This is a genomic window from Belliella filtrata (assembly GCF_022549775.1).
Taxonomy (GTDB): domain Bacteria; phylum Bacteroidota; class Bacteroidia; order Cytophagales; family Cyclobacteriaceae; genus Belliella; species Belliella filtrata.
Genome location: NZ_JAKZGP010000033.1, coordinates 1 through 53746, shown reverse-complemented (window position 1 = coordinate 53746; position 53746 = coordinate 1). Strand labels below are relative to the sequence as shown.

The following is a 53746-nucleotide window of genomic DNA, read 5'->3' as shown; positions in this document are numbered from 1 at the left end:
CGAGCATGTAAAAAACATCTATGCTGAAAAAAATTAAGGTGTTGCCAGCTTCTTTCTACAGTATCATGAGTCTTTCCTCCAGCAAACTTGAAGCCTCTCTCGAAATCTATATAAATATCTATCTGACTTTGATTCGTACCATCAGCCTTGGTCATAATTATTTCTTTTATAAACCATGGCTTTTCTAAGCCTAAAGCAATCTCGAAAATCTGTTTACTATTCATCAAACAAAATTAGTACTTTCATGGACCTAGTTTCTATTTACCCACTTTAATTCATATAGAGCCTTCATGAGTTATTTTCTTTAATCTTACAAGCTAGAAAAAAAATTAAATTTTTAATTTATAGAGGGAAATATTAATATTTATCAATTTAATTCTTTTTTTCAAAATAGTAGCAATTTGATTGAGCTTTCATGCTCCAAGGATTATGTCCATTTCCCCTGCTAGTCCTACCTATCAGTAGGCAAGTTCAAAGCGGGAGAATGAAGATGTAGCTCGTACCTCGAATGAGCTCAATGAAGAACCTGTCAATTCGCCAGGCAAGGATGGTACTCCTGAAACTAGGTAAAAAATTTTGAATTTTTTAGTAGCACGAAGATCAAGCTGGGTCATTGAATAAGCTTCCATCTGCTGAAAGAGACAATACTCAATAAATGGGGTATTGAAAAAAATTTAGAGAATTTAGTCTCCAGTTGGCGTTTTTCATTACGCACTAGTTATTTTTTTTTTCTTACATGAGTATTTGATTTAGAATCTTAGTATTTATGGAGTTAGTCCATAAGCAATAATTAGATGTTTAGTCTTGCGCCAACCAAGTCTTATTATGATAATAAGCCTAAGAATACCTAATCGGAAAATCTTATTTTTTTACCCCCTGAAATTTTCATAGGGAAACTTCAAGGACTTGATTCTCTCCTTATCCCTTACCTACTGTAAGTTACCATTTATTCATTTGTTATTTTGATAGAAAAAATCTATTAATTTTAATTTGGATTTAATCTAAATAATATGACATTTGTGATATTATTTAAAATTGATCTAAATAAATGAAAACGAAGTTTATTATTGTACTCCTGTTTTTGGTAGCATGTTCTTCACCAAAAGAACAGCAAGCTTCCACGGAGCGAAGCATCATCACTGCTGGTGGAACAATTTCAGAAATTGTGACGGCATTGGGTTTTGAGGATTTGATCATAGCGACAGATATTACTTCCACTTTTCCTGCTTCATTACAAAAATTACCCTCAATAGGCTATCGCAATCAGATCAAATCAGAAGGCATCTTGTCCTTGAATCCTGAAGTGATTTTGATTGAAAAGGATTATTTGTTACCTGAAGTGATAGCGCAATTGCAAAGCACTGGGGTCGAAGTAAGGCTATTCGAGAAGCCACAGACTACAACTGAAACGATCAGTCTTATCGCTGAGCTTGCTGATTTTCTCCAGGTAAAAGAAGAAGGTTTAGCATTGATAGATAAGGTGAAAGCGGATTTGAAAACGCTGGATGAGTACAAGTCAAAAATATCGCTTTCCGAAAGGCCAAGTATGCTCTTTTTAATGGCTAGAGGTGAGGATATGGTTTTTGTTGCAGGAGAAGAGACCTTTGCCACAAGTTTGATAAGTTTATCAGGATTGTCAAATCCCACATTAGGTTTCAAAGATTTCATTCCTCTGACCCCAGAGGCTTTGGTTAAGTATAATCCTGATTATGTATTGATGTTTGATTCTGGTTTAGCTTCTCTAGGTGGAAAAGATGGACTTTCAAAAATCAAGGGGTTAGATCAAACCACAGCATTCCAAAAAGATCAGATATTGACTTATGATGGTCTCTTGCTTTCAGGTTTTGGCCCTAGAGTGGGTGAAGTAGCATTAGAAATAGCAAAAGAAGTTTATAGCAAATGAATGTGATGCAGGCCGATATCTTTTTGACAAAAAGAAAGGTTCAACACCTTGTTTTATCTGGCTTGAGCTTGGTACTGATGGCGCTTTTGCTTCTGTCCTTATCCATTGGAGCCTTTCATATTTCCATGAATGAAGTATTGGCCATACTCTTAGGCAAACTGGGTTTTGGTACTTATGAGGGTTCAGGTGCAGCGTCTCAAGTGTTGTTAAGTATCAGGATGCCCCGAGTTCTCATGGGAATTATCATCGGAGGAGGCTTGGGTTTAGCAGGCGCAGCTTTGCAGGGACTATTTAGAAATCCTCTTGTGGAACCAGGATTGATAGGTGTCAGCACTGGGGGAGCTTTTTTTGCAGTAGTGTTTATAGTATTTGGAGCAAAAGTTTTGAGCATGACACCTTTACTTTCGCTCATTGGACTACCGTTATTTGCATTTTGTGGTGGGCTGATGGTGACATTGATTGTTTATCGTATTGCCAGCCATACAGGGAAGACGGATGTGTCTGTATTGATCTTGTCTGGAGTAGCAATCAATGCACTGATGGGTGCTCTGATCGGCTTGGTGCTGTTTTATGCTGATGATGCAGCATTGAGGAATTTTACCTTTTGGAGTTTGGGAGATCTTGGCGGTAGTAGTTGGATGAAATTGTTAACAGCTTCTGTTTTGATGATTCCTGCATCGGGGATGGTGATTAGACTTTATCCCCAGCTCAATGCCATGGCTTTGGGAGAGCGAGAAGCATTTCACATGGGTGTGAATATTCAATATGTAAAATACGTCCTGTTCTTGTCAGCGGCAATGATTGTTGGTACGGCTGTTTCTCTTAGTGGTACGATTGGATTTGTAGGCTTAGTCGTTCCACATTTGATTCGATTGGGATTTGGAGCGGATCATCGATTGGTATTACCAGGATCATTTTTGCTAGGAGCGATACTTTTGTCAGCAGCGGATTTGATGGCTAGAAATATCGTCAGACCAGCGGAATTACCAATAGGAATTATTACAGCCTTACTTGGAGCTCCTTTTTTCATCTATCTTATAGTCAATCTCAAAAAAATCAAGCTCTGACATGTTACAAGGAAAAAACATTCATTTCTGTATCAGCGAAAGACCAATCATTGGTGAGGTCAATATCATGGTAGCTCCTGGAGAGCTGACAGCGATTATTGGACCAAACGGAGCTGGAAAATCCACCCTATTTAAATTATTATCTGGGGACTTGACCTGTAATCGTGGTGAGGTTTCATACAATGGTAAGCCTTTAGCTGGTTTCAAAAGTAACCAACTGGCAAAAGTCCGTGCAGTGATGCCGCAACACAGCGAAGTGTCTTTCCCATTTTCTTCTTGGGAAATTGTCGCCTTAGGAATGATCAATGATCCTGCAGCCATTTCAGATCGAGATATCCAAGCTGTAATGGAAAAACTCCAAGTATGGCACCTGAGAGCACAAGCTTACAACATGCTATCTGGAGGAGAGAAGCAGCGAGTACAGCTTGCGAGGGTACTGGTACAAGTGTGGAAAAAGCAGGCTTTTCCAAGATTTATTCTATTGGACGAGCCTGTATCCAGCATGGATGTGGCTTTGCAGCATTTGGTACTAGACTTTATGAATGAATTGAAGCAAAGGAATATAGGTATTTTAATGGTTTTGCATGACCTGAGCTTGGTAGCCAACTATGCTGATCAAGTGATTATGATGAAACATGGCGAAGTGATGGCCAATGGCCATGTATCTGAAGTCTTCACAAATCAAAATCTGGAAAGCCTCTATGGCTATCCTATACATGTAGAGAAACACCACGAGGGCTTGGGACTTCTGGTCCATAGTCTTCCTATTCACCATATCAATCAAAGAATCAATAAAGCACTTTAATACAATGGAAACTACACTATCAAGTCGAGAAATAGCATTGAAAGATGCGTGGGGAAAACTGAAGTCTGAGCAGTCTAATCTTAGGATTCGAGATGCTGCAGCGCAACTTGCTGTTTCAGAGGCGGAACTCTTGGCAACTCAAGTTGGTGAGTCTGTTACCAGGTTGAAAGAGGATTGGACTTCACTTTTGGTAGCGCTAAAGAAACTAGGCAAAGTGATGGCACTCACTAGAAGTGAAGGCTGTGTGCTTGAGCACAAAGGAAATTTTCAAAAAATCAGCATAAAAGGTAGTCCAGCACATCAAATGGCCACCGTAATAGGTCCAATAGAGCAAAGAGTATTCTTCTCTGCCTGGAAGTTTGGTTTTGCTGTAGTGAACGATACCCCTAGAGGAGTAATGCGTAGCATTCAGTTTTTTGACAAATCTGGTACAGCAATTATGAAAGTTTATGTGCAGGATGATTCAAAAGTTGAAGTTTTCAATGAACTAGTTGAGGCATATAAATCAGCTGATCAGGATGCCAATTTGGAAATAGGGCAGTTCGCCAAGCCAAGCTATGCCGAAAAGATAGACTTGGAAGCATTTACCAAAGACTGGGAAGAGATGAAGGATACTCATGATTTTTTTGGAATGCTAAGAAAATACAAAGTTCACCGAATGGATGCTGTGAAGTGGATCGATGACAAATGGGCTTATGAAGTAGATCGATTGGCAGCAAGACGAATTTTGGAAACAGCTTCATCAGCACAATTGCCAATCATGATCTTTGCAGGAAATAAAGGCAATATTCAGATTCATCAAGGAAAAGTAAAGACCATCAAGCAAATGGGAGATTGGCTGAATGTCCTTGATCCGCAATTCAACATGCACCTTGACGAAAATCAGATAGCACATGCTTTTGTAGTTCACAAAAACACCGAAGATGGGATCGTTTCCTCCTTGGAGCTCTTCGATGAAGAAGGTGAAATGATCGCTCAATTCTTTGGCCTGCGTAAGCCTGGCTTACCCCAGCTTTCTGATTGGAAAGCCTTGATAGATAGTCTTTGATTGCAAAGGAGGCAGGGATTTTAACCCTGCCTAAAAAAATTTAAACTTATGTTTAGAATTGATCTTAATAAACTCTCGATATTTCTTACATGCATCTGTTTTTGCTTTGCTTTTAGTAATGCAATAGCTGGTGTCAAAGGGCAAGTGAAGGATGAAAAAGGGCAAGCTGTACCATACGCTACCATTCAGTGGGGTGATGGTAAAGGTGTATTGGCAGATGAAAATGGCAACTTCGAGCTTCCAGATCATTTAAATCAATCTAAGATTAAAGTCACCGCAATAGGTTATGAGGCTAAAGTGATCACCTTGAGCAATCATGTAGACTTGACAGTCAAACTGACACCACTGGTTCAGCATCTTGATGAAGTAGTTGTGACAGGTAACGTTGACCCACAGAGTGCTCGGCAATCAGTGTATCAAGTCAGAACAATCTCCAAGGAAATCATTCAAAATAGAGCGGCTAGCAATCTCCAAGAAGTACTAAACACAGAGCTGGGGATCAGGTTCAGTCAAGACAATGCGCTCGGAAGCAGTAACCTAGAAATGCTGGGGCTCTCTGGTCAGAATGTTAAAATTCTGATAGATGGTGTACCTATGGTCGGAAGACAAGGAGTGAACAATGAGATCAATATCAATCAGATAGATATCAATCAAATCGAGCGCATAGAGATCGTAGAAGGCCCCATGTCTGTGGTTTATGGGGCAGATGCACTAGCAGGTGTGATCAATATCATCACTAAGCGACCAGGAGATACCAAGATCTTGCTGAATGCTCGTGTCCAGGAGGAGACTGTAGGTCAGGGTTATCAGCCACTGACAGGTAGTGGAAACCATATTCGAAGTGTACAAGGTCAATACCGTATAGATGAAAGCTTCAGTGTTTCGGCAGGATGGACACAAAATGATTTTGGTGGATGGAAAGGTGATTTTGAAGGTAGACAGTACTCTTGGTTACCCAAAACCCAAAACTTAGGAATGGCCCAACTCAATTTTGGAAGTGAGGACATAGATCTGTCTTACGGGATTGATTATTTGAACGAATCCATAACCAGCTTTGGACCAGAAAATAGAGTTGAGACCGTGGATAGTGAGTTTGTCACAAGAAGAGTCATGCACAGGTTGACCGGTAGCTATGCTTTGAATCAGAAATTAAAAGCAGCTATTCAAGCAGGATATACAGACTATCAAAGAAACACCATTACAACTTATACCAATGTGCGTACTGGAGAGACGGGACTTTCCAATGCTCCAGGAAGTCAAGCAGTGTTAAATTACAATGGGCTCAATGTGAGGCTGACTTCAATATGGGATATGCACGAGCACTTGGCCTGGACAGTGGGTGTGGATTTCAATCAAGAAGTAGGCTCAGGAGAGCGGATATCTACCAATGAGGGGATTAATGATTTGGCATTTTTCATAAGTGGAGAGTGGAAACCCACAGCGTCTTTTAGTCTTAGGCCTGGTGTAAGAAGGACGTACAATTCCGCTTATAAGGCGCCACCACTGATACCCTCAGTCAATGGTCGATGGGATTTGAGTCAGTCACTTGCTTTGAAGTTTGGGTATGCTAGAGGCTTTAGAGCACCTTCTATTAGAGAATTGTACTTTGATTTTTTTGATGCTAGCCATTCAATTGTTGGCAATCCAGACTTGCAAGCAGAGACATCTCACAGCTACCAAGCCTCGCTTTCATGGCTGAACAGCATGGGTAGAAATATCAAACTTGAGTCCACTATCAATTCATTCTATAATGATATCGACAATCAGATTACCTATGGTATTTCACCTGATGATCCTAGACTGACATCTTTGTTCAACTTGGAAAATTTCCGAACTGGTGGCGTCATGTTAAGAAACAAGCTGATCCTGAATAAACATAGCCTGGACTTCGGCATTTCAAGGATTGGAAGGTATAATCAGATTAGTAGTGAGAATCCAGACTTAGCCTCCTTGCTTTGGACCACTGAGCTCAATGCAAACATAGGTGTTTACCTTCCTTTAGTTGATAGCCACTTGCATTTGTTTTACAAATGGACTGGTGCATTACCAGCTTTTGTAGCTGATTCAGACAGCGTCGATGTATTTCGTCCAGTCCAGTTAGATGGGTTTCATTGGATGGACCTGACGATGAAAAAGACCTTGTTTGGAAGCATGGACTTGACTTTTGGAGCGAGGAATCTTCTTGATGTCAAAAATGTCCAAAGTAGTCTTGGAGAGGGAAGTGCACATTCAGGTGGAGCAAGTAGGCCCATAGGCTATGGCCGATCATATTTTATAGGAATTAATTACCAACTATTTAAATAAACAGTAATAATGAAAAACAATAATTACATTAAAATCAATGTGATACTAGCAGCTTTCGGGATGATGATTGCTTCATGCACAGATAATGAAAATCCGACAGTAGAGACCCCACCAGTAGAAGAGGCTTACATAGAGCTCAATGGTGGAGGCACTACCTTTCCAAATATGGTGTTTGTGGATCTTAGTGCTGAAGAGCAAGTTGCTGTAAGGAGAGATTCATGGGATTTTGCTTTTAGCAATGGCACGGCATTCCAAGTATTGATCAATGGTACTACAGGTGCAATGGCTTATGAGACTGCCTACACTGCATTTTCTGAAGTAGATGAAGCTTATGTGAACAATCTTAAATCTAGCGGAAGTCTAGATCTAAATTTTAACAATTTGAGTGGTATCCTTCGTGTCGATAATCCTTCAAATCCATTAAATAATGGTTCTGTATTCGGAAACTTAGCTAATAACGAACAAGATGCTAAGGTTTTTATCGTAAACAGAGGCGAAAGTGGAGCAGATACCAGAGAGTGGAAAAAGGTGAAAATTTATGTTTCGAATAATAAATACATCATCGAACATGCTCCAACTAATTCAATTGAAGTAACCAAAGTGGAGGTCAGCAAAAATGAGTCACACAATTTCACCTATTTTTCAATTGATAATGGGATTGTGGAAGTAGAGCCGGTCAAAGAAAAATGGGATTTTGTCTGGACTGCAGGAACTTCATCTACTCCATATGCACAGGCTACTGATGGCACACTTGCTTACTTTTTTCAAGATTTGGTTTACCATAATATATACGGAGGTGTTGGAGCTCAGGAAATACTGGAATCAGATCTGTCTTATGAAGATTTTGATATTCAAGACCTTCAGGGTCTAAATTTTAATGTAGATAATCGCTTAACGATAGGCTCAAACTGGAGATCTGGAGGAGGACCAACCTCCTCGCCTAGTGCAAGAGAAGACAGGTATTACATCATCAAAGATAAAGCAGGCAATCATTATAAATTGAGATTCCTCTCCTTGACTACTGGTGGAGAGCGAGGAAGACCAAGTTTGGAATACGCTTTGATCAAGTGACATTAATGTATGGTTTATTGATTTTGAAAAGAGGAACCTTGATGGGTTCCTTTTTTCTTTTTCAAGGAATTTTTGTTTGATCCCTGAGGTTTACCTTTGATTAGAAGATAAAGACTGTTTAAACTCAAAATTATTCATGAGCAGTACACAATTAGCCGGGTAGTTTAGTAATTTAGCCACATGGAGTACAACTGGAAGATAAGAGATAAAGCAGCGGAGGAAAATGTAACTTCCTTGAGTAGGGATATCAATGTGAATAATACCCTAGCCAATATGTTGGTCAACAGAGGTGTAGATACATTTCAAAAAGCGAAAGACTACTTCAGACCAGACCTAGACAAGTTGCATGATCCATTTTTGATGAAGGACATGGACAAGGCAATACAACGACTGGAGGAAGCGATAGGTCGTGAGGAAAAAATCCTTATCTATGGTGATTATGACGTTGATGGGACTACATCTGTGGCTTTGGTATACGGTTACCTTAGTCAATTTTACAAAAACCTTGAGTTCTACATTCCAGACAGGTACAAAGAAGGCTACGGTATCTCTGAACGAGGGGTACGCTATGCAGCTGAGAATAATTTCAAGTTGATCATTTCTTTGGATTGTGGTATAAAGGCAATAGAAAAGGTCAGTTTAGCAAAAATGCTTGGTGTGGATTTTATCATTTGTGACCACCATACACCAGGAGATGAGTTGCCACCAGCGGTAGCGATTTTGGATCCAAAGAGAAAGGATTGTGAGTATCCGTACAAGGAGCTGAGCGGTTGTGGAGTTGGCTTCAAGTTGATGCAGGCATTTGCGCAGCATACAGACAGAGATGCTACGATTGTGATGTCGTACTTGGATCTTTTAGCGATCAGTATTGCAGCCGATATTGTACCGATCACAGGAGAAAATAGGATCTTGGCATTTTACGGGATCGAAAGGCTCAATAATAATCCGAGACCAGGAATCAAAGCCTTGATCTTGAAGAGCAAGATTGAGAAGGAAATAGAGATTTCGGATATTGTATTCAAAATAGGACCCAGGATCAATGCTTCTGGGCGTCTAGAACATGCCAAAGCATCTGTGGAATTGCTGATAGCCAAAGATTTGGATGATGCACTCAGACAAGCAGAAGCCGTAGATACAGTGAATGCAGCTCGGAAAAATTTCGATGAAAACATCACCAAAGAAGCCTTGATGATGATTGAGGAAAAAAATGCCATAAGAGAAATGCGCTCCACCGTGCTATTCAAGGAAGATTGGCACAAAGGAGTGATAGGTATTGTGGCGTCTCGCTGTATTGAGAAATTCTACAGACCGACCATTATTCTTACAGAATCCAACAACAAGGCCACTGGGTCAGCGAGATCAGTGTACGATTTTGATATTTATGAAGCTATCAGTGAGTGTAGTGATTTGTTAGAGCAATTTGGGGGTCACAAGTATGCAGCTGGACTGACGATGGCTGTGGATAAAGTAGTAGCCTTTCAGGAAAAATTCGAAGCAGTAGTCAGTTCTAGGATACAAGATGTCCACATGATGCCGGTGCTGGAGGTAGATGATGAGATTCTTTTGGATCAGATTAATTATAAGTTCTACAATATCTTAAAACAAATGGCACCTTTTGGTCCTGGTAATCCTGAGCCGATTTTTTATGCCAATCAGGTATATGCAGAAGATGTAAGAATATTAAAGGAAAAACATCTTCGCTTCAATGTCGTTCAGGATGGACAGGTCACTCGTCCAGTTTGTATTGCATTTGGTATGGCAGATCGTACTAAATATGAAGATGAGATAGTTTACAAAATGCTCAAGAGAAAAATGCGTTTTGATTTGGCTTTTGAGATTCGAGAAAATACATTTAGAAACAATAGTAGCTTGCAACTGTACGTCAAAGACATCAAATTCGACTGATATGAAAGTACTCAAAGCTGACAACCTTGTCAAAATATACAAAGGAAGAAGAGTGGTCAACAACATCTCTGTGGAGGTAAAACAAGGCGAAATCGTAGGGCTTTTGGGCCCAAATGGAGCTGGTAAAACTACCTCGTTTTACATGATTGTAGGTTTGATACAACCAAATGAAGGGCAGATTCATCTTGATCAGGATAATATCACTGCACTTCCAATGTACAAAAGAGCACAGTTGGGTATTGGCTATTTGGCGCAAGAGGCAAGTGTTTTTAGAAAATTGTCTGTAGAGGAGAATATCATGGCTGTTTTGGAAATGAAAAAAATGACCAAGGCAGAGAGAAAAGAGAAAGTAGAGAGCCTTTTGGAAGAGTTTTCCCTTACTCATGTGCGAAAAAATTTGGGGATGGTGTTATCAGGAGGTGAGCGAAGGAGGACGGAGATAGCTAGGGCATTGGCCGTGGACCCAAAGTTCGTCCTATTGGATGAGCCATTTGCAGGGGTCGATCCCATTGCAGTAGAAGAGATACAGACAATTGTCGCTAAGCTCAAAAACAAAAATATCGGCATTCTGATCACTGACCACAACGTGAACGAAACGCTTTCTATTACGGATAGGGCTTATTTGATGTTTGAGGGGAAATTGCTAAAAGCGGGTACAGCAGAAGACCTTGCAGCGGATGAGCAAGTAAGAAGAGTATATCTTGGACAACATTTTGAACTGAAACGAAAAGTCTTTAACTGATGGAAGTAGTCAATACTTTTATGACCTGGATTTTTAAAAACCGAATAGGTCAAATTAATAATTTCAAAGAAAACCCAATAGCCATTCAAGAAGAAATTCTTTTTGAATTAGTAAATGAGGCTAAAAGAACTGAGTTTGGGAAGAAGTATAGCTTTTCAGAAATGAAAACCTATGCAGACTTTGCTTCCAAGGTTCCCATTCATGATTATGAACAAATGAAGCCTTACATTGAAATGACCATGAAAGGTCGTCAAAATGTAATTTGGCCTACAGATATAGAGTGGTTTTCCAAATCTTCAGGCACTACTTCTAGCAGAAGTAAATACATTCCAGTATCCCAAGAAGCCTTGGAAGAGTGCCATTTCAAAGGAGGTAAAGACATGCTGTCAATGTATGTCAACAATTATCCTGATAGTAAACTTTTCTCTGGAAAAGCCTTGACAATCGGTGGAAGCTTATCTAGCAATCCTCTTTCTAATGAGTCAAGTAGTAAAGTAGGAGACGTATCTGCAGTGATCACACATAACTTACCGATATGGGTACAGATGGCAAGGACTCCTAGTTTGGAGACTGCATTAATGAATGAGTGGGAGGCAAAGATAGAAAGGATGGCCAGAGAAGTGATGGATGAGAATGTCACTAGTATTTCAGGGGTGCCTACTTGGACAATTGTATTGCTTCAACGAATATTGGAGTTGAAGGGTGCTAATAATATTCTAGAGGTTTGGCCAAACCTTGAAGTGTTTTTTCATGGAGCTGTTGCTTTTGGGCCATATAGAGGATTATTCAAAGAGTTGATCCCTTCAGAAAGGATGCGCTACATGGAGACTTATAATGCATCTGAAGGCTTTTTTGGGATTCAAGATCAAAAAGATTCTGATGAATTACTGTTGATGCTAGATTACGGGATTTTTTATGAGTTTATCCCAATGGAAGAGTGGGATAATGAGCATCCGAAGGTAGTTCCATTGACAGAAGTTGAGCTAGGTAAGAATTATGCGATCCTGATCACAACTAATGCTGGACTGTGGAGGTATAAGATCGGCGATACAGTCAAGTTCACGAATTTACACCCATATAGAATCAAGATTTCTGGTAGAACAAAGCACTTTATCAATGCCTTTGGTGAAGAAGTGATCGTAGAAAATGCGGAATCAGCCATACAAGTAGCAGCTGAAGCTACTCATGCTACAATTACTAATTTTACAGCTGCGCCAGTTTACTTTGGAGATTCCAAATCGAAGGGAGCTCATGAATGGATCGTGGAGTTCAATAAGCTTCCAGATGATAGAGAAAGGTTCATTAACCTGCTGGATGAAGAGCTTAGAAAGGTTAATTCTGATTATGACGCTAAGCGATATAAGGACTTAGCCCTGACAGCCCCAAGGGTTCATGTGGTAAATGAAGGTGTGTTTGAATCATGGATGAGGTCTAGAGGAAAGCTCGGAGGACAAAATAAAGTGCCAAGACTTTCCAATACCAGAGAGTATGTCGATGAGATTCTTCAGATGATCAAACCTGCCCAAGCGTCATAGGTCTTTGGGTTTCACCTTGGATGCAATTACAGCAGGTCTGTAGGAAGCAACAAAGGTAATAGAAATCACAGCAATGCTTGTCCACAAAAAGTCTGTCCAGATCATTTTCACGGGATAGCTGTCTATAACCGAAGAGCTGATTCCTAACGTGACAAGGCCGTAGGTGTCCTGAATCCAACAAATAAAGTAGCCAAAAAACAATCCTATTGCAGCTCCTGAAAAAGCAATGATAGCCCCCTGTTTGATATAAATTTGTCTGATAAGCTTCTCGGTCGCACCCATGGCAAAAAGTACAGCTGTATCTTTTTTCTTTTCGATCGCCATCATTGACAGAGAAAAGAAAATATTGAATGAAGCCACAGCTAAGATAAAAGTCAATGTAATAAAGACAAAGAGCTTCTCAATTTTGATTGTTCTAAGTAATCCTGCATGCTGCTCATCAGTGTCTTTTACTGTAAACTCCTCGCCAAGGAGTGTTTTCAATTGTTTTTTGACGGATGAAATATTTGTCCCTTCCACTACTTTTACTTCTAGGGAAGTTCTTTTGTCTCCATAATTTAAGAGACTTTGTACAAAGGAAAGCGGAGCAATGATATAGTTATCATCAAACTCTTTTTCAATACTAAAAAACGCTGTGGGCTTGATTACTTGTCTTGAATACAACTGTCTGGGATCAAGTGTCCCAGCATTTCGTGGGGCTTTTGGGTAGAACACTTGCAATAGTTCATAATCATTATCAAGGTCTATAGATAAATAAAAACCAACCCCTCTACCAATGATTGCCTTAGGCTGGTCTTCGTTGCCTAAGTCCAAATTGCCCCATAAGTAACCTTTCTCAAACCTTCCCTGATCGAGATAATTATCACTAACGCCTTTGATGCGTGCCAAATGCTGGTAATCATCGTATTTGAAGAGAGCATTGTCTTCGATAACCTCGGTCAAGACATCAAGACCTTTTACAGCTTTGATTTGATTCAAAAAGTCTTCATTTACAGCAAAGGATTTTCCTTCACTTGCTTCTATCTTTAATTCGGCATCAAACGATGCATACAATCCCCTCACCAAATCTTCTAGGCCATTGAATACAGAAAGCACAATGACCAAAGCCATAGTACCCACTGCCACTCCGATCATGGAGATTCTGGACAAGATGGTGATGAAGTTTCGCTTTTTCTTGCTGCGAAAATACCGGGATGCTATAAAGTAAGATAGATTCAAGGATTGTATCAATTAATCTTCATCTCCTTCTTCATCCTCTTCATTTGCCTCGGGGATATCGAGCGAAGAGATTATTTTGTCCATATGCTGGGCGTAGGAGGCCGATTCGTCCATAAAGAAGGCAAGCTCAGGAATGATCCTCACACTTTTACCTATGCGAAGCCCTAAGTGTTTGCGAAGTTCTTTCTTATTATCATTGATTTTCTCAAATAGCACCTCATTATCTGCCAGTAGAAAACTAAGGTTGATTTTGGCAACACTCAAGTCAGGGCTCATCAAAACCCTTACTACTGTCACCATAGCATTTCCTACAAGATGTCTAGCTTCTTTTTGAAATATTTCTCCAAGTTCTTTTTGAATAAGTTTGGAATATTTTTGTTGTCTTTTACTTTCCATATTAATATTTGTTGGTACAAATTTAGTGATTTAAATGAGTTAGCTTTAATTTCGTGCGTTCCGATTCTCACACCTTATCAATTTAAATCCTTTGCTACGTTTTTTTAAGATCAACGACCCATTCAGATTATTAGGCATATTAGTGCTTCTTTTGATTTATAGTGGTTTTTATTACTTAGTCCTTGGAGCGCCCATTACGCAGCCAGAGCTTATTTGGATGCTAGTAGGAGAACGGTTAGCTGATGGCTTTCATATGTATACGGATGTGATAGATGATACAGGTCCATTGTCGGTTGGAGTCTACTGGATATTACATGAAATCTTTGGGAGAAGTTTCTTTGTCTATAAGATGCTTGCCTTTCTGATTGCCATATTTCAGATTACCTATATCAATACGCTATTTATTCAATACAAATCATTTGATGAGAACACCTACATTCCAGCAGCAGTGATGTTGGTGCTGTTTCATCTATCATTTGACATGCTAGTATTGTCTCCAGCATTGATGGGAGGTACTTTCTTGGTGTTAGCATTAGGGCAACTGTTTGCACAGACAGTTCTTCAAAAAGAAGGATCAGACTCTGTGCTATTGGCAGGCGTATTTGGAGGAATTGCTGCCTGTTTTCATTTCCCACTGATTATTTTTCTGCCGTTTTTGGTTGTTTCAGGTATAGCCATTAGCGGTTTTACATTTAGGCAATTTTTATTGTCACTTGTTGGATATTTTTTGCCTTTGTCTCTATGCGCTTTGTATTATTTTTGGATAGATGCCCTGCCAGAGTTTGTGTTTGAGTATATTTTTGCTTCAAGGGTAGTGGATGTATATCCCCACGTGACAATCTTAGCATTGATAGGAATATTTGCATTGCCGCTATTACTAGCTGTCATTGGTTATTTTGTTGGTGTTTGGTTCAAAGTGATCACCGTCAATCAACAGAAACAAAGGCAATTGTTATTTGTGTATGTGATTTTTGCAGTTTTATCTATTTTGATCACTAATAGAAGAACACCTTATCAATTCGTGATAATCATTCCTAGTTTGACATACTTTATTACACAAATATTTGTGTATGTGACACAGCGAAAGGCCTTGTTGGTTTTTACTTTTTTGCTTTTTGTAGGAGTGCCATTGTCAGGGTATTTGTGGCTTGGTTTGACTAAGCAATCGGGACTTTTGGATCAATACCAACTGAAAGTTGAACAGAAGCATCAGATTTCTAAAGGTAAAAAGGTGTTGGTTTTGGGTAAAGATACGGCCTATTACTGGGAGTCTCAGCCTGCTACACCCTATTTGAATTACAAATTATCAGATAGGATTCTAAAAGATTTTGATGACTTGTCCGATATGGCTGGAGTTTATCAACAGTTCTTGCTAGAAAAGCCAGAATTGGTGATAGATCAAGAAGGAACATTCCCTGCATTGCTAGAAAGAATTCCTCAGCTTGGAGATATGTATCATGTTCAAGGTGTTGGTATTTATGTCTTGAAATAATTATATTTTATAGACATTCCTTTAAATGCTTTTTTACATTGATAATTGTTGAAATCTGCTCATTTTTATTCTTTTTTTGACAGTTTGGATAATTAATTCTTGTCCAAATTTAATATTTGTAAATTTGAGTAGTAACCTTCATCTCAGTTGACCAAAATTTTCTTTTGAAGGATAACTATTTTTCGGTTGATTTGTCCATGAAAATTTTAAAAAACTCATTTACAGAGATTTATCCACAAAGCTATATTTGCAAAAAATACTGTAAACATCAGTAAATGAATGACTTACAGTGTTGTGTAAATGTTATGTGGATAAGTTATTGAAAATGTGGATAAAAAAGTCTTGCATTTTCACATCTTTGAATGCGTTCAATTCAGGGCTATTTGATTTTGAAAATAGGTTAATTTTCCGTTATGAAAATTTTTATAATTCTGAGATGGTTATGTTTTGAAAAGTTAAAAATTTTGTTTGTGTATTTTTGAGTAGTAAACGAGTGATTGGAGACTGTTTTCTAGGAAGTCACGATCAATAGTGAAAATCTACTACTATTCAAAAAATACAATTTTTTAATGTTAATCCTTTAGGTAATGATCAAGATGGAAATCAAAAAGAGCCTTAGAATACCTTTTGTATGGGGAAAGGTTCTAAGGCTCTTTTAATAAAACGTAGTAGAAAGCTTATATGGCTTTTGCAGCATCTAATTGATCTATGATATCTTCATAGTCAAGCTTGTCCCAGTTTTGGGTTATCAGTGGATTTGCCATTACTTTATCCATAATTTGTTCTTGCAATTTACCTTGTGCATATGCCTCTGCGTATGGCATAGTACTAAAAGTGACCATGGTATAAAGTGGAACCCAATCTTTAGGATACAAAGCATGGAGTTTAGCTTCGATCTTTTTCCTAATTAGGAATTTCGGATCAGATACGGCATCACGCATTTCTACAAAATTCTCTAATGCCAACTGACAAATAGCATCTGTGTCTGGTTTACGTTGTTTTTGGAATTTGGCAAATACAAGTTCCCATACATTGGTTCCAAGTTTGTCTATCAGACTGTCTAAAATAAACACATCTTCAAAGCCACAGTTCATGCCCTGCCCATAAAATGGAACCATGGCATGAGAAGCGTCTCCGATGAGTAAGGCCTTACCTTGTACCCAAGGATAGCATTCTATATTGATTAAAGCAGAGGTCGGATTTGTGAGAAACTCATCAGCTAGGTTTGGCATAAGTTGATAAGCATCATCAAAGTAAGTCTTGAATACTGCGTTGACATCATCCTGATCATTGATTTTTTCAAAGCAAACTTTCGTGCCTTCAAAAGGCAAGAATAATGTACAAGTGAAAGATTTGTCAGGATTAGGAAGTGCTATAAGCATAAACTTTCCCCTTGGCCAGATATGAAGTGCATTAGGGTCTAAGGCAAACTCACCACTTGCAGTAGCAGGTATGGTAAGCTCCTTGTATCCATGAGTGATGTATTCTTGCTTGTAGTTGAACCTGACTTGCTTCTGCATGGCCATGCGGAGGGAACTATAGGCGCCATCAGCACCTATGATCACACTTGACTCAATATCTTTAACCTCATTATTGTTGCTGAAAGTCAAAGTATTCTTACTTAAATTGACATCATCACATCTATGCGCAAATGCCAAGTTTACACCTGCATTTTCAGCTTCGTCTATAAGAATCCTATTGAATTTGCCTCTAGAAATGGAATATATGGCTTGATTGTCTTTCCCATAAGGGATAAAAGAAGTCTTTCCATGTTCATCATGCACCTTTCTACCATACATTGGAATGGCTAGGGGCATAATTTTATCTTTGAGTCCAATTTTTTCCAAGGCTCTCCATCCTCTATCACTCAAGGCCATATTGATAGACCTTCCTTCTTCTTTATATGCTTGCTGCCTATTGTCAGCCCTTTTTTCAAATATAGTTACATCCAATCCTCTCTTCTTGAGATAGATACTCAAAAGAGAACCTATCAATCCAGCACCTAGGATGCTAATTTCATTTTTTTTCATGATTTGTAATTCAGGTGTCGCTTAATTATAAGCGAATTTTTTAAGGGATAGTTTCAGGATCTCTGCAAACTTGTAAATATCTAAGAAACTGTTATATAGTGGTGTTGGGGCGATTCTAATGACGTTTGGGTGTCTCCAGTCTCCTACGATTCCTTCTTGATATAGCTCATCAAACACCGCTTTACCACCTTTATGAATCAGCAAAGATAATTGACAACCTCTTTCTTTCGTGATTTTTGGGGTAATTATTTCGATAATTCCCGAGCTTCCAGATACTTCTTTTATCAAATACTCCAAATATTGCGTTAATATTTCACTTTTTGCTCTTAAGTTTTTTATACCAGCCTCCTCAAAGATGTCTAAGGATGCTTGATGTGCAGCTAGGGCAAGTACATTTGAGTTAGCAAGCTGCCAACCATCTGCACCATACATTGGCTTAAAACCTTTCTCCATTTTGAAACGCTCTCCTTCATCATGTCCCCACCAGCCTGCAAATCTGATCAAGTCAGGTCTTTCAGCGTGATTTTCATGTACAAATATCCCAGAAATATTCCCTGGGCCGGAATTCAGGTATTTGTAACTGCACCAAGTGGCAAAATCAACGCCCCATTTATGAAGAGACAAAGTTGCATTGCCAGCGGCGTGGGCTAAGTCAAAACCTGCCAAAGCTCCTACTTCATGAGCCGTTTTGGTGATTGATTCCATATCGAAAAGTTGACCTGTGTAGTATTGAAGTCCACTCATCATTACCAGTGCCAGATTTTCACCATGTTTCTTTATGGTATCAACTATATCACTTGTCCTCAAAGTATGCTCTCCTTCTCTTGGTAATAGCTCAATGATCACTTTATCAGGGTCTAATCCTCTGAATTTGACTTGAGTTTCTAGCATATACATATCCGAAGGAAAAGCCCCTGCTTCTGTGATTATTTTGTACCTCTTATCTGTAGGTTGGTAGAAAGACACCATAAGAAAATGAAGGTTGGAACTTAGATTATTCATCGCTACGACTTCATGCTCATGAGCCCCTACAATATTTGCTAAGGCTGGTTTAGACTTTTTTCGCACATGATACCAAGCATCCTCACCATGAAAATGGCCATCTACAGCCATTTCTCCCCAATTGTGCAACTCTCTTTGTATGTAACTTTGAGTGCTTTTTGGCTGTAGACCTAGAGAATTCCCGCAGAAGTATATAGCTTCTTTTCCATTTACTTTTGGGAAAATGAAGCGGTTTCTAAATGCCTTCAAAGGATCATTTTCATCCATTCTATTTGCAAATTCCAAACTATTTTCAAATCTAGTACTACCTGATATCATAGAAATATAGAGGGTTTATATTGAACCTATTATTGCAAACTACTTGCTACATAATAAGTTCTTTTTCATCGAAATATTAATTAGGGGATTGTATAAGTTTGATTTGGATCATCTTTTTTATGTAAATGAGTCAAAGTAGGAACTTTATTTTATCATCACAGTGCCGCAATTACTGCATGTGGTGTGTTTTGGACTGGACCAAAAGCGTTCCATGATTGGAGGGAGTTGACTGACGATATCTGTGATTTCTGCATACTCTTCATAGAGCTTGTTTCCACATTGCTCACAGTGCCAGATGAACCCGTCTTTTTCTCCAGCTCTTCTATAGCGTTCAAATACTAAACCGATAGTGTTTGCAGGACGTCTAGGGCTGTGTGGGACTCTTGCTGGAAGCAAAAAAATCTCCCCTTCCTTGATAGTGATATCCACAGGCTTGTTTTCTTCTATGATTTTCAAAGTAATATCACCTTCAATTTGGTAGAAAAACTCCTCGCCTTCATTGAAGTGATAGTCTTTTCTAGAATTTGGGCCACCTACTACCATAACAATAAAATCATCGTTTCCTTTGTATACCTGTTGATTGCCGATGGGAGGTTTCAGTAGGTGTCTGTTTTCTTCAATCCACTTGGTGAAATTGATGGGTTTTGATACTGGCATAGGTTTGAAATTGAAGTTATACTTTATTTGAAAATCAAAAGATGCCTAAAAGTATGAAAAAACTATCATTTTTAAGTTTCTTTGAATATTCAAAGTATATGAACAAATATGAAACTGCCTATCATCGACACACATTGTGACCTACTTTCATACCTGGCTAAAGTTCCTAAAGCAAAGGCGGACAAGGTTGAAGACATTGCTTGCGCGATTCCCTTCTTGGATGCTGGGAATGTCAAACTACAAGTTTTGGCTATTTTCACTGACGTAATACCAGGAAGTATGGATTTTGCGGACATGCAAGTGACAAAATTTGAAGAGTTGCTTCGAGAGTTTTCTCAAGAGGTTACATATGCTGATAAAGCTCATTTGAATGCACTGAACGAGACGAGTAAAATAGGTTTTGTTGCTGCAATAGAAAGTGCTTCTGGCTTAGCAAATGAAAATGTTCCTATTCAAGTGGCTTTAGACAGGTTGGATCAGATTTTGACAAAGGTGGGTAGACTCGCTTACATTAGTCTCACGCATCACAAGGAAAATCGATTTGGAGGAGGTAATTATACCGAAGGTATAGGTCTTAAGCCGGATGGTAAAAGGTTGTTGGATCATATGGTGGGTAAACAGATTGCTATAGATTTGTCTCATACCTCAGATTTGCTAGCTGAAGGGATCCTTAATCACATAGATAGAAATGGACTAGAAATTCCAGTGATCGCAAGTCACTCAAACTTCAGAAGTATTTGGAATCATAAAAGAAACCTTACAGATGAATTTGTTAAAGAAATCATCCATAGAAAAGGAATTGTTGGTATCAATTTCTTAAGGGCTTTTTTGAATACAGAAGATCCCGATGGCATCTACGAGCACATACGATATGCATTTGAGACTGGGGTAGGAGATCAGGTGTGTTTTGGGGCGGACTTTTTCTACACAGTCGGTTTCCCAGATATCGGAAGGGTACCATTTTATTTTCCCAATGTGGAAAACGCCAGTAAATATCCCGAAATCTTGGCTACACTATCTGAAGAACTGAAGCAAAATCAACTTGAGAAATTAGCTTTCAGGAATGCACAAGAGTTTTTCCTGAGAGCTTGGAAGTGAAAATATTTAACCCTAAAAGAAGACTGAAGATCAACCAGTGGGATTCAGGTTGTTTTTAGAAAAACTTATGATGTAGTATTATTTAGTAATGTCAAAAAGCTGAAATTACAGTAACGATAACTATTTTTACCGTCAATGAAATAAAAAAGACGATGTTCATGATTTATTCTTCTTGCCGACAAGCCAGTCCCTGGATGTTCTTCTAGTTCTGCTATTAGTTTCTTAAGTTTTTTTAAATAAAGATTGATTTCCTGATTTCAAAATCTTTTCTTTATCCTTTATCGCTTCAGGACTGTAAACAATTATAAATTTCATACCCTATCTAAAAGCTTGCTAAATATTTCTTCGGGGAAAGGAGTCGACTTAACTTTTCCAGTTTCAATGCCCTTTTTTCTTCGAAGGATTTCCTTAACATTCTTTGGGTTATCAAAAAAAGGATCACCACTTGGTGAAGGGTTTTCATTTAAGACATCTTGACCCGTGACAACTTTAAAGTCAACGCGCACAGCTTCAATCATTTACTTCACTAAATCAAGCTTTGATTTATCCTTAGTTTGGATTACGATCTTTTCTTTAATATGAATTTACAAATTTTAAAATGATTTTTGTTTCAAAACGATGATGTGTAAATATTTATATTTAGGTTTAATCATTAATTTGTATGTTTATCCAGATAGATTCAATACCATACAAAGTGATTTCAAATTTTAATGGAAATATGACCTGTCACCTTCGGGCAAGTAGGTAGTAGATTATTTGTTCCAGTTTTTCGGAATTGGTTCAAAAGTTATTCCGTATTCAGTTGATATACTTCTTATGGCGTTAAAGCGGATGATTGCATTAATCAATTAAATTCACAAGCAACATGTCTTCCCACCATTTTGTAAAAGAACAACAAGAGCCAGCATTATTGATTTTGAGTACAAAAGGCTTTGGTTATGAGAGTATTGCGCCTCTTTTGGAATGGTCACCTACTGTATTGGTAGCACAAGAAGAGGTACATACAGTGATTTCTTGGGGGATCAAAATTGATTTGATCATAGCAGGCACGGATTTCCAAAAGAATAATTACAGCCTGCTGGAAGAGCAATATCCGGTGAAATTTTTGGGAGTCAGCAGCGAAGATTTTCTTGATGAAGGGTTACAATATTTGATTGCAACCAAACATGGTGCAGTCAATATCATAGGTTTTTCGCACAAGCAAGTATTCAGTCTCGAGGATAAACTTGATCACTTAGATATGGTAGTTTGGGATGCACCTATGCGCTATTTTCCCGTAAAGAATGGTGAGTTTAAAAAGTGGTTTGCAGGAGAAAGTTTGCAATTGCATGCTCCAGAAGGGGCTTTTGTGGAGGTGAAAGAGAACGATGAAAACCAAATACATTCCATTACCTACGCCACCTTTATAGAAGTAGGTGAAGGTTTTGTTAATTTTAAGTCAAACAAGGTTTTTTGGATTGGTGAATTTGTTATGGATTATTAGGATGATTGTTATTTCAACAATAAAAGGAGATTATCTCAAAACAGCCCTAACCATTCGGTTTTTCCCATTCAAATCTCTCAAGACAATCACTTCTCCATAACCCATTCCTACAAGAAGTGCCAGCACATCACCGCCAAGGGCTTCATTGATTTCGAAGTATAGTTTCCCTCCGTTTTTGAGACATGATTTTGCTTTTTGTGCAATCACATTATAAAATATCAAAGGATCATCATCATCTACAAAAAGTGCTAGATGTGGCTCATGATTAAGCACATTTTCATGCATTAATGTTTTTTCTGATTCACATACATAGGGAGGATTGCTCACGATGATGTCTAGTCCGACAACAGGAATCTCTTCATTCAAGATATCTACTTGGAAAAATGCGACACTTGCACCAAGTGATTCTGCATTTCTTTTTGCTACCTTTAGTGCATCTTCACTTATATCAATTGCAAAGAGTTGAGATGATGGGATTTCAAGATTCAAACTTATGGGGATGCATCCCGACCCAGTTCCAATATCTAGTATGCGAAGATTGAGCTTTTTGTTATCCTTTATGATTAAGTGAACAAGTTCCTCTGTTTCGTTACGAGGGATTAATACGCTTTCATTTACTTCAAATGTTCTCCCATAGAATGGCGCTTTTCCTAATATATACTGAATAGGTTTTTTTTCTAAGAGATTGCTAAGATTGGCTTCTAGGGAAGGAGGTATTTTCTCTAATGTTTTATCTAGTAAAATATCTTGCCTATTAATATCAAGTGAATCTTCCAACAACCACATACTTAAGCTTTCAGCTTCTTGTTTGTCGTAAATTGAATTAAGTTTTTCAGCATAGTTTTGAAACAGCTGTTTAAGGGAAATCATTTAATTATTGTGCTTGGATTTTTGAATAAATACGTAAAATAAGATTGTTCCGACTCCGTAACATACCACATCCCAAGGGTCTGCTGTGTATGTGCTTGACTTTCTGGGTAGAAATATCTCAAATATAAACGAAAAGTAAACCCAGCCTATTATCAATTGTTTTTTTGAGAATCTAAACTCTTCTTTCAAAGGATGGATCCAGCGGAATATTTGAAGTGTAATACCAAAGATCACTGGCATAGCCAATAAATCATCCAAATAGGCATGTACCCATGGTAGGTGTATTTTCCAAACCCGTTCTATTGCTTGATTTACCCAAAATACAACACAACAAAAAATGAATAGAGGATTTTTTAAAACTGACATTTAACCTGGAAGTGCGGCAATTACCCAAGCAAGAAATGTAATAATCGCCATGTAAACGGTGTAAAAGAAATTGCCAATCTTTTTCATTCCTTTGACGAAATCACTATCAGACTCTTTGATGTAGAAAATCCATTGTTCTTCATTGGCTTTTGTATCCCTATCCCTTTGCTCTTTGTAGGCCAGGTCTCTACCGCCGAGTGCCTGACCGCAATGTTCACACTTGTCGTTTATATCTGTAGTCCACTTGGACCATTCGCCACAATGAGGGCATTTTTTTTCTCCCATGATCAAAATTAAAGCTTATTGTTGAGATTCACCTACTGTTTGCTAAGTGATTACCATAAATTACCGATTGGCTTTGGAATAACCTACAATTCAATAACTGAAAAATTTCAGTCTCATTTTAATTGAAAGGGTGTAAAACATAACATCAAAATATGCGAGTATACGCTAATTTCAAATGTACTTAAATTAAATTTAGGTAATTAAGTTCGAGTTTGTAAGAGCAAAGATCAATCCATAATCAAGACTATTATTTCGTTTTTTTGATTTTATCCAAATTCTTTTTATTCTTCCTATCTTTGCAAGTTCAAATTGAGCAATATGAAACTCCACACCAGTACAGTCAATGGCGTAGTTACCGCTATTGATGAAATATTTAAAAATAACAAATACGCAGATAAGGTTATCGAGCGTACCCTAAAGTCTAACCCTAAGTGGGGTTCAAGAGATAGAGGGTTTATAGCTGAGTCAGTATATGATATGGTTCGGTGGTGGAAATTGATCAATGCAGTGAGCCCTTCTTCGGATACATTTCATCTTTTTGGAACATATTGGTTACTTCAAGGGAAGATTCTTCCTGAATGGAGAGAATTCAAAGGTATCAATCCAGAGGTAGTAGAAAGAAAGTATAAAAAAATCACTGACAGGGCTACCCTCCAGTCTATCCCAGATTGGCTTGATAAAATGGGGGAAGACCTTCTCGGATCAAAATGGGATGCTGAGATCATAACACTTAATACTCAGGCTGATGTGGTGTTAAGAGTAAATACCCTAAAGATCACCAGAGAAGACTTGATGAACAGGCTTGCTAAAGATGGAGTGGAGACTTATGCTCCAAAAGGCTACAAAGATGCTTTGGTACTAGGGCAGAGACAAAATGTATTCAAAAATCCTGCTTTCAAAGAAGGCTTGTTTGAAGTACAAGATGCTTCATCTCAACTGGTAGCGCAAGCTTTGGAAGTAGAGCCTGGAATGAGGGTAATAGATGCTTGTGCAGGCGCAGGAGGAAAGGCACTTCATCTTGCATCTCTAATGGAAAACAAAGGAAGAATCATAGCGATGGATACAGAGGCTTGGAAGCTTCAAAACACCAAGTTGAGGGCCAGGAGGAATGGAATAAGCATCATTGAACCAAGGGTGATCGAAGGTAATAAAACGATCAAAAGGTTGAAGGCTTCAGCAGATAGACTTTTATTAGATGTGCCATGCACTGGACTTGGGGTTTTGCGCAGGAATCCTGATACAAAGTGGAAAATCACACCAGAATCAGTTCAAAAGGTTCAGGACATTCAGCAAGAGATTATACAGTCTTATTCTGCAATGCTCAAGCCAGGAGGCATCATGGTGTATGCTACTTGCAGTATTCTACCAAGCGAAAATCAAGATCAAGTAGAGAAGTTCTTGGGCTCACCAAATGGAAGTCAATTTGAACTCATAGAAGATAGCAAGGTATTGGCACAAGAAAGTGGCTTTGATGGCTTTTACATCGCCAAATTAAGAAGAAGGGGATAATTATTATATACCTTAAATCCGCAAGACAATGTTGTATTTGATTGATTGATAGTGACAATAGACCTTCCATGTTTCACTCGATCATTTCTAACAACTGATTGGAAGTAAAGAAAAACCCTAAAGGTCTGCGGATTTTAGGATATAATTAAACAAAACACCTTTCATTCAATCAGATTCTTTTAGATTTGTGTTTAAAAAAATTCTTGACCCAATGCAACAAGAAAAAATAGATATTATAAAATCCCAAATAGCTTCAGCTGATGCAAGTAATGCAGAACAGCTCGAAGCTTACCGGATGCAATACATTAGTAAAAAAAGTGTAGTTGGTGAGCTTTTCGCTGAAATGAGGAACGTACCAAATGAAGAAAAGAAGGCGTATGGCCAACTGATCAACGAGGTAAAAATACTTGCAGAGGAAAAGTTTCAGGAACTCATTGAAAGAGTCAATAGCAGTCAAAATCAATCAAAAAATCAAGATATTGACCTTACCCTACCTCCTAGCAATGTTTCTGTAGGAAGCGTACATCCATTGACAGCTACGAGGCAGCGTATTATTGAGATTTTTGAAAGAATAGGGTTCAACTTGTCAGAGGGGCCTGAGATAGAAGATGATTGGCATAATTTTACAGCTCTGAATTTCCCGGAAAATCATCCAGCGAGAGAAATGCAAGATACCTTTTTCATTGAAAAGGGACCAGATATTGCTTTGAGAACACACACTTCGTCTGTTCAAGTGAGGGTAATGGAAAATCAAAAGCCACCGATTAGAACTCTTTCTCCAGGTCGGGTGTATCGTAATGAAGCGATATCTGCAAGAGCTCATTGTATATTTCACCAAGTAGAGGGATTGTATGTTGATGAAAATGTAGGTTTTTCGGACTTGAAGAATACACTATATCATTTTGCAAAAGAGATGTTTGGTAAAGAAACAAAAGTAAGGTTTAGGCCTTCTTATTTCCCTTTTACAGAGCCAAGTGCAGAAATTGACATTTCTTGTCAGCTTTGTGGTGGAGCAGGATGTAATGTGTGTAAAGGTACCGGTTGGGTAGAAATAGGCGGCTCAGGAATGGTTGATCCAAACGTATTAGAGAATTGCGGAATAGATTCAAAAAAATATACAGGATTTGCTTTTGGTATGGGAATAGAAAGAATTGCCATGCTTAAGTACCAAATTAAAGACCTGAGATTGTTTACAGAAAATGATATTCGGTTTCTAAAGCAGTTTAAGGCGATGACTTAAATTTCAAATTTAGCTGCACTAAAATTCATTTCTTAAGACCTGCCAGATGGGGTGTTAAATTTGATATTAATTTAGTTGAAATTTTTTCGTTCCATTTTAGCACTTTCAATCTTTTAGACAAGGTAGTCTGGCCAATGTTATCTGTTGTCCAACTTTTAACATTGGCCACATTTATTGATTGAAGTGCCTACTTTGTTAGCTTACCTGTGAACGCAGCAAGGCATAGGTTGGTGATCCCAACCATCGGGTTTGCTTGGATGTAGTTTTTGTATTTCCCAAATGCAGATTCTATTATATCTGAACTGCACAGTAGGCTTTCCAAACGGTCTTCTGGGCTGCCATCCATGGTTTTTTGAATATGCTCTGTAAGCTCCTTTCCAAACCAGCAAAGTCTGAGAGCATTGCAATGAGCCAATACTTTCTTACATTCCTCAAATGTATCCATGGACAGTCCTTGGGTTTTAAGGATCAGCTGTATTTGGTTGAGTAAGGACAGCTCATTGATAAGCCCTCTGTATCTCTCTGCCCAGTTTAAATTTCTCTTCTTCTTATGAAATGTTTTCGGAGCATTGTCCTACACGTTCAATACGGTCATTCCCCAATCAGATATGGGTCTCAGGTTCATAAAAAGTAAGTTTGCCCTTTGGGCGAGAGTAGATAGGACATCTTCCCAAGCGCCTAGGTGCCCCTCAAATGAGCAAGCCGTTTCGTGTACGCTTTAAATTCCAGGTCAGAAAGCAGTCTAAAATCAAGAGAATATTGACTTCTATGGGAAAGGTATGTCCATTCGTCAAAAAGACAGACAACTAATAGATTAAATCTTATGAAATTATACTTTTCCTAGGTAGGGCTCTTCTCAATAACAAGGAAAATACACAAAAAAAGAAAATTAGAACTTAGTTCAAGCCCTGCGTTTTAATTTCTAAGTAATTTTCCAAGAAGCCCTAAGTATTTAGGATGTTGAAAAATATATACTCCAAGGTTCAAATTTACCGCGAGAGATAAAGATCCCTAACCTGTAACTGTTAAAGGGCCACTTGATTCAAGTGGCTTTTTTTGTGTTTATCTTTTCAAATGAGTTTACAGCAGTTCAGTTAAAATCAAACGGTATTTTTCTCCGACTTTTGTCCCAATTAGAAATTGATCTCCCCCGTCTCTTAGCTTGTACTTTTTTTTGAGTTCATCTGCTGATAGCAGGTAGTTTCTGGTGATTACATTTACTTTTCCATCCAAAAACATATTTTTCAACTCTTTTTTTGGACTTTCAATAGATTTTAGAACTTTAAAAACTTTTCCGGGGATACTCTTTTCTGATAAATGTTGAGTAGTATACAGGTGACTGTTTGCATGTAGTTTTTTCAGGCTAAACTGTGAGCCAAATGTCTTAAATGCGCCAGCTTTCATGATGCTTGCCATTGGCTCGATGATTAACGCTTCAATATCGCCAATTTCATTTTGAGATAGATTTTCTTCTTCATGTGTGAAGTTGAATTCCTTATTTCCAAGAGGGTGAAGATCTATGCAGCTAATCTGTATTGGTTTTGATTGTGTTTTAGATTTTTCCCATAAAAGGAGGACTTCTTTGACTTCGTTTTTTACGGATACAATCCATACTTGTTGAATCTCAGAGATCTCTGTGATAGCTTGTTTGATGTCTAGCATAGGAGAAGCTTTGATCAAAATGCTTGCTGTTTTTGATTTCAAAAGGCTCCAATTTGATACCACATTAGGCTCACAATCCGTGAGTTTATATAGTTTTTGGTTGTTTTCCCCTCTCCTTGCCGGGTCTAAGTAAATCAAATCAAACTTATCAGGTTGGTTTTCAAGAAAGGTCAAACTATCTCCATGAACGATTTCGAACTTTTTCTTATCTAACTGACTGAAATTGTGCGCAGCAAGTGATGCGAGTGCCTCTTGCCTTTCACAGTAAATGGCTTTTTGGAAGTTTTTGGATAAAAAATAAGTATCTACTCCAAGACCTCCTGTTAAGTCAATCATTGATTGACCGCTTAGCAAGTTGGATTTGAATTGGGCAGTTTCCTCAGAGGAAGCTTGCTCCATAGAAATGCTAATCGGAAAAAGTAATTTGGGGTTATTGGTCCAAGTCGGAATTTTGTGTTTTGCTTTCTGTCTTGCTTGAATTTGCTGAACTGCGAATTTGAGATCAAAATCCGTTTTTCCGGCATACTTTAAAAGCAAATGTGCAGGATCTTCAAGGAGATGATCCTGCACAAATTGTCTAAATGATTCCGTATCGAACTGGGATAAATCCAAATTAAACCAAGTTGTGATCTACTAGGTATTTTGCAATTTGAACAGCATTAGTAGCCGCTCCCTTTCTTAAGTTATCAGCTACGATCCACATGTTCAGTGTGTTCGGCTGGGACTCATCTCTTCTCAACCTTCCTACAAAAACCTCATCTTTCTTATGCGCTGTGAGTGGCATAGGATAGATATTGTTTGTAGGATCGTCTTGTACAACTACCCCAGGAGCAGAAGCAAGTAATTCACGTACTTCAGTTAAATCAAAATCTTTGTGGAACTCTACATTTACAGACTCGGAGTGTCCCCCCATAGTAGGGATTCGAACTGTAGTAGCAGTTACCTGTATACTTTGATCATTGAAAATCTTTTTAGTTTCATTGATCATTTTCATTTCTTCCTTGGTGTACCCATTTGGCTGGAACACATCGATATGAGGTAATACGTTCATGTCGATTTTATGAGGGTAGACCATTTCAGCTTTTTCGCCAGCTCGCTCTGACATCATTTGGTCTACGGCAGCTTTTCCAGTACCTGTTACTGATTGATAAGTAGATACGACTACTCTTTTGATACCATATTTTGCTCTAAGAGGCTCAAGAGCTAGCACCATTTGGATTGTCGAGCAGTTTGGGTTTGCGATGATTCTATCATCAATTCTTAAATCTTTGGCATTGATTTCTGGAACCACCAATTTCTTGGTAGGATCCATTCTCCATGCTGAAGAATTATCCACCACGATTGTGCCTGCTTGAGCAAATTGAGGTGCCCATTCTTTTGAAGTATCGCCTCCAGCAGAAAAAATTGCGATGTCAGGCTTCTCAGAAACAGCCTGTTTTAGTCCTATTACCGTATACTCCTTACCCTTGAAAGACATCTTTTTCCCTGCGGATCTTTCACTTGCGACCAAGAGTAATTCATCAAATTGGAAATTGTGCTCTGCCAGCACTTCTAGGATTTCTGAGCCTACCAATCCGGTTGCTCCTACAACGGCTAGTTTCATTTTTAAGATTTTAAAATTGATTTTTTTGTAATGTTGCGCAAAGGTACGGTAAGATTTTTCAAAATGAAGAGTTTGATGCCGATAATTGACTATCCTTCAAATAAATGTCAGTTATTTTACCATTTTTTAGAATAAAACCTTCTTAGCCGTTTCAATTACCGTTTAATGATTGGCTTTTGGCTATATTCGTTTATGAGGATGTTCCAAGCTGTATGGAGTTTCTTTGCTTTTGCCATACTAGGTCTCAGTATGATTTTATCTTCAGAGATTTTGGCTTAGGTTTAGGATTTTGTAATCGTAAATCATCCTGACGAATTTTTGCCAGATTGGTCTGCTAATGATATTAGGAGCACTGCCACTTGTGTTTTCCAAACTAATGGGGAAGGTCGTAATGGATTTAGAGCTTTGGCAGTCCAGCCAATTGTACCATTCAATGGTGAGCTTTATTTGAAAATTAATCCAGAGAATTTCGTAGAACCTAAAATCGCTTTTTTTGGAAAGTCAAAGCAAAAAGGAAGTGGTAATAGACCTGCCACCGTTTTTGTGTCTTATAATAATGATGGAGTAACTTTTTCTATTCCTATTGCTATTGGCAATTCAGCGTCGTTTCCTAATTCAGACACAGCATATAAACTTTACGAAATAGCGTACCCGAGGAGTTTTCCGAAGAGGAATTGTTGATACTAATTCTTAGAAGTAAAATATGGCACTGGGACAGGGCTTTCGGCTAGGTTGTTCATGTATGATTTTGGTATCTATGATGGGGATATTACTTTTTCGAGGGAAGTTTCAAATGGCTCTCAACTGATGTTGACCCCAAGGAAAGAATTTGAGGAAGATATCAACTATGTACTAAGTGTACCGCTGCGAAAAACTATCCCAGGACTCCAGTACCATGGGAGCAGAAGAGATTTTTTAACTGGGATGCGACTCCACCTAATATTGATCAAGTTTTAGCAGTCAATCAAAATGAAATATTACTTTTATTTTCAGAACAAGTTGACCCAGTATTTACAGCTTTAGTTAATAATTTTAGTATTGATGGTGTACAACCACATCATGTGAGGCAGCAAGATAATGGGTACTCACTTTTGCTATCTAGGTCTCTTGAATTTATTGATGGAAACAAGTATAAGTTGTATGGTGGTGAGAGCAGCAGGTTTGGTAGGTAATTTCTCAAATGATTTATCGATAGATTTTGTTTTTGAAACACCTCAAAGTGTTGGATTCAAATCGATAGTAATCAATGAAGTGATTGCTGCTCCTAGGCCAGGGAATACCCTACCCAATGTTGAATACGTGGAGTTGTTCAACAAAAGTAATGTAGCTGTAGATCAAAGTGACAATTGGCAATCGGCTTCAGCTTCTGTAGGCTTTGTAAGCTCATGGCTCAGAAATTCAAATACTTTTGTTGGTCAAGAGTAATTTGGTATTGAGGTATTTCCCAAAGTTTTTCTGCCCGAAGCAGCAGGTGATCAGCCATTTACTATCATAAGTTACAAGGTGTATTCTCCCAGGAAAGTTAGTAACAATAAGAGTCTTCAGTACTGTTGGATTACTAGTAAGGGAAATTTGCCAAAATGAAATATAGGGTACTTAAGGATTTTATATTTGGGATGGCACTGACTCTGCAGGTAGGAAAGTTAGACCTGGACATTATGTTCTCTTATTTGAAATGTAAGATCTTTCATGTAATGTGATCAATACAAAAAAAACTGTTGTATTTTGGTCAAAAGTCAAATAAAAATTTTATTTATAAAAAAATCTTATTATTTTGAACCATATAACCGATTTAAACCTAACCCAAAATGAATCACGATATTATATCACAAACCTTAAAAACCTATTTTATAGAAAAAGGTAAGACTATCAAGGTAATACAGAGGTACTTACGTATGAAGTACCACTTGATAATGGATGAGAAAGTACTTGAAAAAAGAGTTGAAAATCTTTCACTGAACTAAAAACCGCCGCTAAGGCGGTTTTTTATTTTTGGAATTACAAAAGGTAGCAGTATTTTAGGGGCTTTCAAAACCCGCGGTGGGAAAAAAAGGTATAAACCACTAACAAACGCAAATGCTATGAGCCAAGAAGAAAAGACAGCTTACTCTTCAGTTGAATTGAAGGAGTTTGAAGAGATTATCCTACAAAAGCTCAGCGTGGCCAAAGAAGAGTTGAACTCTCTGAAGCAAACACTGAGCAAAAGCAATGATAGTGGTACAGACAACACAGCATCGACCTCCAAGCTTTTGGAAGATGGTGCTGACACACTAGAAAGGGAGAGCTTGAATCAATTAGCCGGAAGGCAGCAGAAGTTTATTATTAATTTGGAAAATGCATTGGTGCGTATCAAAAATGGTACTTACGGTGTGTGTGTTGACACTGGAAAGTTGATCTCAAAAGAAAGATTGAAAGCTGTACCTCATACCATGCATTCCATAGAAGCCAAGTTAGCCAAGAAGTAAATTTGGACTTTTTACACAGACATATTGAAGCACTGGTGTTTTGTGCACCTGAGCCTATTTCAGTGGAGGAAATTCAAAAATGCCTTTCTGAAATGTTTGAATCTGAAGTCCCATTAGATCATATTTTGACTGCAATCTCTGATTTGCAGTCAAAATATGCCTCTGAAGATTTTTCATTCAGCTTAGAGCACCTTGCTGGAGGTTACCAATTTTTGACCAAACCAGCATATCAAGCAAGCATCTCTATATTGCTCAAGCAGCAATCGCAAAAAAGGCTGTCTACTGCCCAGCTGGAAACTTTGTCGATCATTGCATATAAGCAACCAGTCACGAAAACTGAAGTCGAGCAAATCAGAGGTGTAAGTTGTGATTATTCTATCCAAAAGCTTCTAGAAAAGGAATTGGTGACGATCAAAGGCAAAGCTGATAGTATAGGTAGACCTTTACTTTATGGCACTAGCGATAAATTCATGGAGTATTTCGGTATTAATACCCTCAAGGACTTGCCACAACCAAAGGACTTTACTTCAGAAGAGAATCAAATAGGTGAAGAGAAGGATTAGTCTGATACTGGCTTGACTTCTGCGTGATTTGAAATCAAAAATTTCCTTCCAGATATCAATTCTAAACAAAGGACTCTTGTCCTTCGAAGTTCTAATTTTTCAAAAACCCTTCCTCTCAATTCAAATTTACTTCCAGTTTTTACCTGATTAAGGTAAAGACCATTCTCTATTTTTGATTTTTTGTCAAATTTCTTGATTTCAATCATTAGCCATGTATCTGCACCTGAACTTGCTTTTGGATTGATCATGTATCTTCGCAATGGGATTAATATCTCAATAGGGAATACGTCGGAAGTAAGCAGCGGGCTCAATAATTTTTGGAAGCTTCGTTTCCATTCTATTCCATGCGGTTTGATTTTCAAACCATAGGTAGAAAAGGCCCTTAAATGAGCCACTTCATGAATGTAAGTAATAAGAAATTGATATGGGTTTAGGTTATGGTTAATAGTAATGGTTTGTATTTTTTGGTTACTCCTATACCTGAAATCTCCCAGTTTACTCGTGCGCTCTTGCGTGATATGAAAGCTGAATGGTGTTTCTTCCCAAAGTGATAAACAATAGCTGACAGCTTTCTCAGGAAGGTGTTTTTTAAAAGCCTGAAGAAATCTTGGATCACGATTCATAATTCGAAATATAGTCAGGTTTTAGACATAATGTTTTATGGCATTCATTTTTTCTTGAAATACAGACTTGTATTGCTTAGGACTTTATTTAAAACCAAATACCTTTGCGATCACTTCAAAATTTGCGTCAAAATAAGGATTAAATAGCTGAGCTTGACTTCGGGAAATTTTTAATTTCTCTTCACAAAGGAGGCTGATTTTTGACACAAGATTGGCTATTAAATTTTACAGTATTTAAATATAGATGCAAAAAGTAATTAATCTGTTTGATTTCAGAATGAAAATCAATTATAAAAATGAGGTGCTTGCAGGTCTTACTGTAGCTATGACTATGATTCCAGAGAGTTTGTCTTTTGCGATACTTGCAGGACTTTCTCCATTGACTGGATTATATGCGGCTTTTCTCATGGGGTTGGTTACGGCAATTTTGGGAGGTAGACCTGGTATGGTTTCTGGTGGTGCTGGGGCAACTGTGGTTGTGCTGATAGCTTTGGCCTCATCTTATGGTGTCGAATATTTGTTTGCAGCAGTTATTCTAGCAGGGGTTTTACAGTTCTTAGTTGGAATATTTAAGTTTGGTAAATTTGTTCGCCTTATTCCCCAGCCAGTTATGTATGGCTTCCTCAATGGACTTGCGGTGATTATATTTATGGCTCAAGTAGGACAGTTCAAAGTGAAAGAAAGTGGTGTAGAGGTCTGGATGCAAGGTTCTGCACTTTACCTTATGATAGGGTTAACCTTACTTACGATTGCGATTGTCTTTTTTTTGCCAAAGATCACCAAAGCGATACCTTCTTCATTGGTAGCTATTATGGTAGTTTTTGGAATTGTATATTTCTTTGACTTAGATACCAAAAAGGTAATAAATATTGCATCGGTAAGCGGTTCATTCCCTTCGTTTCACATTCCTCAAGTTCCTTTTTCTATAGAAACTTTAAAAATTATTTTCCCTTACGCATTGGTTATGGCAGGAGTAGGACTGATCGAAAGCCTTCTGACTTTGAATATGGTAGATGAGATCACCAACACCAAAGGACAATCAAATAGAGAGGCGGCAGCACAAGGAATAGCTAATATTACCAATGGTTTTTTTGGTGGTATGGGTGGGTGTGCTATGGTTGCTCAAACGCTTGTTAACATTGGCGCGGGTGCTAGAGCCAGACTGTCTGCAATAATAGGAGCCTTGACTATTTTGCTTATCATACTCATAGGGGGACCAGTTATTGAACAAATTCCTATGGCAGCACTGGTGGGTGTGATGATGATGGTTGCCATTGGAACGTTTGAGTGGGCTAGCTTTCGAATCGTAAATAAAATGCCTAAACACGATGTCTTTGTAGCTTTTATAGTGACCGTTATTACAGTTTTGCTTCATAATTTGGCATTGGCAGTATTGATTGGTGTGGTGATTTCAGCATTGGTGTTTGCGTGGGAAAGCGCAAAAAGAATCAGGGCTAGAAAGTATATGGATGATCAAGGAGTGAAACATTATGAAATCCATGGGCCACTTTTCTTTGGGTCGATAACAGCTTTTATGGACAAGTTTGATGTGGTATCTGATCCAGCCACAGTTGTTATAGATTTCAAAGAGAGTAGGGTTGTAGACATGTCGGCTATAGATGCATTAAATAAAATCACTGAAAAATACCATAAAGAAGGTAAAAATCTTCAGATTAAGCATTTAAGTCCAGATTGTAGACAGCTTTTGAAAAAGGCAGAAGATGTGATTGTCGTGAATATCATCGAGGACCCAACTTACAAAGTCATGCCAAACAGCTAAAATCTCAAGCTGATATTTTAAATGACACAAGATATAAAAGGTGAAAAATGAGTTGGATAGTTTATTAAGATCATTTTTCACCTTTTAGTCTTTTTCAAGACAATGTGGGACATAGGTTTGCTTCAAAGAATAATTTCTTTTCTAAATTTTGAAGCTAATCAGAGTTTATTTTGGCTTTTTATATTTATCTCCATTAAAGATCGATTGCAATATTTTCAAAATCACAGATTTTTCACCAAATTGATTAAAATTAACCTTTTAACTTTTATAAATGAATTCAAAATTGCTTGTTAAGCTTGCTTTGGTTTTTAACTATATGGTCCTCGCCGTATTGTTGAATTCCGTAGGAGCAGTGATTCTTCAAGTACAAAGGACATTTGATGTGAGTAAATCAGAGGCGTCAATTCTAGAAGGCTTTAAAGATTTACCTATTGCAATTTTCTCATTTTTGGTAGCTTCATTTCTACCAAAGTTGGGAATTAAAAAGGGAATGCTAATCTCTTTAATTGCTGTTGCGTCATTATGCTGGATGATTCCATTATTGGCAGATGATTTTTGGTACTTCAAGATGCTATTTGCAGGAGTGGGTATCTCATTTGCTGTGATCAAAGTATCTGTATTTGCCACTATAGGTCTAGTCACAGACTCTTCAAAGGAGCATAGTAGCTTGATGAGTACCATTGAAGGCTTCTTTATGGTAGGTGTATTGTTAGGCAATGTGTTTTTCAGCCTATTTGTAAATGATCTTGACCCTACATCCATGAGTTGGTTAAGCATCTATTGGTTTTTGGGAGCTTTAGCACTTGCAGCAGCCATTCTTCTTCTACTTTCAGAAATAGATGAAACCGCTTCCAAAAACCTCTCAAAAACCTCTAAAGATGATTTTTTTGAAATGCTTCGATTGATCATAAAACCTTTGGTAATTGTTTTTGCTGTTTCTGCATTTCTATTTGTCCTTATTGAGCAGAGTTTTATGACTTGGACACCGACATTCTATCAAGATGTGTTGAAGGTGCCTGCGAGTATGGGAATTCAGGCAGGGGCAGTTTTAGCAGGGGCTTTGGCGATTGGTCGACTATTGGCAGGAGTGATTTTGAGAAAAGTCCATTGGTTGACATTTACACTTGTTTGTACCATTTTGGTAGGTGCATGTGTCTTATTGACTTTGCCACTAACAGCTGGTGATCATGTATTTTCAAATGATGTTACGTGGTTTGACGCACCCTTTGTGGTGTACTTATTTCCTATATTGGGTGTCTTTTTAGCACCTATATATCCTACGATCAATTCTGTAGTGTTGAGTTCATTACCGAGGTATTTACAAAGCTCTATGTCAGGCCTGATAGTGGTGTTTTCGGCGTTAGGAGGGACTACAGGTTCTATGGTGACTGGGCATATTTTTGAAGCATATGGAGGAGTCAATGCCTTTTATTTTTCATTGATTCCGATATTCGCCTTATGTTTGATTATGATATTATTGCATAGACAAGTAAAAAAACAAATGATATGAAATATTTCAGGCAGCCAGAATTTGTATATCCTGGGCTATTTGAGTTGGTGCAAGGAAGTGGACTGTATCCTGATTCTAAGACCTTTGTAGATGCGATTCCCAAAAGGAATCCTGAAGATATCTTGAGTGATTTTTACCGTGCAGTAAAATCTGGGAGGTTAAATTTGAAGGGTTTTTTAAGCCAAAACTTTACAGTTCCAGTAGATAAAGACTTACCTGAGGAAACTTTCGATGATGGCTTAAGTCTGGAAGAGAGGCTTCATCAGCGTTGGGATATGCTGACACGCGAACCTGATGAGGAGGTAGAAGGATCCAGTCTAATCCCATTGCCCAATCCATATGTAGTGCCAGGGGGGCGGTTCAGGGAAGTTTATTATTGGGATAGTTATTTTACTTTGCTTGGCTTGAGGGAATCTGGAAAGATAGACTTGATAGAATCTATGGTGGAGAATTTTGCTTATTTGATAAGGACGTTGGGGCATATCCCTAATGGAAATAGAACATATTTTATCTCTAGATCACAGCCTCCATTCTTTGCCAAAATGGTTGAGCTTCTTGCTGAAGCAAAAGAAGATGAAAAGGTTTATGAAAAATATTTGACAGAGATATGGGTGGAATACTTGTATTGGATCGAAGGTGAGGAAGAAATTCCCTTGCCAGGGAAGTACTACAATAGGGTAGTAAGAATGGATGATGATACAGCACTCAATCGCTACTGGGATGATGAAAATGAGCCCAGAGCTGAAGCCTATATTGAAGATGTAGAAGTGTCAGAAAAGAGCAGACGATATCCAGAGAAGATTTTTAGAAATATTCGAGCAGCTTGTGAGTCAGGGTGGGATTTCAGTTCAAGGTGGCTTTATGAGCCCAATGAACTGAAGACCATTCAGACCATTGCATTGATACCTGTGGATTTGAATGTGCTGATAGGTGAGACTGAGCGCATCATCATAGAATCCATGGAACGTATCGGTGAGGATTCGTTTGTTGTCAATAGGATGAAAAACTTTAGGAAGAACAGAATTGAAGGGATAGACAGGTATTGTTGGGATGAAGGTAGAGGAATATTTTTAGACTATCATATCAAGTTCAAAGAGAAAAATGATAGACCTACTTTGGCCATGCTTTATCCACTTTGGGCCAAAACAGCAACTCAATCTCAGGGTGAGAGAGTTTTGGATTTTGTAGAAAAGAATTTCATGAAAACAGGGGGGCTTGTAACCTCTTTGATTCATTCAGGACAGCAATGGGATGCACCTAATGGATGGGCTCCTCTACAGTGGATAGGGTTTCAGGCAATGATAAATTATGGTAGGTTGGATTTGGCTAAAAGCTTGGCTGAAAGATGGACCAAGCTAAATGAAGAGGTATTTGAGAAAACTGGAAAAATGCTAGAGAAGTACAATGTCGAGGATTTAGAAGTAGAGGCTGGAGGTGGAGAATATCCTGTTCAAGATGGTTTCGGATGGACGAATGGCGTATATTTGGCAATGAAAGCATGGTTGAAAAAATCCGAATAAATTGAACTAACATGAAATTTAAGCAATTTACACCCTTTGCATCACTCATCCTTAGTCTGTTTTTTACTTTGCCCCTATTTGCTCAAAGTGAGCCTTATGGTTTCTATCTTACTTGGGTGGAAGACCCGACAAGTACCATGGTTGTAGATTGGCATAGTGATGATACCAATTCTACTTCTCTAGAGATCAGAAGAAAAGGCACTTCAAACTGGGCATTAATGGAAAGTGATGTGCTTCCTTATCCTTTTTCTGATCGAAGCATCCATAGGGTAAGCTTGCAAATGTTACGAACAGATACAGCCTATGAAATCAAGTTTCCGGGTTCTGATGAGATCTACTATTTCCGAACCATGCCTAAAAATATCAATGAGAAGCCTATAAAAATAGCTATTGGAGGTGATGCAATGCATAACAAGGAGTGGTTAGAAAAGACCAATACAGTGGTAGCATCCTATGATCCTGACTTTATCATCATTGGAGGAGATATGGCTTATGAAAATGGACTTGCAGAAAATGTAGGCCGGATTTATGATTTTTTTGATAGTTACAAGAAAACTTTAATTACCAAAGACAATAGGATTTTACCTTGTTTGGTGGCTGTAGGTAATCATGAAGTTGTAGGTGGGACGATTTATCAGCACGATGGCTATGAGCAGACAGATGAATTTAGAAGGAAGATATCGCCATACTTCTATGCACTGTTCCCTTTTCCTGGTCAGCCAGGGTACAACACCATGGATTTTGGGAAGTATTTGAGTTTGATCATTTTGGATACTGACCATTCAAATCCCATACTAGGTAAGCAGACAGCATGGCTTGAAGAGACATTACAATCCAAAAAAGACTTTTTGCATACCATTCCAGTCTATCATGTACCAGCATTTCCTTCGGTCAGAGAATTTGATGGTAAAACGCAAACAATAGTAAGGGAAAACTGGGTTCCGATTTTTGAAAAGCATGATGTCAGAATAGCTTTTGAAAACCATGATCATGCTTACAAGAGAACTTACCCAATCAGAGACGGTCAAAGAGACCAGTCAGGGATTGTGTATGTAGGGGATGGTTCATGGGGTGTGGGGCCAAGAGAGATTCATGATGTGTCCACTACATGGTATCTTAAGGAAGCAGCCTCTATCAATGCCTTCACATTATTGACGATCGAAGGAAGGCAATTTAGTTTGATTTCGGTGGATATTGATGGTAATGTGATAGATAGTTATCCTGAAACCCCAAAACCTAATACGCAAGATTGAGAATTTAATTGAGGTTATTGTATATCTTCAAGGATACCAGTAACCAAAACGTATAAGGTGTTTTCAGGATTCAGATATGAATTGATACCTGTCCGATGTAGCGGGCTGGAGCCGTCCAGTCGGACAAATTATTAGTTGATACTGCTCCCTAAGTAATCTATTATTTAAATGAAATTCTTCTTCAGGCGTAAAACGGATAATCAAATTGATGTTTAACTTGTAAGTTTGCCCAAGTTTAAAGTAAGTTAATATGGAAAAAAAGATTGCACTAATCACAGGTGCAACTTCAGGAATAGGTAGAGCTACAGCAATGGCTCTTGCCAGTATAGGCTTTGATATCATCGCTACAGGAAGGAGATCGGAATTGCTAGATTCCTTAGGTAGAGAACTTCCGAAAGAAGTTAGGTTTTTGAGTCTTTGTTTTGATGTCAGAGACAAAGATGTAGTAAATCAGCAACTTGCATCGTTGCCTGAAGAGTGGAGTCAAGTTGACGTGTTGGTAAATAATGCTGGAAATGCACATGGCTTGGATCCAATACAAAATGGATCGTTGACCGATTGGGATGCGATGATAGATATCAATGTGAAAGGCTTGCTCTATGTTTCTCATGAGATCATTCCAAAGATGGTAGCGAGAAACAGTGGGATGATTGTAAACATTGGATCAATAGCTGCCAAAGAAGTCTATCCAAGTGGCAATGTTTACTGTGGTTCCAAGCATGCTGTAGATGCTATTACTCAGGGAATGAGAATGGATTTGAATCAGCATGGAATCCGTGTGGTGGGGATTCACCCAGGCCTAGTGGAGACAGAGTTTTCTTTGGTAAGGTTCAAAGGAGATGAGCACCGATCTTCAGCAGTTTACCAAGGTTATGAGCCGCTTCTAGCTACAGATATTGCTGATACGATCGCCTTTGCTGTAAGTAGGCCAAAGCATGTAGTACTTGCAGACATTGTAATATTACCTACTGCTCAGGCTTCTGCTACTTTGGTGAAAAAAAATAACATATGAGAGGTAAAAAATCATTAAACATAATAACACTTTCCTTGCTCATCTTATGGGGTTGTGGAAATAGCGACTCTTCAGAAGAACGTGGTGCAGCGTCTGACTTGGGAGATGTAGAAAGTGAGACAGTAGAGGAAAGTCAGGGTAAAACGAAAGAAGTAGAAGTTGATGAATTGGAGCAGAGTTTGATAGCTGCAGGATTGGTGGATGTTGAGAGGGTTATTGAAGATGTGTTTGTAGATCTGAAGTACTCTACTACTGATAATTTTTTTGGGATTGATGTTTATGGAGATTTGGAAAGATGCTATTTGCAACCGGAAGTAGCTGAAATGCTAAGAAAATCGCATGAGCATCTTCAATCTACACATCCTGAGCTCACTTTTTTGATCTATGATGGGGTAAGACCACTCTCTGTGCAGCAAATATTGTGGGATAATTTGAATAAACCTGATAGCATAAAACCACTCTATGTAGCAGACCCCAAAGTTGGGGGGCTACATAATTATGCTGTCGCTGTTGACCTGACGCTAGCAGATAAAAATTCTGGTTTACCTTTGGATTTAGGTACTGAATATGATTACTTTGGGTATCCTGCATATCCAGACCGAGAAGATCAGATGCTTAGAGAAGGCAAAATCACCAAAGAACACGTAGCAAATCGAGAGATATTGAGAGATGCTATGGCTAAGGGAGGATTTACAGGAATTGGCTCCGAGTGGTGGCATTTCAATGCATTTTCAAGAAAAGTTGCTGCTCAAAAATTCCAATTAATCAAATAATCGAAGCTATATCTTAAAGACATGTTACTTTAGATTAAGAAATGTGATCTGAATATATTTTCACAAATCCATAAGTGCCACTAGAACTGAAATCTTGACATGAAAAACCCTCAAACCCGAAATTTCCTTTTGACATTGATTATACTTTTACTGTTTTCAAACCTTAGTTTTGGGCAACATCAATTTAAAGCATTGGTGTTCAGCAAGACAAAGGGATTTCGTCACCAAAGTATTCCAGACGGCGTGGTTGCTATCAAAAAATTGGCTAGGGATAATGTTTTTGATGTTTTTACCACAGAGGATGAAGATTTCATAACGGACAAGAATCTTGCTGATTTTGATGTAATTATACTCATGAGTACTACGGGGACTATCTTTAATTCAGATCAAAAGAAGAGTATAGAAAAATTTGTACAAGCAGGTAAAGGTATAGTAGGAATCCATAGTGCTACTGATACAGAATATGAATGGGAATGGTACACTAAGCTGATTGGGGCTCAGTTTCGCAACCACCCACATCAGCAGACTTTGAAGCTGAATGTGGTTGATAGAGACCATCCTGCTACTTATCACTTGCCAGAGAAGTGGGTATGGTCAGATGAGATTTATGCTTTCAAAAATTTCAATTCAGAGGTGAAAGTTTTGATCACAGCAGATGAGAGAACATACAAGACAGGTAATGGCATGGGAGAATTTCATCCTATCGCTTGGACCAATGAGTATGACGGTGGACGGATGTTTTACACCGCATTGGGCCATACAGATTGGGCATTTCTTGATGATAATTTCATGAAGCATATACTAGGTGGCATTTGGTGGGCAGCAAAAGGATATCCTGTAGACTGATTAAGTATCATTCAGCTAAGTTTTGCCAGATTTCAATACAACAATTACAGAAGTTTCACGTGGTAGGAAAGTCCATTAAGAAAAATGAATCTGGCAAGTCTACTATTCTTTGCTGAATGATTGGAATTAATATTAGTAAAACAATACGCAATGAGCTTAGAATTTTGACTGAGCTAAAATTTATTTTTCAATGTATAATAATAGCAATCAGAATTGTTTGTAACTTTGGCGGGCAAATAGGGTGACCTAACCAATATTTGCTATGAATCGAAACTCCGATAAATTTCTCTTTGAAGCACTCACTTACGATGATGTGCTTCTTGTCCCAGGATATTCTGAAGTCCTGCCTCGCGACACCAACACTTCCACCCAACTTACTAAAAACATCCGCCTGAACATACCTTTGGTATCAGCAGCTATGGACACTGTGACTGAAGCAGAACTAGCTATTGCTATTGCGCTTGAGGGTGGCTTGGGATTTATTCATAAGAATATGTCCATAGAGAAGCAAGCTGCTCAAGTAAGGAAGGTAAAGCGTTCACAATCAGGAATGATCCTGGATCCTATTACCCTTGATATTGAAGCCAAAGTAAAAGATGCTGAAAATATCATGAGTGAATATCATATCGGTGGAATACCAGTAGTGGATGATCAGCGTGTACTAAAGGGGATCATTACTAATAGAGATTTGAGATTTATCAAAGATCATGGCCGAGCTATCAAGGACATCATGACTAAGGATAATTTGATTACAGCCAAGGCTGGTATCTCATTGGAGCAAGCAGAGGAAATCCTTCAAGAATTCAAGATTGAAAAGTTGCCAATCGTTGATGATGAGTATAAGCTTACAGGCTTGATTACTTACAAGGATATCTTGAAGCGTAAAGACAAGCCACATGCTTGCAAGGATGAGTTTGGAAGGTTGAGAGTTGGGGCTGCAGTCGGTGTGACGGCCGATATTGTAGAAAGAGTAGATGCTCTCAAGCAAGCTGGAGTAGACGTAGTATCTATAGATACTGCTCATGGACATTCCAAGGGAGTGATAGAGACATGTGCCAAGATCAAAGAAGCATTCCCTGATTTGGATGTGATAGTGGGGAATATTGCTACTGCAGAAGCGGCTATTGCCCTGGCTGACGCTGGTGCGGATGCTGTAAAAGTCGGTGTTGGACCAGGTAGTATTTGTACTACAAGAGTTATTGCTGGTGTAGGGGTACCTCAGTTATCTGCTGTGTATGAATGTTCTGAAGCACTTAAGGGTAGAAATGTTCCAGTAATTGCTGATGGTGGTATCAGGTATTCTGGTGATTTGGTAAAAGCTGTGGCGGCTGGTGGTAGTTCGATTATGATCGGCTCACTACTTGCAGGTACTGAAGAAGCACCTGGTGAAATGATCATCTATGAAGGAAGAAAATTCAAATCCTATAGAGGAATGGGTTCACTAGAAGCGATGGAGTCAGGTTCGAAAGACAGGTATTTCCAAGATGCTGAAGACAATATCAAAAAGCTAGTGCCAGAAGGTATAGTAGGGAGAGTTGCTTACAAAGGACTGGTATCTGAAGTATTGTATCAATTGGTCGGTGGTCTACAGGCTGGTATGGGCTATTGCGGCACCAAAACAATAGAAGATTTGCAAAAGAATGGTAAATTTGTGAAGATCACAGCAGCAGGAGTAAAGGAATCTCATCCACATGATATCAGTATCACCAGAGAGGCTCCTAATTATTCTGCAAAGATGTAGTATTTATAAATGAAAGCTAAAAGTCTGCTTAGAAAACATTTTTAATAGTAATATTAGGTTGAAATCTAAGTTAAAACAGGATATTTGAAACTTAAAGCCCCTAGCAATTTTTCATGGCTAGGGGCTTTTCTTATGTGGTTTTGTATTAGGCTTTGCCTAAATGTATTTAGATGGTCTTAATTGGCTGGGAATCTTTGAATTTCAAGTAAATTCTCAGCAGTCAAGTAAGAATTTGCTGCTTCTTGAATACGGTCTACAGTTACAGCTTCTATGGAAGCTTTACCTTCTAGGATGGTATCCCATTCAAATCCATAAGTTCGTACAGCTGACATTTGGCTACTCCAAAAGTTGTTTCTTTTAAGGTTTTCCTCATAAGCGATTCTTCTTTTCTCTTTCACTTTATTAAGGTCTTCCTCAGTTGGTCCATTTTCCTGGATTTTTTTCACCTCTTTCCAAGCTGCTTCTGTGAGCTTGTCTACCATATCTGGACTACATGGGAATTGAATTGTAAAGCTGAAGTTATCCACTGGCTGTATTCCCATGCTTCCACTAGCACCTACACCATATACTCCACCTATCTCTTCTCTCAGGTTCTCGATCAGTTTGATCGTGAGTATCTCACCTAAGTAGCTGATATCAGCAGCTTTTTTGCGATCGTATGATGTTTCACCACAGAAAAACATAATAACCTGAGATTTCTCATCTGTTCCCACCTCGATTCTTTCCTTTTCACCTCTTGGTCTGCGAATTCCTAAGTCTACGAATTCATCTTTTTGATCAGGATTGCCTGGTAAGCTACCAATATATTGCTCTAGCATTGGTTTGAATGTGTCTAAGTCAATATTTCCAGTGAAGAAGAACTCAAAATTTGCTGCATTTGAAAATCTATCAGCAAAAATTTCAAGACCTCGGTCAATATCGATTTTATCATAATCTGCTGGGTCAAAAATCCCCATAGCCCTCGGGTTGCCATTTGCCAAGATTTTATTCAAGGCTTTCGAAAATTGATAATCAGGATTTGCTTGTGCTCCTTCAAGCTGAGTCTTTTGATTGGTTTTATATACTTCATATAGCTCAGTATCCTTGCGGGGCTTTGTAAAGTACAAATGCATCAATTGCATTGCAGTCTCAAGATCTTTCGGTGAGGTTGTTCCTGATATTGTTTGAGAATATGTACTGATATTTGGTGTCAATGATACTGTTTTTCCAGCTAGTACTTTTCTAAGGTCACTTGGTGAAAAATCTCCAACTCCCATGACATTCACCATAACGCCAGCATTGCTAGCAGTCAAATGTTCTTCGTCAGTATATAAGGACGTACCGCCTTTACCAGTTACAGAAATGAGGATCTCATCATTTTTGAAGTCGGTAGATTTGACAAATACCCTTGCGCCATTTGATAGCGTAATTTCTTGAATGTCAACTGTAGCAATTTTTTCGGAAGAAATTACTTTTCCCGCTTTAGGTAGTTCTGTAATGAGTTCTTCTGCAAGTAGCTTTTCTTGATAAGGCGTCAATTGCTTTTGATCGACTGCATCGAATAATGCAAGAACCTCATTTTCGCTAGGAAGATTGTCTTTTTCTTTATCTGGTGCTGTGATCACTATGACCCTGTTGTCCTCTCTTACAAGGACTTTGGCCAAAGCATTGATTTCTTCTAGGGTGATTTGAGGCATTACTTCTTGATAGAACTCATATCTCCACTGTTGATCCTCTGCAAAGCTGCCTTCTAAGTAATGTGACACATATTTTCCAACTAGGGATCCGGATTCGGCTTTGTCCATTTCTTTTGAGGCTTTTTCTGCAGAGTTCATCAAGGATTTTTTAACCCTATCTAACTCCTGCTCAGTAAAACCGAATTGTGCTACCCGCTCATTCTCTTCTATCAATGCTTGGATCGCTATACTAGCTTTGCCAGGAGCCACGGCTCCAGAGGTTGAGAAATAGTCTAGGTCTCTGACAAAATTTCCATACCCAGCGCCAGCATATATAAATGGTGCATCTGGTTTTTGCCTGATTTCATCCAATCGCTGACTAAGCATTCCACTATACAGTCTTCTTTTCAAGATGTTTCTGTAATCTTCTCGTGTAGACGTAGGTAATGCTTTATGCTTATAGTAGAGCTGAACTTGTATTCCAGGAGCTTCATGATCAGTTGCGATAGTCACGAATGATTCCTCATGTACAGGAACTTTGTAAGCCTCTCGTTCTTTTGGGTTTTCTGGATTTTCCAATCCAGAAAAGAATTCCTTGATCAATGCTTCTAATTTGTCAGGGTCTTCATCTCCAACAGCTACTACTGCCATCAGGTCTGGCCTATACCAGTCTCGATAAAACCTTCTGATTGTCTCGTATTCAAAATTTTCGACAATTTCCATTTTTCCGATAGGAAGCCTGTCTGCATACTTACTTTCATGAAGTAAAACAGGCAAAAACTTATCCCTTATTCTCTGTCCGTAGCCTTGACCAGTTCGCCACTCTTCTACGATTATACCTCTTTCTCCATCAATATCTTCTTCCTCCATCAAAACACCTCCGGCCCAATCTGCCAAAACCAAGAATCCACTTCTAAGCTTCTCTTCATCATCTGAAGGTATAGGCAATATGTACACTGTCTCATCAAATCCAGTATAGGCATTCAAATCCCCTCCAAATGAAACTCCAATAGATTGTAAATAGCTGATCAGTTCATTCTTTTCAAAGTTTTTAGTACCATTGAAAGCCATGTGTTCTGTAAAGTGTGCTAATCCTGCTTGATCATCGTCTTCCAAAACAGATCCTGCATTGACAGCAAGTCTTAATTCTACTTTTTTTTCAGGTTTTGGGTTCTGCTGTACATAGTAAGTTAGGCCATTATCTAATTTTCCAGTTCTTACTCGGGAATCAAGGGGTACTTTCTCTTGTGCGATGCTAGGAAAAATATTTACTAGCATTATACCCATCAAAATTAAAGTGAATTTTGTTTTCATAATTTTTAAAATTTTAATCACTTCGTAAAATAATAAAAATTATTTAGTTCAAAGAAATCTTGGTGTTATAATGTGTTAAACCAAACTTATTATTATCAATGTCAAGTCAGTGAATTTGATTATTATTCATGATGGTAAGGCTCATTCTTCAATATGGTAAATGCTCTATAAACTTGCTCTATGAAAAATGGACGTACCATTTGATGAGAAAATGTCATTTTGGAAAGGGATATTTTTCCATTGGCTCTTTGGTAGACTGTATCAGAAAACCCATAAGGTCCGCCTATTACAAAAATAAGTTGCTTCAATCCAGCATTCATTTTCTTTTGCATGAATGTTGAAAAATCAACTGAACTGTACTGCTTACCATGTTCATCCAAAAGTATTAATTCATCAGATGGCAGGATTTTTTTTAAGATCATTTCACCTTCCTTCTCTTTTTGGAGTAACTCTGTAATTGATTTAGAATTTTTTAGATCCGGAATGATTTCTAATTCAAATTTGATGTAGAAATTTACACGTTTAGTGTATTCATTTATCAATTCGATTATTGCCTTTTGGTCTGTTTTGCCTACTGCTATGAGCTTGATTTGCATGATGCAAAGTTACTTTTCATTTTTAAAATTATGTTACTATTACTTGACTTTGGGAGGTAAATAAATTTTGCAGCATTTTTACTTTCAAATTCCTATAATTCTTATTCATTACTTAAATATTTGTGGTTCAAAATGAATATTGTATTTGAAATATATGTTGATAATTGTCAACTCTTAAATAAAAAATAATCTTTGAAAAATACATGAATGTAAGAATTTGGGATTTGAATGCTGTTTTTTTGTCATTTGTGATTTTTTTTTAAAAAAAATATAACTTCTTGATAAACAAAGTGATGTTGTTTTGAATTTATATACCACTAACCAAAAACTATTTAACTATGAAAAAATTACTAGCCTTTGCTTTGATGGTTGCTTTTTTTACAACCTCAGCATTCACACTGAACAATGACACAAGTTTAAAGTCAGCTGAAGCTGATATCGTAGACTTGGCAGCGCAGACAGAATTTCTATCCACTCTAGTTGCAGCTGTAAAGGCTGGTGATTTGGTCGATGTTCTAAAAGGTGATGGTCCATTCACTGTATTTGCTCCAAGTAATGAAGCTTTCGAAAAGCTTCCTGCTGGAACAGTAGAAACTCTACTTAAGCCAGAAAACAAAGATCAATTGGTACAAATCCTTACTTACCATGTCGTGCCTGGAAAAGTATATTCTAAAGACTTGAAAGATGGTATGACTGCAACTACGGCTCAAGGGAAAGATGTTAAGATCTCTTTGAAAGACGGAAAAGCAAAAGTGAATGGTGCCACTGTAACCTCAGCCGATATTGAGGCTTCAAACGGCGTAGTGCATGTTATTGATTCTGTCATAATGCCTACAATGTAATCGTAGCTTTCTACATTTGACACAAGGAAAAAAGCCTTCTTAATTTTCAAGAAGGCTTTTTTATGTTCTGTTATTAAATACGCTTTTTTTGATTTGAGCGATTTAATTCCTGAAAATTTTGTTGTAATTAAACAATCATGATATTCGGATTAAGATTCTTTAATGTATCCTTTTCTTTTAAGGATGGTTTCAACAAACTTTTTATCATTTTCTGAATTGAAAATTTTAAAAGGCAAATGAATAAATTGGGCTTTGGACATTACCAATACAAAGGCATCTTTGGTCTGCTGCACACTTTTAATCATTCCCCAGTTCACAGGCATACCTTGCTTGGCATTTAGTTTCATGAGTATTTGTCTACTATCGATTTCATAGGCAAGCTTTTCGAACATGACCTTGTTTTGTTCCATTTGAGTCACACCAGTAAATTGAATAACCCAAAATAAGATATATAGAATATATGCTAAAATAGCCATGCTGATCCACCACCACGAAGGAATCCACAAGTACCCACAACCAATCGCAATGGCAATTAGGATTACCCACCATTGTTCCTTAAGTACATTGACTAATCCCATTTTGATATATGTACCAGCTTCAAGTTTGTATTTTTTTGTTTTTACTATCATTATGCTAATTTTTCAGTTTGCAAATATCCGATGATCTCAGTTATTTACCAAGCTAAAGCTGAAACCTTTGGTGTTTTTCGCGATGTATCACATAAAAATGAAATAGTTCTTGACAAAAAATTGAAAGTTTGAACTATATATTATAACTTAAGGAAAATTTTCGTCATTATGAGTAGCCTGTTAGTCGATTTGATTCTCCTTGGACTCGCCTATGTGGTGCTGATTTATATTGTTGCTACGCTTACCAAACCCCATGTTCATAAAGGAAAAAATAAGGGTGAAGATGGTGAAGGTGGAGTAGAAGACTATACTCCTCCAAAAATTGACTTACCTCCAGGTGTCGTTTGGTATTCAGAGGTAGAAAAAGCCAAAAGTGAACAAGCTACCATTGATTTCTAATCCAAGTCAATAATTTCGATATTTGCCTATTTTTTTTGTACTTAGCCCCCTAAATCTTAATTACATTTATTACATATTCCTTGGATCAACAAGTTCGCCTCTTTGTTGACAAATCCTTCTGGGAGCTTCACTAATGGTAATGTGGAATCTTCTAGACAGATAGTTTTGCCACATTTTTCACATTTAAAATGGACATGATCGTGGTCATGATGATGGCTTCCTTTGCTATGGTCGTGAGAGCAAAGTGCATACTTAGTAGCTCCACTATCATCTAGAACTTTATGAATCAAGTCTTTTTCCAAGAAAGTTTTTAAAGTACGGTATAAGGTTACCCTGTCAAAGTCGTTTTTCAATACATTTTCCAAGTCAGCATGTGAAAGGGCGGAATCTTTATCTATAAAAGTCTTCAATACTTCCTGTCTACAGCTTGTTACACGAAGATTATGATCTTGTAATATTTTCAATGGAGTAATAGCCATGCGTTTGGGGTCATTTTCTGAATAGGTAAAAATAGAGATAATTTTCCTATCTACCACAATTTCATGGTATAGCATAAATAGGAGGTGCTGAAAAATGTCAACTGGAGAATAAATTCTTAAAATTTTGATGATTCCCCCATCTAAGGAGTCCTGTTTTTAAGTATTCCCGAAATAGAAAGGCTACCAGAATCCTGGTAGCCTTTGATAAATCTCATAATTCAATTGACTTTATTTAGGGTCAAGGATCAGTTTGATACGCTCTAATGCGTCTTCTAAGTGAAGTTTAGAAGACCTATCGGAAGTTTTACCAATTGCAGAAGAGACTTGTCTTTGTAGTGTTTTCAGTTCACCTCTTACTATTGGTCTAATATCAGATTGGGAGGCGTTGATCATAGGGCCAAACCTTCTAGCCATCGGAGAGTTTGGCTCATCATTGGTCATGAGGTATTCCAATCTTTCTAGATGAGCTCTTTGCAGAGTCCTTCTGTGGATGTCTATTGCTTTACCAGAAGACAGTTCGGTCCAAATGCCATCTCTTAAGTCGTCAAACAATTCTAGCATACTGTAAGCATTTTTGCTATTTAATGCTTCATTTTCTATTACTCTGCCCAATCGTCCCCAGTCTAGGATACCGTTGAGTGCTCCTACTTGTACGCCTCTGATTCTCTCAATTGCTCCAAAGTCTCCAATCCTTGAAATGATCTCTTGATCCATCAGCCATGTTGGAGTAGAAAACAACTCTTTGTTCAAGAATTGAACAGCTCTTTTTTGAGTTTCTTTATCGGTATGAACATAGACAGGCTCACCTTGACCAGTTGACTTATACAATTCATATACACCACCAATATTGGTTCTCACATGACCCATATAGCGGTTATACTGACCAATTACCTGTCCATACATTTCTTCCAGGTCAGCGTAATCCTTGTAAGGTTTATCTTCTTCTGATGTCCAAAGCATGAGGTTTGGAAGAATGACTTTCAAGTTCTTGATTCCATAATCAGATGCCTTCATGGCATCATCTCCCAAGTCTTCACTCTGTGTGCTTGGATCATAGTTGTTTCCTTGACGGCCAAATCTGTAAATAGGATCATCAGCTTTTTCCATGATCCATTTATCTAAAGTTGGTTGCTCCTCTTCAGGTGTTTTTGCATCAAGTATCGGCTTGTATCCCCACATGATGGAGTATTTGTCATATGGCCCTACATTTGGCATAAGACTTACGTTTTCATCTCCTGGCTGGGCGATATAGTTGAATCGCGCGTAATCCATGATGGAAGGAGCTGTGCTATACTTGGCTGTGAAAGTTGCCGAACGCAGAGAGTCTACAGGATAAGCGTGTGATGAGGCAAAGTTGTGTGGCAAACCTAATGTATGGCCTACCTCGTGAGATGATACAAATTGAATCAATCTACCCATCACTTCCTCACGGAAATTGACCCCCCTAGCTTCTGGATTGACGGCGGCTGTTTGTATAAAGAACCAGTTTCTTAACAAGTTCATTACGTTGTGATACCATCCGATATCAGACTCTATGATTTCACCAGATCTTGGATCTGATACATGAGGCCCGTATGCATTTTGAATGTCGGAAGCAAAATATCTGATCACTGAGTACCTTGCATCTTCTGGGCTCCAATCAGGGTCTTCTTCCTTAGAAGGAGCATCTTTAGCAATAATAGCATTTTTGAATCCTGCCAGCTCAAAAGCTGCCTGCCAGTCTTCTACTCCTTGTTTTAAATAGGGAATCCATTGACTAGGTGTAGCTGGGTCTATATAGAATACGATAGGTTGCTTTGGTTCTACAAGCTCTCCTCTTCGGTATTTCTCATAGTCTTCCTCTTTGACCTCTAATCTCCACCTGTCCAAAAATCGCTGAGATGTAGCCTTCTGCTGATCCAGTCCGTAATCCACAACGGATCTACTAAACCAACCAACACGCCTATCAGCAAGTCTTTTCATCATAGGCTCTTCTGGAAGGAGTACCATCGATGAGTTCATTTCTACTGTGATCAGACCAGTACTTGAGTTTGAAGGCGGCTCGGTAGCTGCATAAGTCATGACATACCTTGCCTCAACATTCATCGGGAATGTGCTGATTTTTTCAATATAAGACCTGTCAGTATCTAGTCGAGTCACTTTATATTGAGTCCTGTTGTTCTTTGGTAAACCGATCGCTTGCACATCCTTACTGAAAAGATCAGTCACTTCGATAACAACACCTTTGTCATCTTTTGCCAAGGCTTTGACGTCAAATTTTTGAAGGATTGGTTCTAAGTTAGAATTTTTTACAGCGATAGAAATCGGTAGAGAATCTGCGGCAGTATTGGTATATGAAACTACTCTCAAAAGTACATTGTCTTTTTCTTTGTCCCATCTTACGAGTAAGGTATTGGTGCGCTCTCCGCCATAGCCAATTCCTTCTGCTGTTCTAGCTATTGTCGTCACGATGAGCATCTCTCTGCCGAGCATCTCTTCTGGGATTTCATAAAAATATTTCCCGTCGAGTTCATGTACATTGAAAAGCCCTTCTTTGGATGTGGCTTTGGAGGTGATTACTTCGCTATAAGGTTTTGGGCCAGATTTAGAAGCTTGGGGTTTTTGGGTTGAGCTAGATTCTGCTGGAGGAGTAGCGGATGCTTTGCTTTTTTTCTTTTGAGCCATTGTATCTTGTGCAAATAGCAATGAACCCAAAACCAAAGCTCCCATCATACCTCTGCGGATTTTGATGAGGGTAAATTTCTTCATATGGATATTGGTTGACTTAAATTTGACTTTGAATTTAAGTCCGAATTTTATTTTTTGATCTAAGAGGTACATTAATATTTTACGAGCGGTGATTCGTGGCAATAGAAGGTGTGAAAATTTGTATTTATTGTGATAATGAAACCTTACTTAAATATTAAGGTTTTTTAAATGTTGGTTAATTTGAGTCTAAAGTGAATGAAATCAAAAATTTGGATTTTTGAAAGGTTATAAAATGGATTCTGCACCCCAAATTTATGCTTGAGGCAAGATTTTTGTTTAGTTTTGTAAATCTTTGAGAATTGAATTAGTTTATAAATGTGAGAATATCAAACCAAATAATAAATAAAAAAAATAGTTATGGAGTTAAATTTAGACATGATTGACATTATTCAAGCAAAATTCGTAGAGTTTTTGTTTGATTATGGTCCAAAAATCATAGGGTCACTGATTACATTTTTTATAGGTAAATACATTATCAATGTCCTGATGAAGGGGCTCTCAAATCTCTTTTTGAAATACGACATTGATGCTTCACTTGCTTCTTTTTTGACTAGTTTATTTAGAGCTTTATTATATATAGTATTGTTCATTACCATAGCGACACAGCTAGGTATGGAACTCACCTCTTTTATCGCAATCTTGGGGGCCGCTGGTTTGGCTGTAGGTCTGGCCTTACAAGGATCACTATCAAATTTTGCAGGAGGTGTATTGATTTTGATATTCAAGCCCTTCAAGGTAGGTGATACCATAGAAGCTCAAGGTACCTTAGGAGCTGTAGAAGTGATAGATATCTTGTATACCAAAGTGAGAAACTTTGACAATAGGGTAGTGACTATTCCAAATGGTGCTTTGGCAAATAATTCTATCATAAACCTTTCTCAAAAGCCCACCAGAAGAGTTGAAATGGCTGTAGGAGTCGCATATGGTACGGATTTGAAAAAGACACGAAAAGTGATCATGGATGTTTTGAAAAAGGACGAGAGAATCCACGCTGACCCAGAGCCAGTGATGAAGTTTATTGGATTTGGAGATAGTTCTTTAGATCTTACTGTTAGGTGCTGGACTGATGCGGGGGATCTTTGGCCTGTATACTGGGATAATATGGAGGCATTGAAAGAAGCTTTTGAAGCTAATGATATCGAAATTCCATTCCCACAAAGAGATGTCAATCATTACTATCCAGAAGGTAAGCCTGGAGAGCCATCTGAAGAAAGGAAAGATTGATTTTAAACGAACAAAAAAAAGCTATCCAAAATGGATAGCTTTTTTATTGTGTGCCGTGCATGGTAACTAACTAGGTGGTGAAAGTCCACTGTGGGGGTTTGTAATCGCCAACCACTAGCCAAGAGCAAGGGTGTCCAATGCGAAGTGGAATCTGAAGGAAGCTGG

At 38.2% G+C, this 53746-nt stretch carries 47 protein-coding genes and 1 pseudogene; 30 read left to right on the top strand and 18 right to left on the bottom strand.

Translation table 11 applies throughout. The features are described from left to right. Nucleotides 1-224: pseudogene (locus MM239_RS12910) on the bottom strand (ISL3 family transposase); the annotation flags it as partial. A gap of 824 nt (nucleotides 225-1048) precedes the next feature. Between MM239_RS12910 and MM239_RS12905 the strand changes: the two are divergent. From MM239_RS12905 to MM239_RS12865, 9 genes are all read left to right on the top strand, one after another. Next, a complete protein-coding gene (locus MM239_RS12905; RefSeq protein ID WP_241348663.1) occupies nucleotides 1049-1903 on the top strand; it encodes a heme/hemin ABC transporter substrate-binding protein in 855 nt (284 codons plus the stop codon). Nucleotides 1904-1908: 5 nt separating this feature from the next. Next, nucleotides 1909-2970, top strand: a complete 1062-nt coding sequence (locus MM239_RS12900) for a FecCD family ABC transporter permease (protein WP_241348662.1) — start codon at nucleotides 1909-1911, stop codon at nucleotides 2968-2970. A gap of 1 nt (nucleotide 2971) precedes the next feature. Then, on the top strand, nucleotides 2972-3775 hold the full coding sequence (locus MM239_RS12895) for a heme ABC transporter ATP-binding protein (RefSeq protein WP_241348661.1): 804 nt from the start codon (nucleotides 2972-2974) through the stop codon (nucleotides 3773-3775). Nucleotides 3776-3779: 4 nt separating this feature from the next. Continuing rightward, the gene (locus MM239_RS12890) at nucleotides 3780-4823 is read left to right on the top strand and encodes a hemin-degrading factor (RefSeq protein ID WP_241348660.1); all 1044 of its coding nucleotides are present in this window, start codon (nucleotides 3780-3782) and stop codon (nucleotides 4821-4823) included. Between the two features lie 48 nt (nucleotides 4824-4871). Then, nucleotides 4872-7127, top strand: a complete 2256-nt coding sequence (locus MM239_RS12885; protein ID WP_241348659.1) for a TonB-dependent receptor — start codon at nucleotides 4872-4874, stop codon at nucleotides 7125-7127. 9 nt (nucleotides 7128-7136) lie between these two features. Further along, on the top strand, nucleotides 7137-8198 hold the full coding sequence (locus MM239_RS12880; protein WP_241348658.1) for an HmuY family protein: 1062 nt from the start codon (nucleotides 7137-7139) through the stop codon (nucleotides 8196-8198). A 180-nt stretch (nucleotides 8199-8378) separates the two neighbouring features. After that, nucleotides 8379-10103 (top strand): single-stranded-DNA-specific exonuclease RecJ, encoded by a 1725-nt coding sequence (gene recJ / locus MM239_RS12875; protein ID WP_241348657.1) that lies wholly within the window; start codon nucleotides 8379-8381, stop codon nucleotides 10101-10103. A 1-nt stretch (nucleotide 10104) separates the two neighbouring features. Continuing rightward, complete coding sequence (lptB, locus tag MM239_RS12870) at nucleotides 10105-10845, top strand: LPS export ABC transporter ATP-binding protein (protein ID WP_241348656.1); 741 nt, start codon at nucleotides 10105-10107, stop codon at nucleotides 10843-10845. After that, the gene (locus tag MM239_RS12865; RefSeq protein ID WP_241348655.1) at nucleotides 10845-12380 is read left to right on the top strand and encodes a GH3 auxin-responsive promoter family protein; all 1536 of its coding nucleotides are present in this window, start codon (nucleotides 10845-10847) and stop codon (nucleotides 12378-12380) included. The genes lptB and MM239_RS12865 overlap by 1 nt, the downstream gene beginning before the upstream one ends. Here the strand turns inward: MM239_RS12865 and MM239_RS12860 are convergent. Both MM239_RS12860 and rbfA read right to left on the bottom strand, forming a co-directional pair. After that, nucleotides 12375-13598 carry an ABC transporter permease gene (locus MM239_RS12860; RefSeq protein ID WP_241348654.1) on the bottom strand — a complete coding sequence of 408 codons (1224 nt, stop codon included), beginning with the start codon at nucleotides 13596-13598 and terminating at the stop codon, nucleotides 12375-12377. The two genes, MM239_RS12865 and MM239_RS12860, sit on opposite strands and share 6 nt — an antisense overlap. A 12-nt stretch (nucleotides 13599-13610) precedes the next feature. After that, entirely contained in the window at nucleotides 13611-13994 is a 384-nt protein-coding gene (rbfA, locus tag MM239_RS12855) for a 30S ribosome-binding factor RbfA (RefSeq protein WP_241348653.1), read from the bottom strand. A gap of 91 nt (nucleotides 13995-14085) precedes the next feature. Here rbfA and MM239_RS12850 point away from each other — a divergent pair, with 91 nt between their 5' ends. Further along, a complete protein-coding gene (locus MM239_RS12850; RefSeq protein WP_241348652.1) occupies nucleotides 14086-15486 on the top strand; it encodes a hypothetical protein in 1401 nt (466 codons plus the stop codon). A 677-nt stretch (nucleotides 15487-16163) separates the two neighbouring features. On the opposite strand, the gene MM239_RS12845 is transcribed toward MM239_RS12850, so the two are convergent. The 3 genes from MM239_RS12845 to MM239_RS12835 form a co-directional block, all read right to left on the bottom strand. Beyond that, on the bottom strand, nucleotides 16164-17516 hold the full coding sequence (locus tag MM239_RS12845; RefSeq protein ID WP_241348651.1) for an FAD-dependent oxidoreductase: 1353 nt from the start codon (nucleotides 17514-17516) through the stop codon (nucleotides 16164-16166). A 21-nt stretch (nucleotides 17517-17537) separates the two neighbouring features. After that, the gene (gene kynU / locus MM239_RS12840; RefSeq protein ID WP_241348650.1) at nucleotides 17538-18836 is read right to left on the bottom strand and encodes a kynureninase; all 1299 of its coding nucleotides are present in this window, start codon (nucleotides 18834-18836) and stop codon (nucleotides 17538-17540) included. A gap of 144 nt (nucleotides 18837-18980) precedes the next feature. After that, nucleotides 18981-19493, bottom strand: coding sequence for a 3-hydroxyanthranilate 3,4-dioxygenase (locus tag MM239_RS12835; RefSeq protein WP_241348649.1), 513 nt, complete (start codon nucleotides 19491-19493; stop codon nucleotides 18981-18983). 108 nt (nucleotides 19494-19601) lie between these two features. Here MM239_RS12835 and MM239_RS12830 point away from each other — a divergent pair, with 108 nt between their 5' ends. Beyond that, nucleotides 19602-20591, top strand: a complete 990-nt coding sequence (locus MM239_RS12830; RefSeq protein WP_241348648.1) for a dipeptidase — start codon at nucleotides 19602-19604, stop codon at nucleotides 20589-20591. A 311-nt stretch (nucleotides 20592-20902) separates the two neighbouring features. On the opposite strand, the gene MM239_RS12825 is transcribed toward MM239_RS12830, so the two are convergent. Continuing rightward, a complete protein-coding gene (locus tag MM239_RS12825; RefSeq protein WP_241348647.1) occupies nucleotides 20903-21109 on the bottom strand; it encodes a hypothetical protein in 207 nt (68 codons plus the stop codon). 347 nt (nucleotides 21110-21456) lie between these two features. Here MM239_RS12825 and MM239_RS12820 point away from each other — a divergent pair, with 347 nt between their 5' ends. Continuing rightward, nucleotides 21457-22074 carry a thiamine pyrophosphokinase gene (locus tag MM239_RS12820; protein ID WP_241348646.1) on the top strand — a complete coding sequence of 206 codons (618 nt, stop codon included), beginning with the start codon at nucleotides 21457-21459 and terminating at the stop codon, nucleotides 22072-22074. A 30-nt stretch (nucleotides 22075-22104) separates the two neighbouring features. Here MM239_RS12820 and prmC read toward each other — a convergent pair whose 3' ends face one another. Further along, a complete protein-coding gene (prmC, locus tag MM239_RS12815; protein ID WP_241348645.1) occupies nucleotides 22105-22944 on the bottom strand; it encodes a peptide chain release factor N(5)-glutamine methyltransferase in 840 nt (279 codons plus the stop codon). 366 nt (nucleotides 22945-23310) lie between these two features. Then, complete coding sequence (locus MM239_RS12810) at nucleotides 23311-23595, bottom strand: hypothetical protein (protein WP_241348644.1); 285 nt, start codon at nucleotides 23593-23595, stop codon at nucleotides 23311-23313. Nucleotides 23596-23913: 318 nt separating this feature from the next. On the opposite strand from MM239_RS12810, the gene MM239_RS12805 reads away from it, so the two are divergent. Together MM239_RS12805 and pheS are read left to right on the top strand one after the other, a co-directional pair. Next, nucleotides 23914-25104, top strand: a complete 1191-nt coding sequence (locus MM239_RS12805; RefSeq protein WP_241348643.1) for an RsmB/NOP family class I SAM-dependent RNA methyltransferase — start codon at nucleotides 23914-23916, stop codon at nucleotides 25102-25104. A 211-nt stretch (nucleotides 25105-25315) separates the two neighbouring features. Next, a complete protein-coding gene (pheS, locus tag MM239_RS12800) occupies nucleotides 25316-26344 on the top strand; it encodes a phenylalanine--tRNA ligase subunit alpha (RefSeq protein ID WP_241348642.1) in 1029 nt (342 codons plus the stop codon). Nucleotides 26345-26531: 187 nt separating this feature from the next. Here pheS and MM239_RS12795 read toward each other — a convergent pair whose 3' ends face one another. The 3 genes from MM239_RS12795 to MM239_RS12785 form a co-directional block, all read right to left on the bottom strand. Then, the gene (locus MM239_RS12795; RefSeq protein WP_241348641.1) at nucleotides 26532-26789 is read right to left on the bottom strand and encodes a hypothetical protein; all 258 of its coding nucleotides are present in this window, start codon (nucleotides 26787-26789) and stop codon (nucleotides 26532-26534) included. Nucleotides 26790-27424: 635 nt separating this feature from the next. Next, nucleotides 27425-28618: a class I SAM-dependent methyltransferase gene (locus MM239_RS12790; RefSeq protein ID WP_241348640.1), complete on the bottom strand. Its 1194-nt coding sequence runs from the start codon at nucleotides 28616-28618 to the stop codon at nucleotides 27425-27427. Between the two features lies 1 nt (nucleotide 28619). Then, nucleotides 28620-29609 (bottom strand): aspartate-semialdehyde dehydrogenase, encoded by a 990-nt coding sequence (locus MM239_RS12785; RefSeq protein WP_241348639.1) that lies wholly within the window; start codon nucleotides 29607-29609, stop codon nucleotides 28620-28622. 318 nt (nucleotides 29610-29927) lie between these two features. Between MM239_RS12785 and MM239_RS12780 the strand changes: the two genes are divergently transcribed. The 5 genes from MM239_RS12780 (at nucleotide 29928) to scpB (ending at nucleotide 32637) form a co-directional block, all read left to right on the top strand. Then, nucleotides 29928-30290 carry a class III extradiol ring-cleavage dioxygenase family protein gene (locus MM239_RS12780; protein WP_241348638.1) on the top strand — a complete coding sequence of 121 codons (363 nt, stop codon included), beginning with the start codon at nucleotides 29928-29930 and terminating at the stop codon, nucleotides 30288-30290. A gap of 57 nt (nucleotides 30291-30347) precedes the next feature. After that, the gene (locus MM239_RS12775) at nucleotides 30348-30566 is read left to right on the top strand and encodes a hypothetical protein (protein ID WP_241348637.1); all 219 of its coding nucleotides are present in this window, start codon (nucleotides 30348-30350) and stop codon (nucleotides 30564-30566) included. 162 nt (nucleotides 30567-30728) lie between these two features. Next, nucleotides 30729-31034 (top strand): lamin tail domain-containing protein, encoded by a 306-nt coding sequence (locus MM239_RS12770; protein ID WP_241348636.1) that lies wholly within the window; start codon nucleotides 30729-30731, stop codon nucleotides 31032-31034. Between the two features lie 656 nt (nucleotides 31035-31690). Next, the gene (locus tag MM239_RS12765) at nucleotides 31691-32074 is read left to right on the top strand and encodes a TraR/DksA family transcriptional regulator (protein ID WP_241348635.1); all 384 of its coding nucleotides are present in this window, start codon (nucleotides 31691-31693) and stop codon (nucleotides 32072-32074) included. A 2-nt stretch (nucleotides 32075-32076) separates the two neighbouring features. After that, nucleotides 32077-32637 (top strand): SMC-Scp complex subunit ScpB, encoded by a 561-nt coding sequence (scpB, locus tag MM239_RS12760; protein WP_241348634.1) that lies wholly within the window; start codon nucleotides 32077-32079, stop codon nucleotides 32635-32637. Here the strand turns inward: scpB and MM239_RS12755 are convergent. Beyond that, a complete protein-coding gene (locus tag MM239_RS12755; protein WP_241348633.1) occupies nucleotides 32634-33260 on the bottom strand; it encodes a SprT-like domain-containing protein in 627 nt (208 codons plus the stop codon). The genes scpB and MM239_RS12755 overlap by 4 nt on opposite strands. A 244-nt stretch (nucleotides 33261-33504) precedes the next feature. On the opposite strand from MM239_RS12755, the gene MM239_RS12750 reads away from it, so the two are divergent. From MM239_RS12750 to guaB, 8 genes are all read left to right on the top strand, one after another. Next, the gene (locus MM239_RS12750) at nucleotides 33505-35040 is read left to right on the top strand and encodes a SulP family inorganic anion transporter (RefSeq protein ID WP_241348632.1); all 1536 of its coding nucleotides are present in this window, start codon (nucleotides 33505-33507) and stop codon (nucleotides 35038-35040) included. A gap of 271 nt (nucleotides 35041-35311) precedes the next feature. Continuing rightward, on the top strand, nucleotides 35312-36550 hold the full coding sequence (locus MM239_RS12745) for an MFS transporter (RefSeq protein WP_241348631.1): 1239 nt from the start codon (nucleotides 35312-35314) through the stop codon (nucleotides 36548-36550). Beyond that, entirely contained in the window at nucleotides 36547-38070 is a 1524-nt protein-coding gene (gene treF, locus MM239_RS12740; protein ID WP_241348630.1) for an alpha,alpha-trehalase TreF, read from the top strand. The genes MM239_RS12745 and treF overlap by 4 nt, the downstream gene beginning before the upstream one ends. Nucleotides 38071-38081: 11 nt before the next feature. Beyond that, entirely contained in the window at nucleotides 38082-39323 is a 1242-nt protein-coding gene (locus MM239_RS12735) for a fibronectin type III domain-containing protein (RefSeq protein WP_241348629.1), read from the top strand. Between the two features lie 250 nt (nucleotides 39324-39573). Continuing rightward, nucleotides 39574-40335 (top strand): SDR family NAD(P)-dependent oxidoreductase, encoded by a 762-nt coding sequence (locus MM239_RS12730; protein ID WP_241348628.1) that lies wholly within the window; start codon nucleotides 39574-39576, stop codon nucleotides 40333-40335. Then, nucleotides 40332-41108 (top strand): M15 family metallopeptidase, encoded by a 777-nt coding sequence (locus tag MM239_RS12725; RefSeq protein WP_241348627.1) that lies wholly within the window; start codon nucleotides 40332-40334, stop codon nucleotides 41106-41108. Before MM239_RS12730 ends, MM239_RS12725 begins: the two co-directional genes overlap by 4 nt. 99 nt (nucleotides 41109-41207) lie before the next feature. Further along, a complete protein-coding gene (locus tag MM239_RS12720; RefSeq protein ID WP_241348626.1) occupies nucleotides 41208-41954 on the top strand; it encodes a ThuA domain-containing protein in 747 nt (248 codons plus the stop codon). Between the two features lie 262 nt (nucleotides 41955-42216). Continuing rightward, nucleotides 42217-43695, top strand: a complete 1479-nt coding sequence (guaB, locus tag MM239_RS12715; RefSeq protein WP_241348625.1) for an IMP dehydrogenase — start codon at nucleotides 42217-42219, stop codon at nucleotides 43693-43695. A 176-nt stretch (nucleotides 43696-43871) separates the two neighbouring features. On the opposite strand, the gene MM239_RS12710 is transcribed toward guaB, so the two are convergent. Together MM239_RS12710 and rlmH are read right to left on the bottom strand one after the other, a co-directional pair. Further along, nucleotides 43872-46664 carry a M16 family metallopeptidase gene (locus tag MM239_RS12710; protein WP_241348624.1) on the bottom strand — a complete coding sequence of 931 codons (2793 nt, stop codon included), beginning with the start codon at nucleotides 46662-46664 and terminating at the stop codon, nucleotides 43872-43874. A gap of 122 nt (nucleotides 46665-46786) precedes the next feature. Further along, entirely contained in the window at nucleotides 46787-47260 is a 474-nt protein-coding gene (gene rlmH, locus MM239_RS12705) for a 23S rRNA (pseudouridine(1915)-N(3))-methyltransferase RlmH (protein ID WP_241348623.1), read from the bottom strand. 338 nt (nucleotides 47261-47598) lie between these two features. On the opposite strand from rlmH, the gene MM239_RS12700 reads away from it, so the two are divergent. Next, a complete protein-coding gene (locus MM239_RS12700) occupies nucleotides 47599-48102 on the top strand; it encodes a fasciclin domain-containing protein (RefSeq protein WP_241348622.1) in 504 nt (167 codons plus the stop codon). Nucleotides 48103-48251: 149 nt separating this feature from the next. On the opposite strand, the gene MM239_RS12695 is transcribed toward MM239_RS12700, so the two are convergent. Continuing rightward, on the bottom strand, nucleotides 48252-48731 hold the full coding sequence (locus tag MM239_RS12695; protein ID WP_241348621.1) for a YcxB family protein: 480 nt from the start codon (nucleotides 48729-48731) through the stop codon (nucleotides 48252-48254). A 168-nt stretch (nucleotides 48732-48899) separates the two neighbouring features. Between MM239_RS12695 and MM239_RS12690 the strand changes: the two genes are divergently transcribed. Continuing rightward, nucleotides 48900-49130 (top strand): hypothetical protein, encoded by a 231-nt coding sequence (locus tag MM239_RS12690; RefSeq protein ID WP_241348620.1) that lies wholly within the window; start codon nucleotides 48900-48902, stop codon nucleotides 49128-49130. Nucleotides 49131-49186: 56 nt separating this feature from the next. On the opposite strand, the gene MM239_RS12685 is transcribed toward MM239_RS12690, so the two are convergent. Both MM239_RS12685 and MM239_RS12680 read right to left on the bottom strand, forming a co-directional pair. Next, nucleotides 49187-49609, bottom strand: coding sequence for a Fur family transcriptional regulator (locus MM239_RS12685; protein WP_241348664.1), 423 nt, complete (start codon nucleotides 49607-49609; stop codon nucleotides 49187-49189). A 228-nt stretch (nucleotides 49610-49837) separates the two neighbouring features. Beyond that, entirely contained in the window at nucleotides 49838-52357 is a 2520-nt protein-coding gene (locus MM239_RS12680) for a zinc-dependent metalloprotease (RefSeq protein WP_241348619.1), read from the bottom strand. A gap of 357 nt (nucleotides 52358-52714) precedes the next feature. Here MM239_RS12680 and MM239_RS12675 point away from each other — a divergent pair, with 357 nt between their 5' ends. Beyond that, on the top strand, nucleotides 52715-53581 hold the full coding sequence (locus tag MM239_RS12675; protein ID WP_241348618.1) for a mechanosensitive ion channel family protein: 867 nt from the start codon (nucleotides 52715-52717) through the stop codon (nucleotides 53579-53581). The last annotated feature ends 165 nt before the right edge of the window (nucleotides 53582-53746 follow it).

What these genes read in the sequence shown, in the direction of transcription:
- rlmH (WP_241348623.1), bottom strand. Translation starts at nt 47,260, where the DNA reads ATGCAAATCAAGCTCATAGCAGTAGGCAAAACAGACCAAAAGGCAATA.
- MM239_RS12685 (WP_241348664.1), bottom strand. Translation starts at nt 49,609, where the DNA reads ATGGCTATTACTCCATTGAAAATATTACAAGATCATAATCTTCGTGTA.
- MM239_RS12690 (WP_241348620.1), top strand. Translation starts at nt 48,900, where the DNA reads ATGAGTAGCCTGTTAGTCGATTTGATTCTCCTTGGACTCGCCTATGTG.
- MM239_RS12810 (WP_241348644.1), bottom strand. Translation starts at nt 23,595, where the DNA reads ATGGGAGAAAAAAAATGCCCTCATTGTGGCGAATGGTCCAAGTGGACT.
- MM239_RS12770 (WP_241348636.1), top strand. Translation starts at nt 30,729, where the DNA reads ATGGAAACAAGTATAAGTTGTATGGTGGTGAGAGCAGCAGGTTTGGTA.
- rbfA (WP_241348653.1), bottom strand. Translation starts at nt 13,994, where the DNA reads ATGGAAAGTAAAAGACAACAAAAATATTCCAAACTTATTCAAAAAGAA.
- MM239_RS12805 (WP_241348643.1), top strand. Translation starts at nt 23,914, where the DNA reads ATGAAACTCCACACCAGTACAGTCAATGGCGTAGTTACCGCTATTGAT.
- MM239_RS12890 (WP_241348660.1), top strand. Translation starts at nt 3,780, where the DNA reads ATGGAAACTACACTATCAAGTCGAGAAATAGCATTGAAAGATGCGTGG.
- MM239_RS12895 (WP_241348661.1), top strand. Translation starts at nt 2,972, where the DNA reads ATGTTACAAGGAAAAAACATTCATTTCTGTATCAGCGAAAGACCAATC.
- guaB (WP_241348625.1), top strand. Translation starts at nt 42,217, where the DNA reads ATGAATCGAAACTCCGATAAATTTCTCTTTGAAGCACTCACTTACGAT.
- MM239_RS12775 (WP_241348637.1), top strand. Translation starts at nt 30,348, where the DNA reads ATGTATGATTTTGGTATCTATGATGGGGATATTACTTTTTCGAGGGAA.
- recJ (WP_241348657.1), top strand. Translation starts at nt 8,379, where the DNA reads ATGGAGTACAACTGGAAGATAAGAGATAAAGCAGCGGAGGAAAATGTA.
- MM239_RS12765 (WP_241348635.1), top strand. Translation starts at nt 31,691, where the DNA reads ATGAGCCAAGAAGAAAAGACAGCTTACTCTTCAGTTGAATTGAAGGAG.
- MM239_RS12900 (WP_241348662.1), top strand. Translation starts at nt 1,909, where the DNA reads ATGCAGGCCGATATCTTTTTGACAAAAAGAAAGGTTCAACACCTTGTT.
- MM239_RS12825 (WP_241348647.1), bottom strand. Translation starts at nt 21,109, where the DNA reads ATGATTGAAGCTGTGCGCGTTGACTTTAAAGTTGTCACGGGTCAAGAT.
- MM239_RS12730 (WP_241348628.1), top strand. Translation starts at nt 39,574, where the DNA reads ATGGAAAAAAAGATTGCACTAATCACAGGTGCAACTTCAGGAATAGGT.
- MM239_RS12735 (WP_241348629.1), top strand. Translation starts at nt 38,082, where the DNA reads ATGAAATTTAAGCAATTTACACCCTTTGCATCACTCATCCTTAGTCTG.
- MM239_RS12700 (WP_241348622.1), top strand. Translation starts at nt 47,599, where the DNA reads ATGAAAAAATTACTAGCCTTTGCTTTGATGGTTGCTTTTTTTACAACC.
- MM239_RS12725 (WP_241348627.1), top strand. Translation starts at nt 40,332, where the DNA reads ATGAGAGGTAAAAAATCATTAAACATAATAACACTTTCCTTGCTCATC.
- MM239_RS12785 (WP_241348639.1), bottom strand. Translation starts at nt 29,609, where the DNA reads ATGAAACTAGCCGTTGTAGGAGCAACCGGATTGGTAGGCTCAGAAATC.
- prmC (WP_241348645.1), bottom strand. Translation starts at nt 22,944, where the DNA reads ATGATTTCCCTTAAACAGCTGTTTCAAAACTATGCTGAAAAACTTAAT.
- MM239_RS12830 (WP_241348648.1), top strand. Translation starts at nt 19,602, where the DNA reads ATGAAACTGCCTATCATCGACACACATTGTGACCTACTTTCATACCTG.
- MM239_RS12680 (WP_241348619.1), bottom strand. Translation starts at nt 52,357, where the DNA reads ATGAAGAAATTTACCCTCATCAAAATCCGCAGAGGTATGATGGGAGCT.
- MM239_RS12865 (WP_241348655.1), top strand. Translation starts at nt 10,845, where the DNA reads ATGGAAGTAGTCAATACTTTTATGACCTGGATTTTTAAAAACCGAATA.
- MM239_RS12880 (WP_241348658.1), top strand. Translation starts at nt 7,137, where the DNA reads ATGAAAAACAATAATTACATTAAAATCAATGTGATACTAGCAGCTTTC.
- MM239_RS12710 (WP_241348624.1), bottom strand. Translation starts at nt 46,664, where the DNA reads ATGAAAACAAAATTCACTTTAATTTTGATGGGTATAATGCTAGTAAAT.
- lptB (WP_241348656.1), top strand. Translation starts at nt 10,105, where the DNA reads ATGAAAGTACTCAAAGCTGACAACCTTGTCAAAATATACAAAGGAAGA.
- MM239_RS12835 (WP_241348649.1), bottom strand. Translation starts at nt 19,493, where the DNA reads ATGCCAGTATCAAAACCCATCAATTTCACCAAGTGGATTGAAGAAAAC.
- MM239_RS12695 (WP_241348621.1), bottom strand. Translation starts at nt 48,731, where the DNA reads ATGATAGTAAAAACAAAAAAATACAAACTTGAAGCTGGTACATATATC.
- kynU (WP_241348650.1), bottom strand. Translation starts at nt 18,836, where the DNA reads ATGATATCAGGTAGTACTAGATTTGAAAATAGTTTGGAATTTGCAAAT.
- MM239_RS12755 (WP_241348633.1), bottom strand. Translation starts at nt 33,260, where the DNA reads ATGAATCGTGATCCAAGATTTCTTCAGGCTTTTAAAAAACACCTTCCT.
- pheS (WP_241348642.1), top strand. Translation starts at nt 25,316, where the DNA reads ATGCAACAAGAAAAAATAGATATTATAAAATCCCAAATAGCTTCAGCT.
- MM239_RS12675 (WP_241348618.1), top strand. Translation starts at nt 52,715, where the DNA reads ATGGAGTTAAATTTAGACATGATTGACATTATTCAAGCAAAATTCGTA.
- MM239_RS12745 (WP_241348631.1), top strand. Translation starts at nt 35,312, where the DNA reads ATGAATTCAAAATTGCTTGTTAAGCTTGCTTTGGTTTTTAACTATATG.
- MM239_RS12885 (WP_241348659.1), top strand. Translation starts at nt 4,872, where the DNA reads ATGTTTAGAATTGATCTTAATAAACTCTCGATATTTCTTACATGCATC.
- treF (WP_241348630.1), top strand. Translation starts at nt 36,547, where the DNA reads ATGAAATATTTCAGGCAGCCAGAATTTGTATATCCTGGGCTATTTGAG.
- MM239_RS12795 (WP_241348641.1), bottom strand. Translation starts at nt 26,789, where the DNA reads ATGGATACATTTGAGGAATGTAAGAAAGTATTGGCTCATTGCAATGCT.
- MM239_RS12905 (WP_241348663.1), top strand. Translation starts at nt 1,049, where the DNA reads ATGAAAACGAAGTTTATTATTGTACTCCTGTTTTTGGTAGCATGTTCT.
- MM239_RS12845 (WP_241348651.1), bottom strand. Translation starts at nt 17,516, where the DNA reads ATGAAAAAAAATGAAATTAGCATCCTAGGTGCTGGATTGATAGGTTCT.
- MM239_RS12820 (WP_241348646.1), top strand. Translation starts at nt 21,457, where the DNA reads ATGTCTTCCCACCATTTTGTAAAAGAACAACAAGAGCCAGCATTATTG.
- MM239_RS12750 (WP_241348632.1), top strand. Translation starts at nt 33,505, where the DNA reads ATGCAAAAAGTAATTAATCTGTTTGATTTCAGAATGAAAATCAATTAT.
- MM239_RS12720 (WP_241348626.1), top strand. Translation starts at nt 41,208, where the DNA reads ATGAAAAACCCTCAAACCCGAAATTTCCTTTTGACATTGATTATACTT.